The organism is Achromobacter sp. (assembly GCF_049647645.1).
Lineage (GTDB): Bacteria > Pseudomonadota > Gammaproteobacteria > Burkholderiales > Burkholderiaceae_B > Achromobacter.
Map to the genome: position 1 here is coordinate 1 of NZ_JBARYB010000026.1, position 49,941 is coordinate 49,941.

The 49,941-nt window shown below is 66.0% G+C and carries 53 protein-coding genes and 2 tRNA genes; 5 read left to right on the forward strand and 50 right to left on the reverse strand.

Annotation, left to right across the window (positions count from 1 at the left end; translation table 11 throughout):
• A partial coding sequence (locus WBB14_RS02750; protein WP_424238465.1) for a DEAD/DEAH box helicase occupies positions 1-1,257 on the reverse strand: 1,257 nt, incomplete at its 3' end.
• 304 nt (positions 1,258-1,561) lie between these two features.
• On the opposite strand from WBB14_RS02750, the gene WBB14_RS02755 reads away from it, so the two are divergent.
• Positions 1,562-3,034 (forward strand): YdgA family protein, encoded by a 1,473-nt coding sequence (locus tag WBB14_RS02755; RefSeq protein WP_424238466.1) that lies wholly within the window; start codon positions 1,562-1,564, stop codon positions 3,032-3,034.
• A gap of 107 nt (positions 3,035-3,141) precedes the next feature.
• Here the strand turns inward: WBB14_RS02755 and WBB14_RS02760 are convergent, their stop codons facing one another.
• From WBB14_RS02760 to WBB14_RS02795, 8 genes are all read right to left on the reverse strand, one after another.
• Positions 3,142-4,350 carry an amidohydrolase family protein gene (locus WBB14_RS02760; protein WP_424238467.1) on the reverse strand — a complete coding sequence of 403 codons (1,209 nt, stop codon included), beginning with the start codon at positions 4,348-4,350 and terminating at the stop codon, positions 3,142-3,144.
• Positions 4,351-4,375: 25 nt separating this feature from the next.
• The gene (locus WBB14_RS02765) at positions 4,376-6,103 is read right to left on the reverse strand and encodes a dipeptide ABC transporter ATP-binding protein (protein ID WP_424238468.1); all 1,728 of its coding nucleotides are present in this window, start codon (positions 6,101-6,103) and stop codon (positions 4,376-4,378) included.
• Positions 6,104-6,110: 7 nt separating this feature from the next.
• Entirely contained in the window at positions 6,111-7,037 is a 927-nt protein-coding gene (locus WBB14_RS02770; RefSeq protein WP_013390916.1) for an ABC transporter permease, read from the reverse strand.
• A gap of 10 nt (positions 7,038-7,047) precedes the next feature.
• Complete coding sequence (locus WBB14_RS02775; protein WP_424238469.1) at positions 7,048-8,019, reverse strand: ABC transporter permease; 972 nt, start codon at positions 8,017-8,019, stop codon at positions 7,048-7,050.
• 117 nt (positions 8,020-8,136) lie between these two features.
• On the reverse strand, positions 8,137-9,744 hold the full coding sequence (locus WBB14_RS02780; RefSeq protein WP_424238470.1) for an ABC transporter substrate-binding protein: 1,608 nt from the start codon (positions 9,742-9,744) through the stop codon (positions 8,137-8,139).
• 351 nt (positions 9,745-10,095) lie between these two features.
• The gene (locus WBB14_RS02785; RefSeq protein WP_424238471.1) at positions 10,096-11,484 is read right to left on the reverse strand and encodes a GTPase/DUF3482 domain-containing protein; all 1,389 of its coding nucleotides are present in this window, start codon (positions 11,482-11,484) and stop codon (positions 10,096-10,098) included.
• The gene (locus WBB14_RS02790) at positions 11,477-12,919 is read right to left on the reverse strand and encodes a DUF2868 domain-containing protein (RefSeq protein ID WP_424238505.1); all 1,443 of its coding nucleotides are present in this window, start codon (positions 12,917-12,919) and stop codon (positions 11,477-11,479) included. Before WBB14_RS02790 ends, WBB14_RS02785 begins: the two co-directional genes overlap by 8 nt.
• A gap of 86 nt (positions 12,920-13,005) precedes the next feature.
• Positions 13,006-13,896 carry a helix-turn-helix domain-containing protein gene (locus WBB14_RS02795; protein ID WP_424238472.1) on the reverse strand — a complete coding sequence of 297 codons (891 nt, stop codon included), beginning with the start codon at positions 13,894-13,896 and terminating at the stop codon, positions 13,006-13,008.
• A gap of 155 nt (positions 13,897-14,051) precedes the next feature.
• On the opposite strand from WBB14_RS02795, the gene WBB14_RS02800 reads away from it, so the two are divergent.
• Positions 14,052-14,945 (forward strand): DMT family transporter, encoded by an 894-nt coding sequence (locus WBB14_RS02800; RefSeq protein WP_424238473.1) that lies wholly within the window; start codon positions 14,052-14,054, stop codon positions 14,943-14,945.
• 44 nt (positions 14,946-14,989) lie between these two features.
• On the opposite strand, the gene WBB14_RS02805 is transcribed toward WBB14_RS02800, so the two are convergent.
• The 11 genes from WBB14_RS02805 to petA all read right to left on the reverse strand — a co-directional run bounded on the left by WBB14_RS02805 (position 14,990) and on the right by petA (position 23,589).
• On the reverse strand, positions 14,990-16,186 hold the full coding sequence (locus WBB14_RS02805) for an aminotransferase class V-fold PLP-dependent enzyme (protein ID WP_424238474.1): 1,197 nt from the start codon (positions 16,184-16,186) through the stop codon (positions 14,990-14,992).
• A 17-nt stretch (positions 16,187-16,203) separates the two neighbouring features.
• Positions 16,204-16,677, reverse strand: coding sequence for a RidA family protein (locus tag WBB14_RS02810; RefSeq protein WP_424238475.1), 474 nt, complete (start codon positions 16,675-16,677; stop codon positions 16,204-16,206).
• 96 nt (positions 16,678-16,773) lie between these two features.
• On the reverse strand, positions 16,774-17,688 hold the full coding sequence (gene gcvA / locus WBB14_RS02815) for a transcriptional regulator GcvA (RefSeq protein WP_424238476.1): 915 nt from the start codon (positions 17,686-17,688) through the stop codon (positions 16,774-16,776).
• 134 nt (positions 17,689-17,822) lie between these two features.
• A tRNA-Asn gene (locus tag WBB14_RS02820) sits at positions 17,823-17,898 on the reverse strand.
• Between the two features lie 361 nt (positions 17,899-18,259).
• Complete coding sequence (locus WBB14_RS02825) at positions 18,260-18,907, reverse strand: GAF domain-containing protein (RefSeq protein WP_424238477.1); 648 nt, start codon at positions 18,905-18,907, stop codon at positions 18,260-18,262.
• Positions 18,908-19,239: 332 nt separating this feature from the next.
• Positions 19,240-19,315, reverse strand: a tRNA-Thr gene (locus tag WBB14_RS02830).
• A 67-nt stretch (positions 19,316-19,382) separates the two neighbouring features.
• On the reverse strand, positions 19,383-19,832 hold the full coding sequence (locus WBB14_RS02835) for a ClpXP protease specificity-enhancing factor (protein WP_424238478.1): 450 nt from the start codon (positions 19,830-19,832) through the stop codon (positions 19,383-19,385).
• A gap of 12 nt (positions 19,833-19,844) precedes the next feature.
• Positions 19,845-20,456 carry a glutathione S-transferase N-terminal domain-containing protein gene (locus WBB14_RS02840; RefSeq protein WP_006388039.1) on the reverse strand — a complete coding sequence of 204 codons (612 nt, stop codon included), beginning with the start codon at positions 20,454-20,456 and terminating at the stop codon, positions 19,845-19,847.
• A 153-nt stretch (positions 20,457-20,609) separates the two neighbouring features.
• On the reverse strand, positions 20,610-21,461 hold the full coding sequence (locus WBB14_RS02845; protein WP_424238479.1) for a cytochrome c1: 852 nt from the start codon (positions 21,459-21,461) through the stop codon (positions 20,610-20,612).
• 23 nt (positions 21,462-21,484) lie between these two features.
• Complete coding sequence (locus tag WBB14_RS02850; protein ID WP_062684339.1) at positions 21,485-22,873, reverse strand: cytochrome b; 1,389 nt, start codon at positions 22,871-22,873, stop codon at positions 21,485-21,487.
• Positions 22,874-22,947: 74 nt separating this feature from the next.
• Positions 22,948-23,589 (reverse strand): ubiquinol-cytochrome c reductase iron-sulfur subunit, encoded by a 642-nt coding sequence (petA, locus tag WBB14_RS02855; protein ID WP_088143693.1) that lies wholly within the window; start codon positions 23,587-23,589, stop codon positions 22,948-22,950.
• Between the two features lie 140 nt (positions 23,590-23,729).
• Here petA and mscL point away from each other — a divergent pair, with 140 nt between their 5' ends.
• Positions 23,730-24,179: a large conductance mechanosensitive channel protein MscL gene (mscL, locus tag WBB14_RS02860; protein ID WP_424238480.1), complete on the forward strand. Its 450-nt coding sequence runs from the start codon at positions 23,730-23,732 to the stop codon at positions 24,177-24,179.
• Positions 24,180-24,301: 122 nt separating this feature from the next.
• Here mscL and WBB14_RS02865 read toward each other — a convergent pair whose 3' ends face one another.
• Complete coding sequence (locus tag WBB14_RS02865) at positions 24,302-25,063, reverse strand: aldolase (protein ID WP_424238481.1); 762 nt, start codon at positions 25,061-25,063, stop codon at positions 24,302-24,304.
• 144 nt (positions 25,064-25,207) lie between these two features.
• Here WBB14_RS02865 and WBB14_RS02870 point away from each other — a divergent pair, with 144 nt between their 5' ends.
• Positions 25,208-26,236 (forward strand): AraC family transcriptional regulator, encoded by a 1,029-nt coding sequence (locus WBB14_RS02870; RefSeq protein ID WP_424238482.1) that lies wholly within the window; start codon positions 25,208-25,210, stop codon positions 26,234-26,236.
• Positions 26,237-26,264: 28 nt separating this feature from the next.
• On the opposite strand, the gene WBB14_RS02875 is transcribed toward WBB14_RS02870, so the two are convergent.
• The 3 genes from WBB14_RS02875 to WBB14_RS02885 form a co-directional block, all read right to left on the reverse strand.
• A complete protein-coding gene (locus WBB14_RS02875) occupies positions 26,265-27,596 on the reverse strand; it encodes an MFS transporter (protein WP_424238483.1) in 1,332 nt (443 codons plus the stop codon).
• A 62-nt stretch (positions 27,597-27,658) separates the two neighbouring features.
• On the reverse strand, positions 27,659-28,285 hold the full coding sequence (locus WBB14_RS02880) for a glutathione S-transferase family protein (RefSeq protein ID WP_424238484.1): 627 nt from the start codon (positions 28,283-28,285) through the stop codon (positions 27,659-27,661).
• A 272-nt stretch (positions 28,286-28,557) separates the two neighbouring features.
• Complete coding sequence (locus WBB14_RS02885; RefSeq protein WP_424238485.1) at positions 28,558-29,334, reverse strand: Nif3-like dinuclear metal center hexameric protein; 777 nt, start codon at positions 29,332-29,334, stop codon at positions 28,558-28,560.
• 19 nt (positions 29,335-29,353) lie between these two features.
• Between WBB14_RS02885 and WBB14_RS02890 the strand changes: the two genes are divergently transcribed.
• A complete protein-coding gene (locus tag WBB14_RS02890; protein WP_424238486.1) occupies positions 29,354-30,514 on the forward strand; it encodes a trypsin-like peptidase domain-containing protein in 1,161 nt (386 codons plus the stop codon).
• Positions 30,515-30,550: 36 nt separating this feature from the next.
• Here the strand turns inward: WBB14_RS02890 and WBB14_RS02895 are convergent, their stop codons facing one another.
• The 26 genes from WBB14_RS02895 to WBB14_RS03020 form a co-directional block, all read right to left on the reverse strand.
• A complete protein-coding gene (locus WBB14_RS02895) occupies positions 30,551-30,907 on the reverse strand; it encodes a helix-turn-helix domain-containing protein (RefSeq protein ID WP_424238487.1) in 357 nt (118 codons plus the stop codon).
• 79 nt (positions 30,908-30,986) lie between these two features.
• Positions 30,987-31,778 (reverse strand): twin-arginine translocase subunit TatC, encoded by a 792-nt coding sequence (tatC, locus tag WBB14_RS02900; RefSeq protein WP_424238488.1) that lies wholly within the window; start codon positions 31,776-31,778, stop codon positions 30,987-30,989.
• Positions 31,775-32,299, reverse strand: a complete 525-nt coding sequence (gene tatB, locus WBB14_RS02905) for a Sec-independent protein translocase protein TatB (protein ID WP_424238489.1) — start codon at positions 32,297-32,299, stop codon at positions 31,775-31,777. The genes tatC and tatB overlap by 4 nt, the downstream gene beginning before the upstream one ends.
• Positions 32,300-32,370: 71 nt before the next feature.
• Positions 32,371-32,598 carry a Sec-independent protein translocase subunit TatA gene (tatA, locus tag WBB14_RS02910; RefSeq protein ID WP_013390942.1) on the reverse strand — a complete coding sequence of 76 codons (228 nt, stop codon included), beginning with the start codon at positions 32,596-32,598 and terminating at the stop codon, positions 32,371-32,373.
• Positions 32,599-32,612: 14 nt separating this feature from the next.
• Positions 32,613-32,981 (reverse strand): histidine triad nucleotide-binding protein, encoded by a 369-nt coding sequence (locus tag WBB14_RS02915; RefSeq protein ID WP_424238490.1) that lies wholly within the window; start codon positions 32,979-32,981, stop codon positions 32,613-32,615.
• A 16-nt stretch (positions 32,982-32,997) separates the two neighbouring features.
• On the reverse strand, positions 32,998-33,348 hold the full coding sequence (locus WBB14_RS02920; protein ID WP_424238491.1) for a phosphoribosyl-ATP diphosphatase: 351 nt from the start codon (positions 33,346-33,348) through the stop codon (positions 32,998-33,000).
• Positions 33,345-33,749, reverse strand: coding sequence for a phosphoribosyl-AMP cyclohydrolase (gene hisI, locus WBB14_RS02925; RefSeq protein WP_424238492.1), 405 nt, complete (start codon positions 33,747-33,749; stop codon positions 33,345-33,347). Before hisI ends, WBB14_RS02920 begins: the two co-directional genes overlap by 4 nt.
• A gap of 133 nt (positions 33,750-33,882) precedes the next feature.
• Positions 33,883-34,701 carry an imidazole glycerol phosphate synthase subunit HisF gene (hisF, locus tag WBB14_RS02930; protein ID WP_424238493.1) on the reverse strand — a complete coding sequence of 273 codons (819 nt, stop codon included), beginning with the start codon at positions 34,699-34,701 and terminating at the stop codon, positions 33,883-33,885.
• Complete coding sequence (gene hisA, locus WBB14_RS02935; RefSeq protein ID WP_006224535.1) at positions 34,698-35,438, reverse strand: 1-(5-phosphoribosyl)-5-[(5-phosphoribosylamino)methylideneamino]imidazole-4-carboxamide isomerase; 741 nt, start codon at positions 35,436-35,438, stop codon at positions 34,698-34,700. The genes hisF and hisA overlap by 4 nt, the downstream gene beginning before the upstream one ends.
• A 55-nt stretch (positions 35,439-35,493) precedes the next feature.
• Positions 35,494-36,189 (reverse strand): imidazole glycerol phosphate synthase subunit HisH, encoded by a 696-nt coding sequence (gene hisH, locus WBB14_RS02940; RefSeq protein WP_013390947.1) that lies wholly within the window; start codon positions 36,187-36,189, stop codon positions 35,494-35,496.
• Positions 36,190-36,223: 34 nt separating this feature from the next.
• The gene (gene hisB / locus WBB14_RS02945) at positions 36,224-36,811 is read right to left on the reverse strand and encodes an imidazoleglycerol-phosphate dehydratase HisB (RefSeq protein WP_013390948.1); all 588 of its coding nucleotides are present in this window, start codon (positions 36,809-36,811) and stop codon (positions 36,224-36,226) included.
• A 1-nt stretch (position 36,812) separates the two neighbouring features.
• Positions 36,813-37,970: a histidinol-phosphate transaminase gene (hisC, locus tag WBB14_RS02950; protein ID WP_424238494.1), complete on the reverse strand. Its 1,158-nt coding sequence runs from the start codon at positions 37,968-37,970 to the stop codon at positions 36,813-36,815.
• Positions 37,967-39,271, reverse strand: a complete 1,305-nt coding sequence (gene hisD / locus WBB14_RS02955; RefSeq protein ID WP_424238495.1) for a histidinol dehydrogenase — start codon at positions 39,269-39,271, stop codon at positions 37,967-37,969. Before hisD ends, hisC begins: the two co-directional genes overlap by 4 nt.
• 53 nt (positions 39,272-39,324) lie before the next feature.
• Positions 39,325-40,005, reverse strand: a complete 681-nt coding sequence (hisG, locus tag WBB14_RS02960; RefSeq protein WP_207469212.1) for an ATP phosphoribosyltransferase — start codon at positions 40,003-40,005, stop codon at positions 39,325-39,327.
• Positions 40,002-41,270, reverse strand: a complete 1,269-nt coding sequence (gene murA, locus WBB14_RS02965; RefSeq protein ID WP_424238496.1) for a UDP-N-acetylglucosamine 1-carboxyvinyltransferase — start codon at positions 41,268-41,270, stop codon at positions 40,002-40,004. Before murA ends, hisG begins: the two co-directional genes overlap by 4 nt.
• On the reverse strand, positions 41,270-41,515 hold the full coding sequence (locus tag WBB14_RS02970; protein ID WP_424238497.1) for a BolA family protein: 246 nt from the start codon (positions 41,513-41,515) through the stop codon (positions 41,270-41,272). The genes murA and WBB14_RS02970 overlap by 1 nt, the downstream gene beginning before the upstream one ends.
• Positions 41,516-41,520: 5 nt before the next feature.
• The gene (locus WBB14_RS02975) at positions 41,521-42,333 is read right to left on the reverse strand and encodes an ABC transporter permease (protein ID WP_013390954.1); all 813 of its coding nucleotides are present in this window, start codon (positions 42,331-42,333) and stop codon (positions 41,521-41,523) included.
• Entirely contained in the window at positions 42,330-43,142 is an 813-nt protein-coding gene (locus WBB14_RS02980; RefSeq protein ID WP_424238498.1) for an ABC transporter ATP-binding protein, read from the reverse strand. Before WBB14_RS02980 ends, WBB14_RS02975 begins: the two co-directional genes overlap by 4 nt.
• A 169-nt stretch (positions 43,143-43,311) precedes the next feature.
• Positions 43,312-43,941 carry an MlaC/ttg2D family ABC transporter substrate-binding protein gene (locus tag WBB14_RS02985; protein ID WP_424238499.1) on the reverse strand — a complete coding sequence of 210 codons (630 nt, stop codon included), beginning with the start codon at positions 43,939-43,941 and terminating at the stop codon, positions 43,312-43,314.
• 39 nt (positions 43,942-43,980) lie between these two features.
• On the reverse strand, positions 43,981-44,799 hold the full coding sequence (locus WBB14_RS02990; protein ID WP_424238500.1) for an MlaA family lipoprotein: 819 nt from the start codon (positions 44,797-44,799) through the stop codon (positions 43,981-43,983).
• An 81-nt stretch (positions 44,800-44,880) separates the two neighbouring features.
• The gene (gene mlaD / locus WBB14_RS02995) at positions 44,881-45,378 is read right to left on the reverse strand and encodes an outer membrane lipid asymmetry maintenance protein MlaD (protein ID WP_013390958.1); all 498 of its coding nucleotides are present in this window, start codon (positions 45,376-45,378) and stop codon (positions 44,881-44,883) included.
• A 12-nt stretch (positions 45,379-45,390) separates the two neighbouring features.
• Entirely contained in the window at positions 45,391-46,179 is a 789-nt protein-coding gene (gene mlaE / locus WBB14_RS03000; protein ID WP_258129569.1) for a lipid asymmetry maintenance ABC transporter permease subunit MlaE, read from the reverse strand.
• Complete coding sequence (locus WBB14_RS03005) at positions 46,176-47,012, reverse strand: ABC transporter ATP-binding protein (protein WP_424238501.1); 837 nt, start codon at positions 47,010-47,012, stop codon at positions 46,176-46,178. Before WBB14_RS03005 ends, mlaE begins: the two co-directional genes overlap by 4 nt.
• Positions 47,013-47,255: 243 nt before the next feature.
• Positions 47,256-48,317, reverse strand: coding sequence for an NAD(P)H-dependent flavin oxidoreductase (locus tag WBB14_RS03010; protein ID WP_424238502.1), 1,062 nt, complete (start codon positions 48,315-48,317; stop codon positions 47,256-47,258).
• Between the two features lie 18 nt (positions 48,318-48,335).
• Positions 48,336-49,313 (reverse strand): Bug family tripartite tricarboxylate transporter substrate binding protein, encoded by a 978-nt coding sequence (locus tag WBB14_RS03015; RefSeq protein ID WP_424238503.1) that lies wholly within the window; start codon positions 49,311-49,313, stop codon positions 48,336-48,338.
• A gap of 11 nt (positions 49,314-49,324) precedes the next feature.
• Positions 49,325-49,941, reverse strand: a 617-nt coding sequence (locus WBB14_RS03020) for a YbfB/YjiJ family MFS transporter (RefSeq protein WP_424238504.1), incomplete at its 5' end; no start/stop codon positions are given.

Here is a 49,941-nt window from a genome sequence, read left to right on the forward strand (position 1 = left end):
GCCGCCATTGCCGTTGCCGCCACGGCCGCCATTGCGGCCGCCGCCGCCGCGCGGGCTGCGGTTGTCTTCATCGCGTTCCTGGCGGTCGAAAGCCGCGGCGCTGGTGGCGGGCGGGGTCCAGCCTTCCACGGGCTTGCGCTCGATGGTCTTCTTGATCAGGCGTTCGATGTCCTTCAACAGCTTGATTTCGCTGTTGTCGACCAGCGAGACCGCGGCGCCCGTGGCGCCGGCGCGGCCGGTGCGGCCGATACGGTGCACGTAATCTTCAGGCACGTTGGGCAGCTCGAAGTTGACCACCTGGGGCAACTGGTCGATGTCCAGGCCACGGGCGGCGATGTCGGTCGCCACCAGCACCGTCACGGTGCTGTCCTTGAAGCCGGCCAGTGCGCGGGTGCGCGCCGATTGGCTCTTGTTGCCGTGGATGGCGGCGGCGGTCAGGCCGTCCTTGACCAGCTTTTCGGCCAGGCGATTGGCGCCGTGCTTGGTGCGGGTGAACACCAGCACCTGGTGCCAGCCGCTTTCGCGAATGATATGGCTGATGAGGTCGCGCTTATGATGCTGTTCCACCATGTGCACCGTCTGGGTGACCAGCTCGGTGGCGGTGTTGCGCGGGGTGACCGACACTTCGCCGGGATTGTTCAGCACGCCGCGCGCCAGGGTGCGGATCTCGTCGGAGAACGTGGCCGAGAACAGCAGGTTCTGACGCTGTTTGGGCAGCAGCGCGAGGATCTTGCGGATATCGCGGATGAAGCCCATGTCCAGCATGCGGTCGGCTTCGTCCAGCACCAGGATCTCGACGCCGGACAGGTCCACGGTCTTCTGGCCGCAGTGGTCCAGCAGGCGGCCGGGCGTGGCGACCAGGATGTCCAGCGGCTTGCGCAGCGCGGAGATCTGGGGGTTGATATTGACGCCGCCGAACATCACCATGGAGTTCAGCGGGGTGTATTTGCCATAGGTCTGCACCGATTCTTCGACCTGCGCGGTCAATTCACGCGTCGGGGTCAGGATCAGGCAGCGCGGGCGGCCGGGCTTGCGCAGCTCGGGCTTTTTCTGCATCAGCAGATGCAGGATGGGCAGCGTGAAGCCGGCGGTCTTGCCGGTGCCGGTCTGGGCGGCGGCGAGCAGGTCGCCACCCTTGAGGACCTGGGGAATGGCCTGGGCTTGAATGGGCGTGGGTGCGGTGTAGCCGGTTTCGGCAATGGCGCGCAACAGGGAATCAGCCAGCCCGAGGTCGGCAAAAGGGGTAGAGGTAGTCAAAACAACTCCAGCGGCAGCCCGTCGCTCAAGTTGAGAGACTCCAATCCAGGCGGACGAATAAAGGAGAAAAGGGAAGCGCCCTGATGGGCGAAGCTTGGCAGCGAAGGGCCTAGCGGACGTGCGCAGATTGGCAAAACGCACGGATGGATTGTAGCTGATGTGGCGTTGCAGCACCGTCTGGAATGGGCTGGTCTGTATCAATAAGCAACATATCGCAGCGCCTTTGCACGAAATAAGTGTTTTCCCTAGGCTGCAATCCCTATAATCCGTCCGCTTTCATCCATTTGAAGAATAAAGGATCGCAATGAAAAAATCGGCAATAGTGGGCGTAGTCGTCGCGCTGGGCGCAGTCTGGACCGGCACGGCTTGGTACACGGGCCAAAAGGCCGAGGCTTTCGTCAAGCAATCGATCGAGCAGGCCAACGTCGAACTGAAGAAGGTCGGCGAAAAATGGGGTGTGACCCCCGTGGTCGAGCTGATGTCGTTCGAGCGCGGCGTGTTCACGTCCACTGAACGCTACCGCGTGAAGGTCACCGAGCCCGCCGCCGACGGCAAGCCGGCCATCGAACACGAAATCGTGTTTGTCGAGCACCTGGATCACGGTCCCTTCCCGCTGTCGAACCTGAAGTCCGGCTCGTTCGCTCCGGCCATGGTCGCCAGCCGCTTCCAGCTGGAAGAGACGCCCCTGGTCAAGGAATGGTTCGCCGCCGCCAAGGGCGCGGTGCCCCTGTCCGGCGCCTATAGCGTCAGCTATGCCAAGAACATCACCGGCAACTTCGACATGGCTCCCGTCGAGTTCGCCAAGGACGCCAACAGCCTGAAGTTCTCCGGCATGAAGGGCGACGTGACCTACGCCACCGGCAGCAAGCACGGCACGATCGCGCTGAAGGCCGACAGCCTGGCGCTGGCGGGCCAGTCCGAAGACAGCGACATCGTCGGCATGGCCTTGACCGGTCTGACGCTGACCAGCGACATGACGCCGGCTTCGAACGACATGTACGTGGGCAGCCAGAAGGTCGGCCTCAAGAACTGGACCATCACGTCCAAGGAAAAGCCGCCGGTCCAGCTCAAGGACACCGTCATCGCCGTCGACATGACGGAAGCCAACTCGCTCATGGGCGTGAAGATGGCCATGGATTTCGGCATGATCAATGTGCAGGACAAGGACATGGCCGGCCTGAAGCTGGTCATGGACGCGCAGAAGCTGGATTCGAAGGCCTTCAAGGCGTTGAACGACGTCTATGAAGCTGCTTCGCGCCGCATGATGCAGAGCAAGGGCGAGGAGCAGGCTCCTCAGTTCACGGAAGAGGAAAAGCAGGTCATCAAGACCAACGTCGAACTGCTGCTGGCCGGCAACCCGACGTTGGCGGTGTCGCCGCTGGAAGTCCGTACCGCCAACGGCACGTCGACCTTCAACCTGGACCTGGACATGGCCAAGCCGGCATCGCTGGACGGTGAATTCGCCGATACGCTGATGCAGACGATCCGCAAGCTCAATGCCAAGCTGGTGCTGTCCAAGGGCAACCTGAGCGACCTGATGGCCATCGAGCCCCAGGTGCGCGGCGTGCCGGCCGAGCAGGCTCAGCAGACCGCCAAGGGCCAGGCTGAAATGGTGGGCACCATGGCTACCGCCATGGGCATGGCCAAGGTCGAAAACAACAACATCGTGACCTACCTGAACTACGCCGACGGCCAGGTCGACTTCAACGGCAAGAAGATGCCGGTCGAACAGTTCCTGATGATGGTCATGAGCGGCGCGATGGGCGGCATGCGCTAAACAAGGCGAACGGCCCGTCCGCGGGCTGTATCGAAGGCCGCCGCGCCCCGGGCGCGGCGGCCTTTTTCATTGTGCGGCACAGGCCCGCGCGGTGGGCCCGTTTCACATCAGCGCGGCAAGGCGCCGGCCGCCACTTCGCCGTTGCGCAGCACCGCGACGTGGAAGCGCTTGTCGGCCGCCTTCATGATGTCTTCGGTGGGGTCGCCCTGCACCAGCAGCAGATCGGCCACATTGCCGTCGGCGATGATGCCGTGCTGGTCCATGCCCATCAGGTCATGGCCACGCGAGGTGCCGGCGATCAGCGCATCCATCGGCGTCATGCCGAATTCCACCATGTAGGCAAGTTCCATGGCGTTTTCGCCGTGCAGGTTGAACGGGGTGCCGGCGTCGGTGCCCAGCGCGATACGTCCGCCCGCCTTGTAGTACATCTGGAACGATTCGCGGTGGCGCTGTTCCACCGCGCGCGCCTTTTCCACCGCATAGGCGGGGATGCCATTGTCGGCATTGGCGACGATGTTGCGGACCGCGGCGATGGTGGGTACCAGGTAGGTCTGGGCGTCCAGCATTTCGCGCAGGCACTCGTCGTCCATGAAGATGCCGTGCTCGATCGAATCAATGCCGGCGCGCACCGCGTTCAGGATGCCGAGCGTGCCTTGTGCATGGCTGGCGGTGCTTTTGCGGAAGCGCTTGGCCTCATGCACGCCGGCCTTCATTTCGTCGAAGCTGTAATGCGCGTCCATGGGACTGACGCCCGGCGTCATGACGCCGCCCGTGGCCATGATCTTCACCAGGTCGCAGCCGGCGTGGACCTGCTCGCGCACGGCCTTGATGACATCTTCACAGCCGTCGGCGACGCGGCCGATACGGTTGCCGTGGCCGCCCGTCATGCAGATGATGCGGCCCGAGGCCTTGATCGTGGGGCCCGGGAACACGCCGCGCGCGATGGCGTCGCGCACGCCGAATTCCAGGTAGTCCTTGCCGCCGCAATCGCGCAACGCGGTGACGCCGCCGCGCAGGCTGGCCTGGGCGTTTTCCAGCGCCGTCAACGTGATCTGCGCCGGGCCCTGCTTGCTCAGCTGCGCGTTGGGATCGGCGCCGCCCGTGTAGACCAGGTGGACGTGACAGTCGGCCAGGCTGGGCATCAGGGTCATGCCGTCGGTGCGCACGGTGGCGCCGGCGTAGCCGGAGAATTCGCCGGCCGGCGCCACGCGCGCCACGTGCCGGCCTTCGACCAGCACGCCATGGTTGGGCAGCAGTGTGCCCTTGCCGTCGAAAACCTGGCCGCCTATGAACAGGGTCTGTCGTGTCGCCGTCATGTCTCGCTCCGGGTTGCGCCTGGCGCTACTCCGCCACGTCCAGCCCTTCGCGGGACATGGACTGCAGGCGGGGCATGAGGCCAAGCAGGTGTTGGCTGTAGGGATGTTGCGGACGTTCGAAGAGGTCTTCGGTGTTGGCCACTTCCAGCAGTTCGCCATAGCGCATCACGCCCACGCGGTCGCACATCTGGCGAATCACCGGCAGGTCGTGGCTGATGAACAGCATGGTCAGCCCGAGTTCCTCTTGCAGGTCCTTCAGCAGGTTCAAGATCTGCGCCTGGATCGAGACGTCCAGCGCGGACGTCGGTTCGTCGCAGATCAGGAAGCGGGGGCGCGTGGCCAGGGCGCGCGCGATGCAGATGCGCTGGCGCTGTCCGCCCGAGAATTCGTGCGGAAAGCGTTCGGCGGCGCGGTCGCCCAGGCCGACCACGTCCAGCAGGTCGGCCACGATGCGGCGCGCTTCGGCCTCGCTGGCCGCCAGCTTGTGGAAGCGGATCGGCTCGGCCACGATGTCCAGCACCCGCATGCGCGGATTGAGCGAGGAGAACGGGTCCTGGAAGATCATCTGGATCTGTCGACGGAACGGGTTCAGCTGCTTTTCGCCCTTGAGCGCGGTCAAGTCGGTGCCGCCGAAATTGACCGAGCCTTCGCTGGGCGTATAAAGGCCGGAGATCAGCCGCGCGACGGTGGACTTGCCGGAACCGGATTCGCCGACCAGGCCGAACACCTCGCCCTCGCCGATCGAGAAATTGACGCGCTTGACCGCGTCCAACGAGCGCTGGTTGCGCTTGAGCAGCGCGTTCTTGAGCACGAAGCGCATGCTCAGGTCGCTGACCTGCACCAGCGGGCCGCCGCTGCGCGCGCCGAAGTCGCGGCGTTGCCCCAGCCAGTGCGTGGCCAGATCCAGCGGCTGCGCCGGTTTCTTCACGTCCTCGATGTAGGTCACCAGCGGGAAGCGCCTGAGCTTGATGTCGGGACGCGGCACGGCCGAGATCAGGCTGCGCGTGTACGGATGGTCCGGGTCGCCCAGGATCTTGGAGGTGGGGCCTTGCTCGACCAACTTGCCGTGGTAAAGCACCGCGACGCGGTCGGTCACGTCCGCGATCACGCCCATGTCGTGCGTGATGATGATCATGCCGACCTGCTCTTCGCGGCACAGCTTCTTGAGCAGTTCCAGGATCTGCGCCTGAATCGACACGTCGAGCGCGGTGGTGGGCTCGTCGGCGATGATGACTTCGGGTTCGCAGCATAGCGCCAGCGCGATCACCACGCGTTGTCGCATGCCGCCGGAGAACTGGTGCGGGTACTGCTTGACGCGCAGTTCCGGCTGGTCGATGCCGACCTGCGCCAGCAATTGCACCGCGCGCTTCTGCGCTTCGGCGTGGGACAGGTTCAGGTGCACCTGCATGGTCTCGACCAGCTGGCTTTCCACCGTCTGCAGCGGGTCCAGCGAGGTCAGCGGATCCTGGAAGATCATGCCGATGCGGCGGCCGCGCACTTTACGTTTCTGCGCCGGGTTGAGCGTGTCGATGCGTTCGCCATTCAGCAGTACCGCGCCGCCGGCCAGGCGGCCGGGCGCTTCCAGCAGGCCGATCACGGCATTGCCTATGGTGGACTTGCCGGCGCCGGATTCGCCCACCACCCCCAGGATCTCGCCTTTTTCCAGGGACAGCGAGACGCCGTCCACGGCCACCAGCGTGCCGCGGCGGCTGGGGAATTCGATGCGGATGTCTTCAATGTTCAACAGGGCCATGGCATCCTCAGCGCAGCTTGGGGTTGAGCGCGTCGCGCAGCCAGTCGCCCAGCAGGTTGACCGACAGCACCAGCGCCACCAACGCGATGCCGGGGAAGATGGAGATCCACCACATGCCCGAGAACAGGTAGCTGTTGCCGATGCGGATCAGCGTGCCCAGCGACGGCGCCGTGGGCGGCACGCCCACGCCCAGGAACGAGAGCGTGGCTTCGGTGATGATGGCGATGGCCAGGTGGATGGTGGCGATCACCAGCACCGGCCCCATCACGTTGGGCAGGATATGGCGGCGCAGGATGGTGAAGGGGCCGATGCCGATGAGGCGCGCCGCTTGCACGTATTCCTTGTTGCGTTCCACCAGCGTGGAGCCGCGCACGGTGCGCGCGTATTGCACCCAGCCGGAAATGCCGATGGCGAAGATCAGCACGTACAGCGCGAGCTGGTCATGCATGTCGCGCGGCAAGAGGCCGCGCGCCACGCCGTCGATCAGCAGCGCCACCAGGATGGCCGGAAACGACAGCTGCACGTCGGCGATGCGCATGATGAAGCTGTCCACGCGGCCGCCGGCATAGCCGCTGATGAGGCCGAGCGTCACGCCCAGCACCATCGAGAACAGCACGGAAGCGAAGCCCACCAGCAGGGATACGCGCGAACCATACAGCACGGCCGACAGGATGTCGCGGCCCTGGTCGTCGGTGCCGAGCAGGAAGTCGGGGCTGCCGCCCTCTTCCCAGGACGGCGGCGTGTTGGCGTCCATGATGCTCAGGGACGCCAGGTCGAAGGGGTTGTGCGGCGCGACCACGGGCGCGAACAGCGCGCCCAGCAGGATGGCCAGCGTGACGATCGCGGCGATGATGGCGCCGGGCGAACGCTTGAAGCTGTGCCAGAGGTCGCTGTCGGCCGCGCGGGCGAAGAAGGGAGCGATGCGAGCAATCATGATGAGTCCTTTACTTGCTCTGCACGCGCAGACGCGGGTCCACGGCGAAATACAGCAGGTCCACGACCAGGTTGATGACCACGAACATGAAGGCGATCAGCACCAGATAGGCCGCCATGACGGGGATGTCCACCATGCTGATGGCCTGGATGAACAGCAAGCCCATGCCGGGCCACTGGAACACGGTTTCCGTGATGATGGCGAAGGCGATGATGGAGCCCAGTTGCAGCCCGGTGATCGTGATGACGGGCACCATGGTGTTCTTCAGCGCGTGGCGGAAATTGATCAGCCGTTCCGGCAGGCCGCGGGCGCGCGCGAACTTGATGAAGTCGGCGCGCAGCACTTCCAGCATTTCGGCGCGAACCAGCCGCATGATCAGCGTCATCTGAAACAGCGCCAGCGTGATGGCGGGCATGATCAGCGCCAGCCAGCCGGATTTGGTCAGGAAGCCCGTGGTCCACCATCCCAAGCTGACCACGTCGCCGCGTCCGAAGCTGGGCAGCCATCGCAGCTGCACGCCAAAGAACAGGATGAGCAGGATGCCGATCAGGAAAGTAGGCAGCGAGATGCCGGCCAGCGAGATCGCCATGAAGGCCTTGGACAGCACGCCGTGGCGCTTGAGCGCGGTATAGATGCCCATGGGGATGCCCAGGGCCAGCGCCATTACCGCAGACACGAAGGACAGCTCCAGCGTGGCAGGCATGCGTTCTTCGAGCAATTCGCTGACCGGCCTGCGGTGCCGGTACGACATGCCGAAGTCGCCGCGCACGGCATTGGCCACGAAGTGCGCGTACTGCACCACGAATGGGTCGTCCAGGCCCAGCTGTTCGCGCAATTCCGCGCGTTGCTCAGGCGTGGTGTCCTGGCCCACCATGCTGGCTATCGGATCGCCGACATAGCGGAACATGGAGAACGCGATCAGCGCCACCGTCAACATCACCAGCACCGACTGGATAAGCCGTTGCGCAATAAAGGAAAGCATTATCGGGAGCCCTCTGTTTCAGATAACGCCGGGCCGCGTTTCCCGCGGGAGGCGGGAACCGGGGCTGGGCCGGGCGCGCCCGGGCGGCGTGCGCCGCCCGGGGCTCGCGTCGCCGGTTTACGGCAGGACGACGTCGCGCAGGTCGAGCACGTCGTCGGCGCGCTGGATGACCTTGATGTTGTCCTTCACGCCCCAGGACATGGGCTGCTGGTGCAGCGGCAGGTAGCCATAGTCGTTGCGCACGATCTCGAAGGCTTCCTTGATCATGGCGTTGCGCTTGGTCTGGTCGGTTTCGACGCCGATCTTGTCGGTGAGCTCGTCGACCTTCTTGTTGCAGTAGCCGCCCAGGTTGAACTGGCCCGCCGCGGTCTTGGCATTGCGGCAGGAGGTCAGGTTCAGCAGCGTGTTGTGGGCGTCGGTGGAGCTGGGCGTCCATCCCAGCATGTACATGCTGGTCTGGTTGCCGGCCTGCAGCAGGATCTTGCCGAAGTACTTGGACTTGGTCTGCGCCAGCAGGTTGATCTTGATGCCTACGCGGGCCAGCATGCCGGCGACTGCCTGGCAGACCTTTTCGTCGTTGACGTAGCGGTCGTTCGGGCAGTCCATGGTGACCGTGAAGCCCTTGGGATAGCCGGCTTCGGCCAGCAGCTTCTTGGCGCGTTCGGGATCCGGCTTGTACGGCGCGCCGAAGGAGTCGTCATAGCCGTTGATGGCGGTGGCGATGAGCGAACCCAGCGGCTTGGCCGCGCCGCGCATGATCTTCTCGTTGATGGCCTTGGTGTCCACGGCCAGCACCACGGCTTCGCGCACCTTGGGATCCTTGAAGGGGTTCTTGCCCTTCACGTCCGAGAACAGCAGCTCGTCGCGGTCCTGGTCCATGCCGATGAAGATCGCGCGCGCTTCGGGCGCGGTCAGCGGTTTGACGCCCTTGGCGTCTTCGAGCCGCTTCCAGTCCTGCACGGGTACGGGCTGCACCAGGTCCATCTCGCCGGAGATCAGCGCGGCCACGCGCGTCGCTTCCTGCGTGATCGGCTGGAAGATGACCTCGTCGACGTTGGTCTTGATGTCCTTGTTCCAGTAGCCGTCGTAGCGCTTGAGCACGGTCTTCACGTCGGGCTGGCGCGAGGCCAGCATGAAGGGGCCGGTGCCGTTGGCGTTCAGGTTGGCGTAGTTGCCCTGGTTGTCGCCCTTGACGTTGGTGGCTTCGGTGGTCTTGTTCTTTTCCGACCACGACTTGCTCATGATGTACAGGAACACCCATTCGCGCGGCAGGATGGGGTTGGGCGTGGGCGTGATGACTTCGATGGTGTAGTCGTCTACCTTCTTGATGTCGGAGGCCTTGGCGCCATAGCCCTTCATGTCGGAGCCCGGGGTCAGGCTGCGCTTCCAGGAGAAGATGACGTCGTCCGCCGTGAACGGCGAGCCATCATGGAATTTGACGCCCTTGCGCAGCTTGAACACCCATTTCGTGGGCTCGGGGTTTTCCCAGCTTTCCGCCAGCAGCGGCGTCAGTTTCAGGTTGCCGTCGTAGCCGGCCAGCGTTTCGTAGATGTTGCCCTGGAAGCCCAGCGTGAACGTTTCGTTCAGGGCCATCGGATCCATGGACGTCGCATCGCCTTGATAGGACCAGTGAAAGGTCTTGGCGGCCGCGCCGGCGCTGAATGCCAAAGAGGCGGCGACGGCAGCCGCGAGCGCAGCTTGCTTCAGGTGGGGGAAAGTACGCATAGCCCTCATGCTCCGTGTGGTGCGCGGATAGCGCGACAGAAGTGACAGGGCCCCGGCCCCATGGGGAACCGGGGCATGGCGTTGCTGCTTACGACGAAAGACGGATTGGGGTCTGGCGATGCGCAGCGCGACCCGCGCGCGGGCCGCCTATGATGGCGCTGCCGGGAATCACTGCGCAGGACTTCGACTTCACGATAGACCCAACCCCTTGTGATTATCATGACGGGGACGGACCCGCGCCGATGCAGAACGAATGTTATAGACCCATTCGTTTAAGCGTCAATCGGTTTGGATTGGGGTTAGTACTTGCTTGCCGGGAGTATTGAATGGTGCGTTCGGCAATACCGGCGGTCATGCGCCGGGCGGCGGCGCGTCGGCAAGGGTTTTCGCCAATTCGCGCACCACGCGCTTGCGGCGGTCGCTGTCTTCGTAGCGCTCGCCCAGGGCTGACCATTCGGGCCGGCTGCGGGCTTCCTTCAGCGCCTCGGGCAAGGGTCCCTTGCGCCAGGCTTCATCCTCCGGATGATCTAGTTTCAATGGCTCGCGCGCGGCGTGGCCGCGGCGCTCCAGCGCTTCGATCAGTTGCCGCTGGCGCAAGGCCAAAAGGCGCAGCACCGCGTCGTCGACGCTGATCTCGCGCCAGCCGCGCAGCTTGCCGGCCATGCGCTTGCCCAGCTTCTCCACGCCCTGCCACAGGCCGCCGGCGGCGGCGCCGATCAGCATGCCGGTGCCCAGGCTCAAGCCCGCGCTGAACAGGTCCACGGCCGCGCCGGCCATGGCGCCCGCGGCGGCGCCCATGCCTACCTGCACGCCCATGTCCTTCAGCGCCTGGGGGTGGAACAGGTCCATGCCCCAGCGTTCGCCCTGCAGGGGCAGCGCGTCGTCTGTGAAGTCGGCTGCGCGGAAGTTGTAGAGCGCCAGCAAGGCGTTGACACAGGTCTGTTCGCGCTGGCGCACCTGGTCGCGCAGTTTGCTCGAGGCGGCGGTGAGCGCCGCTTCGTCGCTGGCGCTGGAGACGTGCAAGGCAGCCACGTCCACCAGCAAGTCGGCCAGCAGCTCGTAGGCCGAGCCGCGACGCGCCCGACGCTGCTCGGCCAGGCTGGCGGACAGCCGGGCCAGCGCGGCGGCGTGGCGGTCCAACAGCACGCCGAGCTTGGCGTAGAGTTGCTGTTCGCCATCCAGCGGCGGCGCGACGGTATCGAATTCCACCACCGCATGCAGGCCCAGCCGTGCCATGGCGGCGCGCCATTCGTCGGCGCGGTGCGCGGGTGCGTTGACGAAGTTCAGCACCGGCAGCAAGGGCCGGCCGCAAGCGGCCAGGATGGCGAGTTCGTCGCGGTGCTTGCCCAGCACCGGATCGCGCGCGTCGATGACGTACAGCGCGGCGTCGCAGTCCAGCATCTTGGCCAGCACGCGGGCTTCCTGCTCATAGCGGCCATGCGCTGCGGGCGTGTCGAGGAAGCGGCGGATGCGCGCGGGTCCGTCCAGGCGCTCTTGCGGGCTGTCCAGTTTTTCCAGGTATTCCAGTAGCGAGATACTGTCTTCCATCCCCGGCGTGTCGAACCATTCGAGTACGGCGCGCCCCTCCAGCCGCAGGCGCGCGCCTTCGACATGGCGTGTGGTGCCGGGGCTGTCGGCGACTTCGCCGAAGGTGGTGTCGCGCGTCAGCGTGCGCAGCAGCGAGGTCTTGCCGGTGTTGGTGTGGCCGACCAGCGCGATCTTGATGAGGTCTTCAGCCATGGCCGGACTCCAGCCAGGAAAGCGGGGCGATGGGCGCCTGCAGCACCGAGTCGGCAGGCAGGCCGAGGGCAAGCAGGCGTTCGCGCCATAGCGATGCGCGGGTGGTCGGGGTAGCCGTGTCCGCGTGCGGGGTGACCAGCCAGATGCGCGTCTGTTCCGCATGCGCAGCCAGTTCGGCGATCAGCGACAACGTGCCGCGGTCGGGAGTCTGGCGCGCGTCGCAGGCGATCAGCATGCGCGTGGCGGCCTTGCTGGCCAGCGCGTCCAGCACGCGGTTGCGTTCTTCGCGGGTGTCCAGGTTGCCGGCCTGCTGGATGCCCGCGGGCATGTTCGCGGGCGGCCAGGCCAGGTCCGCCGGCAGTTCCAGTCCCAGCAGCACGGGCTGGCCGCCCAGGCCCGCGAGCGGCGGCGCGCCGACCCGCGGTTCGTGCAAGGGATCGACCGGACGGTCTATGCCGGTGGACAGGGCGGGCGGCTCCAGACGGTCGCGCAACGCGGAGAAGCCGGGCAGCGCGGGATCGATACGCAGGCCGCGCAGCGCGCGCAGCGAACCCGCCACGCACAATGCGCCGGCCAGCAGACGGGGCAGGATGCCGTAGACCACCAGCACGCCGATCAGCCAGAGCGACCACTGCACCTGGGCCTCGGCCGGCAGGGCCTGGGCGCCATCGCTGGCGCGGATCATGGCGGCGTCAGGCATCGGAAAGCCCAGTTGAGCCGGTAGCCAGCCTATGGCCTGCGTCAGGCGCACGAAGGTGTCTGGCGCCAGCAAGGTGGTGGCCCAGATGAAGCGGTAGCTGGCGGTGGACAGCACGGCCAGCAGCACCGCCAGCGCGGCGCACAAGGCTGTTAGCCATAGCAGGTGGCTGATGCTGCCGAACAGCCAGCGCAAGGCGCCCGCGCGGGCCAGCAGGTTGAGGAAGGCCTGCGGCACCAGTGCGCTGTCGGGGCCGCGGGCCAGCTTGCGCGTGGCCCACAGCCAGACCCGTCCCAGCCCGGTGACGGAGGAAGCCCGCAGCAGGAAACTGGCCAGCCAGAGCAGGAAGGTGAGCGCATGCAGGCCCAGCAAGGCGCCCAGCGCCCACAGCACGTTGACGGCGCGGGAGCCGTCACCCAGCGCGCCCAGCGCGGCGCCTGCACCGGATATCGCGGCCAGCAGAAACAGCAAGGCCAGGATGGCGAGCGCGCTGCGGCGCCATGTTTCGACCAGGGGGACGAGGTTCTCGCGTTGCGCCAGCAGCGCGGCGCGGGCGAGGATGCGGGATGGCAGATCGGCATCCTGCTGGCGCACGCGACGCACCGCGTCTGCGTCTTCCAGCGGCCCCCAATGCGCTTCGCGCAGGCGGATCAACTCCGCCAGCCAGTGCGCGCGCAAGGGGCCGGCGCCGAGGGGGGCAGCCGTGGGGGGGAAATCGCGAGAGGTCGTAGACGGCATCGCGTCGGGCAGCGGTACGGTCAGGCCCTGGGGGCGGTGGGCCATTGTAGACTGGGCGGGCGGCGAAACGGGGCCGCAGCGCCGGCTCAGTGCCTGGCGCGGGCGCTGCGGTACTGCCCCGGCGTGACGCCGACGGCGTCGCGGAAAACCCGCGCGAGATGGCTGGCGTTGCCGAAACCGCTGGCTTGGGCAACGCCGGCCAGATCGCCCTTGCCGGCCGCCAGCAGCTTGCGTGCGTGCGCCAGCCGCCGCGTCCGTACCCAGGCGTGCGGCGGTTCGCCGAAAGAGGTGTGGAACATCCGGGCGAAGTGGTAGGTGGAGAGCGCCGCCACGCCCGCCAGCTCGTCCAGCGTCAGCGGTTCGGCCAGGTGCGCGTCCACATAGTCCATGATGCGCCGGCGCACGACAGGCGCCAGGCCGCCGCGCAAGGTTGCCGCGGGTTTGCGCGCCACGCCCTGGTGCAGCAGATGATGCAGCACGGTCTCGGCCGCGCTGCTGGCCGCCAGCCGGTCGGCGGGCTGGTTCCAGTCGGTATCCAGCAGTTGCCGGCATACGTCGATCAGTGAGTCGTCGTGGATGTAGGTGCGGTCGCGCAGCTCCAGCGTGCGGGGCTCGCAGTCCAGCCGCATGACGGCTTCGCGGGCCAGGCGTTCCGGCGCGATGTACAGGTGCAGGAAGTGCACGGAGTCGTTCATGCTCCAGCGCGAGTAGTGCTCCGAAGGCAGCACGCAGAATTTGCCGGCGCCGCCGTGCAGGCGGTTCTGGCCCAGGCGGAACGACTTGTCGCCGCCGTGCAGATAGAGCGACAGGGTGTGATGGCCCGGATTGTCGTAGCCCATGGTTTCGTGGGCGCTGCGCGACCATTGCGAGATGGCGATGCCCTCGCCCAGCGCGGCGGCCCGCCCCAGCGTCGCGGTAGAACTCGCCAGGGTGCGGAAAACGGAGAAGTCGGCCGGAGCCGAAGCGACGGTAGCCATATGGGTGGAATGCTACTGCGATCCCGCGCGCGTCGCGCGCGCGAGCAGAAGAAAACCGCAAGAACCGGCAATCTTCGCCAGCCGGGCGGGCGCAAACTGGATTCCCAGGTGGCTTTCCAGACCGCCGTTCCGCATCCCTGTTTCAGCACCGCATCGTGAACCTCTTCCTGTATTTCCTCACTGTCGTCATCTGGGGCACCACCTGGATCGCCATCAAGCTGCAGCTGGGCGTGGTGGCCATCCCCGTATCCATCTTCTACCGTTTCGCGCTGGCGGGCCTGATCCTGTTCGCGGCCCTGGCGCTGACCCGCAAGCTGCAAAAAATGGACCGGCGCGGCCACTGGCTGTGCGTGGGCCAGGGCCTGTGCCTGTTCTGCCTGAACTTCCTGTGCTTCTATACGGCGACCCAATGGATCCCCAGCGGCCTGGTGTCGGTGGTGTTTTCGGCGGCCACGCTGTGGAACGCGCTGAACGCCCGCCTGTGGTTCGGCACTCGTGTCGCGCCGCGCGTGATGGCGGCCGGCGCCTTGGGCTTCTCGGGTCTGGTGCTGCTGTTCTGGCCGGAACTGGCCGGGCAGCAGGCCAGCCACGAAACCTTGCTGGGCCTGGGCTTCGCCTTGCTGGGCACGTTCTGCTTTTCCACCGGCAACATGCTGTCGTCGTTGCAGCAGCGCGCCGGCATCCGGCCCTTGACCGGCAATGCCTACAGCATGCTCTATGGCGCGGCCATCCTGCTGGCGGGTTGCGTGGCTGCGGGTCTGCCATTCGAGTTCGATAGTTCCGCCTCGTACGTGGGCGCTCTGCTCTACCTGGCCATTCTCGGATCCGTGGTCGGCTTCACGGCCTATCTGACGCTGGTGGGGCGCATGGGGCCGGCTCGCGCCGCCTACTGCACGGTGCTGTTCCCGGTCGTGGCCCTGAGCGTGTCCACCTTTGCCGAAGGCTATCAGTGGACCGCGCCGGCCCTGCTGGGCCTGGCGCTGGTGATGTTGGGCAACCTGCTGGTCTTCACGAAGTGGACGCCTTTCGCGCGGCGTGCGGTGGCTTGAGCGCCGCCGGGAGCCTGTGCAAGGCGGCTTAGTGTGAACAGGCCCTAGCGGGCCAGGGCGCGCAGCCCTTCCAGCAGGCGGTCGATTTCCGCGTCGTTGGTCAAGTAGCTGACCGATGCCCGCGCAATCTGCGCCAGGCCGCGAGCCTGCATGTCCAGCGGGGTATAGGGCACGCCGTTGCTGCCGATGGTGATGCCCTGCGCCGCCATGGCGCGCTGCACCGATACCGCGTCCTGGCCGGCCAGGTTGAAGGACACCAGGCCGGAGCGTTCGTGGCCCTGGTCCAGCACGGTGATGCCAGGGATGGCTGCCAGCTCCGTCCGCAGGGCCCGGGCTGTGGTGTCGATGCGCGCGCGGATGGCCGGCAGGCCGATGTCCAGCGCCTCCTGCAAGGCGTTGGCCAGGCCGCAGCGCAGCGCCAGCGAGGCCTCCGCCGATTCCAGGCGAGCGGCGTCCTGGCGCAGCATGGGCTCGCCGTCCGGGCCCAGGGGGGCGGAATGGGTGTCGACGAAGGCGGGCGTGAGCCGGTCCAGGAAGCCGCGCCGCACGTACAGCAGGCCGGTGCCGCGCGGGCCGCGCAGCGCCTTGCGTCCCGCCCCGCTCAGCACGTCGCAGCCGATCTGCGCCACGTCCACGGGCAACTGGCCGACCGCCTGCGCCGCATCCACGAAGTACGGGATGCCATGGCGGCGCGCCACGTTACCGATGGCGGCGGCGGGATTGATCAGGCCGCCGTTGGCCGGCAGCCAGGTCAGCGCGATCAAGCGCACCCGTTCGTCCAGCATGGCTTCCAGCGCCTGCGGGTCGGTGCAGCCGCTATCGTCCGAGGGGATGGTTTCCAGCGTGGCGCCGGCGCGCTGCGCCTTGAGCCGCATGGCGGCCAGGTTGCCGCCCCATTCGTGGCGGCCCACCAGAATGCGATCGCCGGGGCGCCACGGTTCCAGCGCCGCGAAAGCGGCGCCCCAGCCGGGCGAGTTGCCGCCCGTCAGCGCGATTTCGCCCGGGTCCGCATTAAGCAGCCGGGCCGCCAGCGTGCGGGCCTTCTCAATCAGCTCCCGGGACCTCACGCCGGCTTCCATCGGCCCTTGCGTGGCTTCGCGTTGCAGGTGCGCGTGGATGGTTTGCAGCGTCGCCGCTGATGGCAGCGACGCGCCGGCGTGATTGAAATGGACCGTGGTGTGCGCACCCGGAGTCTGGGCGCGCAACGCTTGCACGGCGCTGGGGGTCAAGGGGGCGGACATGGCGGCTCCGGCAGGGATCAGGCTTGCGTGAGCGCGATGACGGCTTCGACCTCCACCGCCACGCCTTGCGGCAGGGACGCCACGCCGACGGCGCTGCGCGCATGGCGGCCGGCGTCGCCGAAGACCTCGACCATCAGGTCCGAGGCGCCGTTGGCGACAGCGCTTTGGCGGTTGAAGTCCGGCGTGCTGGCCACGAACACGCCCAGGCGCACGACGCGGGCCACGCGGTCGAGCTTGTCGCCGGTGGCGGCCGCGATTTGCGACAGCAGGCCCAGCGCCGACAGGCGCGCCGCTTCCACCCCGTCGGCATCCGAGACCTGGTCGCCCAGCCGTCCCAGATAGGCTGCCTTGCCGTCCTTGCGGGAGATCTGGCCGGAGATGTACAGCAGGTTGCCTTCCAGGACGAAGGGCACGTAATTGGCGGCGGGCGCGGCGGCGGCTTCGAGGGTCAGGCCAAGTTCGGCCACGCGGCCGGAGATCGAGCGGGTCATGAGGGACTCCTGAATAGGGAAAGTAGGGCAAGCCTCATGCTATCGGCCGCTGCGGGCCCTGACCAATCAATTTTCGAGCAGTACACATGAGTAAAACTAATGTGTATCGTCTTGCTCCGCAGCCATCTGCATCAGCCACACGTGGAAGCGCTGCGCCGCGTCGCCAAGCGCGCCGCGCGGCGTCACGAACCACCAGCCGATACGGGGAGCTTCGAGCGCGGCGTCCGGCAGGGCCTCCACCAGCGCGCCGCTGGCGAGCTGGGCGCCGATAAGGCGGTGGCGGCCCATTGCCATACCCTGCCCCGCCAACGCCGCTTCCACGACGATGTTGTAGTCATGCAGGCGCATGGGCCGCACGTTGCCCAGGTCCACGTCATGATGCCGGGCCCAGGCGTCCCATTCGAAGGGATGGCGGGCATGCGAAGCCAGCAAGGGGAATCGCAGCAGATCTTGCGGCGTGCGCGGGCGTTTCCTGCCCGCGATCAGCGCGGGCGCGCAGACCACTGACAGCCGCTCCGCCATGATCAGCCGCGCTCGCACGCCGGGCCACACGCCGCGCCCGTAGCGGATTGCGACGTCGACCTCGCCGCCCGCGACGTCCGCCAAGCCGATGTCGGGCTGCAATTGCAGATCGATATCGGGATGGGCGGCGGCAAACGCCGCCAGGCGTGGCGCCAGCCAGCGCGTGGCGAACGAGGCCAGCAGCCCGACGCGCAGCGTCTGCCGCACAGTCTTGGGCGCGCGGACCTCGTCGGTACCCTGGCGCAGCAGTTCGAAGGCCGCATGCACGCGCTCGTAATAGGCCTGACCCGCCGCGGTCAGCGCCACGGCGCGGGTGAGCCGCTCGAACAGCGCCACGCCCAGCTCGGCTTCCAGCCGCTGGATATGGTGGCTGACGGCGCTTTGCGTCACGAAGAGTTCCTGCGCGGCCAGCGAAAAGCTCATGCGCCGCGCGGCGGCTTCGAAAGCGCGCAGGGAAACCAGGGCGGGCAGGGATCGCGCGGAACGCATGGAGACAGGCGACGTAGTGATGAGGGAATGCGCATCATCGTACGCCGTGCGGGGGCCGGCAAACAGGCTGCGCACACCGCACCCAAATGCAAAAGGCCCGCAACAAGTTGCGGGCCCTTCAGTACTGCATTCTTTGGCTCCCCGAGCTGGGCTCGAACCAGCGACCTGCGGATTAACAGTCCGTCGCTCTACCGACTGAGCTATCGGGGAACAGGTAGAGGGGGCGAATTATGCACAAAAAATGGGAAGAATGCAAAACGGGGTGCCCGTGACGGTTCGACTCGCCGAATATCTGTCTGTCACGTCAAGGTGCGCGGGCGCGTGCGCCGGGTACTGGTGGTCCGTAACATGGTCCAAATGGAGTCAGGTAGGAACCAGACTTCTCAGTGCCGACGGGGGGCCGGCCTCTTCGATAGCTCCTTGCCGGATACCCGTGCTTCCACTTGTGATGGCGCGCAACCCATAGTTGGTAAGCATCAGTTCTCGAACCTGGATTACCGCACCTGGTTTGGAAATGAGCCGGGATCCCTTGAAGAAGGTGTCAGGTTTCCTGTGGGGGGCAGTGTTCATATCAATACCTTTTGGTGACAAAGTCGCTGATGGCTTTGGCACCGGCGCCTATGATTTCCGCGACATCATTGCGTTCGAAAAGCGCACGGTCGCTTGAATCCATATAGATCACGCCTACGGGATGCTGGCCTGAACGGTCCAGGACGGGCACGGCCATCGCCGAATAGCGCCCAGGTCCAAGCCGGCGGGCTTGGGTCGCGGTATAGCCCCATTCAAGCACCAGCTCCGCGCGGAGTTGATCTTCCGTTCGGTGCTGGCTGGACATTACCAGCGGTGTTTTGCTTCGGACTGCCCTGCCCGCGATGCCAGTGTGCACGGGAAACGTCCGTCCTGCGCCCTCACCGCCAGCGCCGGCGTAATTGATGATCTGCTCGATTTCCTGCGGTTCATGGATGGGAGGAACGACACGGTGGAAGGTGGTGCGCAGGTCGGCTCCGCACTTGCGCTTGTTGCACCATTCGGCAAGCATGGTGTGCATGGTGGAAACCGCTGCACCCAGACCTTCGTGGACGACGTCCGGCCCGTCCATGTTGTCTTCGGCGCGTGCCACAGCCACGCGAACCAGCGCGGCCAGAATCAGCCAGACGCTCGTAGCGGCCGTTAGGCCGAACATCCATGGTTCAAAGAGAGGTTTGCGCCAGCTCTTCACTGCGGTGGTTCCGGCAACGAGGATGGGCGGCCCATTGAACAGGACTTCTCTAGGCCACCTCTTTTGCCAGAGGCGCTTTTGTCGCACGCCGGGGAGATGATTTGTGCGCATTGGGGACTCTGCTTCCTGAGGCAAGAACTTGGCGCGATTGTAGTCAGCGATTTCGTGGAAAGGCCTGCTTTCAGCGCCCGGGGGCCGCGCAAATAGGACGAAGCGCAAGGGGCTGGCTCAGGCCCGCGTTTTTCCGCCCAGGATTCAGACAAAAAAACCCGCGCCGTTATAGCCGGAGCGGGTTTTCAGATCGTCCCGCGGACGGATCTGTATCTGGAATTTGGTGCCGGTGAAAGGAATCGAACCCTCGACCTTCTCATTACAAGTGAGCTGCTCTACCAACTGAGCTACACCGGCGCTGCGTGCCAGGGGCACGCGAAGGGCTGCATTGTAATGAAAAAAATGCAGGCCTTGCGTGGATGCCTTATTTGACGATGGTCAGGCGCGGACGCTTGGGTTCGTCGTCATCTCCGCCGTCGTCACCGGGGGCGGCGTCGGCGTCGGAGCCTTCGGGCGCGGCGGGGGCCGTCGCGGCCTGGGCGCCCGCTACCGGCGGTTCGTAGGGCTGCACTTCGAAGCCCATGCCGGCGCCGGTTTCGCGCGCGTAGATGGCGCTGACGGCGCCCACGGGAACGTAGACGTTTTCGGTCACGCCGCTGAAGCGGGCCTGGAATTCGATGAATTCGTTGCCCAGCGTCAGGCGGTTGGTGGCCAGCGTGCCTACGTTCAGCGTGATCTGGCCGTCGCGCACATGGGCGACGGGCACCATGGTGTGCTCGTCGACCTGGACGGTGATGTAGGGCGTGTAGCCGTTATCGGTGCACCATTCGTGCAGCGCGCGGATCAGGTACGGTTTGGTCGAAGTTTCACCCATCACGCAACAGCCTTAGCGACGCATCACTTTTTCCGAAGGCGTCAGCGCTTCGATGTAGGCCGGACGCGAGAAGATGCGTTCGGCGTACTTTTGCAGCGGAGCCGCGTTCTTGGGCAGTTCGATGCCGTAGTGGTCCAGGCGCCACAGCAGCGGAGCCACGGCCACGTCGAGCATGGAGAATTCCTCGCCCAGCATGTACTTGTTCTTCAGCAGCATGGGGGCCAACTGGGCCAGACGGTCGCGGATGTTCTGGCGGGCGTTGGCCAGCTTCTTCTCGTCGGGCTTGGCGCTGCGGTCTTCCAGCGTCGAGACGTGAACGAACAGTTCCTTCTCGAAGTTGTAGAGGAACAGGCGGGTACGGGCGCGCATGACCGGGTCGGCGGGCATCAGCTGGGGATGCGGGAAGCGCTCGTCGATGTACTCGTTGATGATGTTCGACTCGTACAGGACCAGGTCGCGTTCGACCAGAATGGGCACTTGACCGTACGGGTTCATCACCGAGATGTCTTCGGGCTTGTTGTACAGGTCGATGTCGCGGATCTCGAAATCCATGCCTTTCTCGAACAACACGAAGCGGCAGCGTTGCGAAAACGGACACGTGGTTCCGGAATAGAGCACCATCATGGCGGTAAGTCCTTTATTGAAAAACGAAAGGCCAGCGCCTTAATCTAGCAGGCGCTGGCCCCAATTGCCAGGCGGGATAGGCGTACAGCCCTATCCGCCGATTCCGTCCCTGTTTGTAATCAGGGCCGGATAAAACCTGGCGGGGCGTTGCGGTTAGCGCACGTGTTTCCAGTACGAGGCATTGAGGCGCCAGGTAACCAGGAAGAACAGCAGCAGGAACAACATGACACCGACGCCGAGACGGACGCGGAATGTCTGGACGGGCTCGGCCATCCAGGACATGAACGCAGTCAGGTCGGCGACGTCGTTGTCGTATGTTGCGACTTGGGCCGGGTTGGCGGCCTTAAATTTGGCATCGAAGGTGGCATGGCCGTGGTAGTTGGCTACCGGTTCGGCCTTGACCGTGGAAAAACCCTGTGCATCGTACACCGTGGTGACGCGTTCCCAGGATTTGGGGGCGTCGCCCTTGCTTTCGACCTCGTGCATGGCAACGGTCGTGAGCTCGCGCGGACCCTGCACTTCCCAGAGGGCGTGGGGCATGCCCACGGCCGGGAAGACCAGGTTGTTCCAGCCCGTGGCACGCGACGTGTCGCGGTAGAAGGTGCGCAGGTAGGTATAGATGTAGTCGGCGCCCGAGGGGCCGGCGTTCACGGATTTGGCGCGCGCGATCACGGACAAGTCCGGGGGCGTCGTGCCAAACCACTGCTTGGCGTCCTTCGGGGTCATGGCGACGTTCATCATGTCGCCGACCTTTTCGCCGGTGAACAGCAGGCTTTCCTTGATCTGCTGGTCGGTCAGCCCGATGTCCTTGAGCTTGTTGTAGCGCATCGAGGACGCGCTATGGCAGTTCAGGCAGTAGTTGACGAACAGCTTGGCTCCGTTCTGCAGCGACGACATGTCGTTGACGCGGTACGGGGCCTTGTCCAGGGGATAGCCGCCGCCGGCGGCAAGGGTAACGGTACACGTGAGCATCAAGGCCACGGCACCAATCAGCTTCTTGATCATGGTTAATCCGTTATCTGGTGGGCTCAGTGGGCGTGGAACGTAACGCGCTCGGGCACTTTCTTGAAGGTGCCCAGGCGGCTCCAGACCGGCATCAGGAAGAAGAATGCCAGGTACAGCAGCGTGCCGATTTGCGACGTGATGTTCAACGGCGGACTGGGCGGCTGCGTACCGATGTAGCCGAGCACCAGGAAGTTGACCATGAAGATGCCGTAGATCCACTTGTGCCAGGTGGGGCGGTAGCGGATCGACTTGACCGGGGAATGGTCCAGCCACGGCAGGAAGAACAGGATGACGACCGTGCCGCCCATGGCGACCACGCCCCAGAACTTGGCGTCGATCGCGCGCAGCAGCACGGCCACGACGATCAGGATGCCGGGGACGGCGATGCGCATGAAGCCCTTCAGGTTGCTCTTGACGAGCAGCGCGATGGCGCCCAGCACGGAAGCGCCCGCCAGCACCCAGGTGAACTCGTCGGTGGTGGCGCGCAGCATCGAGTAGAACGGCGTGAAGTACCAGACCGGAGCGATGTGCGGAGGCGTCTTCAGCGAGTCGGCAGGGATGAAGTTGTTGAACTCGAGGAAGTAGCCGCCCATTTCCGGCGCGAAGAACACGATGAACGCGAACACCAGCAGGAAGCCGGCCACGCCCATCAGGTCATGCACCGAGTAGAACGGGTGGAACGGAATGCCGTCCTTCGGCCGGCCGTACTTGTCCTTCGGGCCCTGCTTGATCTCGATGCCGTCCGGATTGTTCGAGCCGACCTCATGCAGCGCCACCAGGTGGGCCGCGACCAGGCCCACCAGCACCAGCGGAATGGCGATGACGTGGAAGGCGAAGAAGCGGTTCAGCGTGGCGTCCGACACGACGTAGTCGCCGCGGATCCAGATGGACAGTTCAGGACCGATGAAGGGAATGGCCGCGAACAGGTTCACGATCACCTGCGCGCCCCAGTAGGACATCTGGCCCCAGGGCAGCAGATAGCCGAAGAAGGCTTCCGCCATCAGACAGAGGAAGATCGCGACGCCGAAGATCCACACCAGTTCGCGCGGCTTGCGGTAGGAACCGTAAAGCAGCCCGCGCAGCATGTGCAGGTACACGACGACGAAGAACATCGACGCGCCGGTGGAGTGCATGTAGCGCACCAGCCAGCCCCAGGGGACTTCGCGCATGATGTATTCGACGGACTGGAACGCGCGTTCGGCGTCCGGCTTGTAGTGCATGACCAGGAAGATGCCGGTCACGATCTGCAGCACCAGCACCAATAGGGCCAGTGAGCCAAAGAAGTACCAGAAGTTGAAGTTCTTCGGTGCGTAGTACTCGGACAGATGGGCTTTCCAGGTGGAGGTCACCGGGAAGCGCCGGTCCAGCCAGCCCAACAGGCCTGTCGTCTCGACGGTTTTCTCGCCAGCCATGTAACGGCTCCTTCTCTAATACGTGGCGTATTTGTTTTACTTACGTAATTCGGGAAAAAAGCGCGACGCGAGCGTCAGGCCTTGTTGTCTTCATCGACGCCCACGATGATGCGGGTGTCGCTGAGATATTGGTACGGCGGGACTTCGAGGTTGTCGGGCGCAGGCTTGTTCTTGTAGACACGGCCAGCCAGATCGAACGTGGAGCCGTGGCAAGGACAGAGGAAACCGCCCTGCCAGTCGGCGCCCAGGCCGCCGCCGCCGCCCGTTTCGAAGTGCGAGGTAGGCGAGCAGCCCAGGTGGGTGCAGATGCCGACGCAGACGAAGAGCTCGGGCTTGCGCGAACGGCCTTCGTTTTCGGCGTATTTGGGTGTGAAGCCGGGACGCTTGGAATCAGGATCGGCCAGCAAGGCGTCCTGGGTCTTGAGACCGGCGAGCTGTTCAGGAGACCGGTGGATGATCCAGACCGGCTTTCCGCGCCATTCAACCGTTTTCATGGTGCCGACGGGAATATCGCCGACGTCCACTTCAACGGGAGCTCCGGCAGCGCGGGCTTTTTCGGAGGGAGAAAACGTGCTCACAAGCGGCACTGCCGTTGCGACACCTGCTACGCCACCCACAGCACAGGCGGTGGTAACCCAGAAACGTCGCGAAGGATCGGGTGGCAGGTTGGGATCAACCGCACCGTCATCGTCGTGCACCAGCGTATCCTGACTCATCTTCCTATCCTTGTTGATGCGCCCGCTCTACGAGTAGCATCACTTCTGCGGCATCGGGTTCGCGGGAATATGTAACAACATAGCAACCGCGTATTATAGCGCCAGCCCACTCACGGGCGTATCACGAAGGGAGTGCTTTTATGAGCAAAGCGACGGGTTTCGTCAAAGAATTTCGAGATTTCGCTGTTAAAGGCAACGCAGTGGACCTGGCAGTCGGTGTCATCATCGGCGCGGCGTTCGGCAAGATCGTCGATTCGCTGGTCCGGGACATCGTCATGCCGTTGGTCAACTTCATACTCGGCGGCTCGGTCGATTTTTCGAACAAGTTCCTGGTTCTGTCGATGCCGGCCGGCTACAACGGTCCCATGACTTTCGCGGAACTGACCAAGGCGGGCGCCAACGTCTTTGCGTGGGGCAACTTCGTCACGATCATCATCAACTTCGTGTTGCTGGCCTTCGTGATCTTCTGGATGGTCAAGGCCATCTACAAGGCCCGCACCAAGGCCGAGGAAGCGCCGGCTGCACCGGCCGCGACGCCCGAAGACGTGGCGCTGCTGCGCGAAATCCGCGATTTGCTCAAGAAGCCCTGATCCGACACTGCCGCAGGTCCGGAATCCGCATCAGCGGATCGCGGGCCGCGGCTGGCGGACGTTCCCGCCGGCGCATGCCGGCCCCCGCAGAACGATCCGCTGCTGGTCTCTCCCCGCTAGTTCTATTCCGCAGCCATTTGCCGTTCGACGCGGCGCGCAAACATGGCGAAGCTCGCGCGCACGATGCTGGGCTTCAACAGGAAGTCGTGCGATTCGGCGGCCAGCGCATCATTCACCGGTTTGACTTCGCCATATGCGGCCGCGGCCTGCAACTGATTGCGGGCCGCGCGCTCGATCAGCACCGACAGGTACAGCGCTTCCTCGACACAGGATCCGGCGGCCAGAAAGCCATGATTGGCCAGCAGGATGCAGCGCTTGTCGCCCAGCGCCGCTGAAATGATCTCGCCTTCCTGGTCGGCGATGGGCAGGCCGGGCCATTCCTTCAGGTGGGCGCAGTCGTTGTGGAAGGGCGTTGCGTCCATGTGCGCAACGACCAGCGGCTGGCCCGTCATGGACAGCGTCGAGACATGGGGCGGGTGCGTGTGGATGATGCATTGCACGTCGGGACGCTGGCGATAGACCCAGAAGTGGAAGCGCACGGCGGGGTTGGGCGTGCCCGGGCCGTCGAGCACTTCCATGTTGTCATTGATGCGGATGACCGAGGCCGGGACGATTTCGTCGAAGGCCTGGGCCATGGGCGTGGTCAGGAACGTGCCGTCCGCCTGGCGCACAGTGATCTGGCCCGCCAGGGTTTCCGAATGGCCCTCGCTGGCGAGAATGCGGCAGCTCAAGGCCACCTTTTCCTTCTCGCCCCAGTTCCCGAAGTCGAGCTTGTTCGCGGAGCGCGCAAAAAAGGCGTCGGCATGGGCTTGTTTTTCCAGCATGGGGTCTCCTTGGGATAATGGCTTAATTACACGCCCGCCTCTGCTGCCAGCGATTGACCGATCACGAACGAGGGTTGACTCAATGCGACAGGAAGGCAGGCGCTTTTCGGCCAGTGTTGGCCAGCCCGACAGAGTGTTCCCAGCATGCCACGCGCCAGCCAGACAGTGAATCCATCCGCCCGGCCCGCCTGTTCCGAGGCGGATCTCAATTTCGCGCCGCAATTCCGCCCCTTCTATGCGCAGGAGATCGCGGGCTACGAGCGCGAGCTGGACAAGCTGGTCCTGCCAGGGGAATTCCGCGCCTTGACCGAACAGCCCAGGCTGCAATTGCAGGCCTGTAGGCTGCGTGCAGGCGGGTTGGTGGTAAGCCTGGAATCGACACCGATCAGCGTGCATCACCGCGCGGAGCACGCGGCCGACCTGGAGCACGCGGAATTCCTGGCGAGCTTCGTGATTGCGGGGCATGGCGTCATCGTGCAGAACGAGGCCACGCTGCCGCTGGAACCCGGCGACATCATCTTCCGAACGACCGCGCTGCCTTCCGAGATCCGGATGTACACCGATTCGCGCATCGTGGTGGTCAAGGGGCCGCTGTCGCGCCTGCTGGGCGCGCACAGCCTGGCGATGTCGCAGTTCACCGCGCAGCGCGGCGTGGCTGCCTTGCCGATGGTACAGACCGCGCATCGCTGCCTGCATCATGTGTTCTTCGACAAGGCGGAATCGAATCCCACATCGTCGCTTTTTGCGGAGCAGGCGCTGCTGGCGCTGCTGGCCTCGATTTACACCAGCCAGGCGTTGGAGAAGATTCCGGGCGATGCGCGCGCACCCGCCGACAACTGGCAGGTACTGGCCAGCTACATCGATGCCCACATCACCGATCCGGAACTGTCGGTGCAGGCGGTGGCGGACGTGCTGCGCGTGACGACGCGCTGGGTGCACCGGCTGTTCAAGATGCGGTCGCTGCAATACACCAGCTATGTGCGCGAACGCCGCCTGCAGCTGGCCAGGGAAGCGCTGGAGGATCCGCGGCGCGCGCACGTCGAGGTCAAGGAGATTGCGGCGTCTTGCGGCTTTCTGCATGTCAGCCATTTCATCCGCCGCTTCCATGAACGCTTCGGCATGTCGCCGGCCCTGTACCGCAAGACGGCCAGCGGCGGCAGCGGCGGCGCGTAGCGCCGCCGGGCCCTGCTGCTCTTGCGCATCAGCCGCGGCGCAAGTCCTGCGGCGTGGGCTTCATGAGAAACGCCGAGGTGCCGGCGACGATGCCGAGGAAGGCCAGATAGACGCCGACCGGAAGAATGCTGTCGAACTTCTGGACCAGCGTGGCCGAGATCAGCGGCGCCAGGCCGCCGCCGATAGCCGCCGAGAACTGGACCCCGATGGACAACCCGGAATAGCGCAACTCCGCAGGGAACTGCGCGCTGTAGAGGCTGGATTGGGGCGCGATCATGATCGCGTAGTTGAAAGCCATGGCGACGAAGACAGCGAGGCTGTAGGCCATCAGCGAACCGCTGCCCACCGCGAGAAAGATCGGGATGGCCATGAGTCCGAGGAACATGCCGCCCCAGCCACAGACGCGGCGCGCGCCGATGCGGTCGGCCAGCACGCCGAACAGCGGGATGGTGAACATCAGCAGGCCGGCGCCATAGAGCAAGGCATGCAACGCGTCGGCCCGGCTGAAGCCCAGCTTCGATACGGCATAGGACACCGAGAACACCAGGAAGGTGTAGATCAGGGTCACCTCGGCGATCTTGCAGCCTATGCATAGCAGGAGCGACTTGCCGTGCTTGCGCAACAACTCGCCCAGGGGCATCTTGTCTTCCAGGGGCTGCCTGGCCAGCGCCTTTTCGCGCTTGACCTGTTCGAACTCCGGCGACTCGTCGATGCCGTGGCGGATGAACAGGCCGACGACGATGAGCACGGCGCTGGCGAGGAACGGCAGGCGCCAGCCCCAGGACAGGAAGTCCGCTTCCGGCAGCCGCGTCACCAGCGCGAAGGACCCCACCGACAGCAGGATGCCCAGGGGCGCGCCCACCAGCGGCAGGCTGCCGAAGAACGCCTTCCATTTCGGTGGCGCATGTTCGACCGCCATCAGCATGGCGCCGCCCATCTCGCCGCCGAACGACAGCCCCTGGCCGATGCGCAGCACCACCAGCAGCACCGCCGCCGAGATGCCGATCTGTTCATAGGTCGGCAGCAGTCCGATGAGCACGGTGCATATGCCCATCAACAGCAGGCTCAGCGTCAGCATGGACTTGCGGCCGATGCGGTCGCCGAAATGGCCGAACAGAATGCCGCCGATGGGCCGCGCCAGCATGCCGCTGGCGAACGCGCCGAAGGCCGCCAGTGTGCCGGTCACCGGATCGAACTGCGGGAAAAAGATCTTGTTGAACACCAGGGCGGCGGCGGTGCCGTAGGCGAGGAAGTCGAAGGCTTCCACGGCGGTGCCGATGACCGTTGCGACGGCGACCCGGAACAGGTTCGGTTTCTTGTGTGATTGGGCAATAGGCTGCGCGGCCTGTATGGCATCCATGTGGTTCCCTCTTGTCTTGTAGTAGTAGTTTTTGTGTTTGCGCTTGTGTTTGTGCGCGGGCCTCAGGGACCCGGCGGCACGTACCCCGGCAACTGCTGCATGCGCTTGCGCCACGCCGCGACGGCGGGATAGGCGGCGATGTCGATGGCGGCTTCCTCCGCCAGCGACAGGTAGCCGTAGCAGGCGATGTCGGCCACGGTCGGCGCATCGCCGCCCGCCAGCCACGCGTTTTCTGCAAGGCGCTTGTCCAGGCGTTGCAGCACGCGGTCCGTGCGCTCCTGCATGCCGGGCACGTCGAGCAAGGCCTCGCTCACGCCCAGGTGGTGCGCGGCTTCTGCATGGCTTACCACGCGCGTCAAGCGCAGCGGCTGCAGGCTGTTGGCGATTTCGTTGGCGGATACCGATAGCCAGGCGTGCATGGCGCCGATGCGCGGCAGCGGCGCCAGCCATTCGGGGGCATAGTGGTGCGCCAGGTGCAGCAGAATGGCGTGGCTGTCCCAGATGGCGATGTCGCCATCGGTCAGCGCGGGGATCTGCTGGAAAGCGCTGATGCGCTCGAACTCCGCAGTCTGGTTCTTGCGGGCGAGCACGTCGACGAACGTGCTTTGGTAGTCCCGGCCGATGAGCGCAAGAAAGAGGCGGACCTTGTAGCAGTTGCCGGAGCGCGGGTGGTCGTAGAGGGTCAGCATTCCATGGCTCCGTGTGTAGGAGGCCCAGCCGGGAAAGGCCCGGGCGCGGGCGATTGGATGGAATGCTAGGGCTGTGGACTGCGCCCGGAATTGATAGGGAGAGAACCGCGATTGACCAGATGCGACGCACAGGCGCCGCCTTGATCGCGCCCTCTGGTTTTCCCCTAGCCAAGTCCGGCCGATTCGGACACTGGCGGCGTGCGCGGGGGGCCGTTGCCGCCTCGAAATAAAAACGCCCCCTTGCGGGGGCGGGTGGCGGGGCGCGGCGCCTGTTAAGCCGGGTTGTCGATGTCGACGAATTCGACCTTGATGCCGAAGCGCGCCGCCACCGCCTGCCCCAGCGCCTGCACGCCGTAGCGTTCGGTGGCGTGGTGGCCCGCGGCGATGAAGCCCACGCCGGTCTCGCGCGCCAGGTGCACCGTGGATTCGGAGACTTCGCCCGTGATGTAGGCGCTGGCGCCGGCGTCCACGGCGTCGCCCAGCATGCCTTGGGCGCCGCCCGTGCACCAGGCCACGCTTGCCAGAGGCAGGTCCGGATCGCCCACCACCAGCGGCTGGCGGCCCAGACGTTCGGACACGCGCGCGCCCAACTGGCCCAGCGTCGCCACGCCGTCGGCGGCGCCCAGCCAGACCAGATTGTCGGGGCCACAGGTCTGCGGCGCGCCGTCATCGCGCAGCGCGGGCGTCAGGCCCAGCACGCGCGCCAGCTGCGCGTTGTTGCCCAGGGCGGGATGCGCGTCCAGCGGCAGATGGTAGGCGTACAGGTTCAGGTCGTTTTTCAGCGCCAGGGCCATGCGCGCGCGGCGCGTGCCGATGACCCGGCGGTCCTCGTTGCGCCAGAGCCAGCCGTGGTGCACCAGCACCGCATCCGCGCCGCGTTCGACCGCCACGCGCAGCAGGGCTTCGCTGGCCGTGACTCCGGCGATAATGTGTGCGATTTCGGATCGGCCTTCCACCTGCAGCCCATTGGGGCAATAGTCCTTGAAGCGGGCTGCTTGCAGGGTGTCGTCCAGCCAGTTGGCCAGGACGTGGGAGTCCACTTTACTCATAGCTAGTCCTATCAGAATCATGCGCCGATATTGGCTGATCTTTGCTCAGGCCGTCACGGTCTGCCTGGGTATTCTATTCGTGGTCACGACCTTGCGGCCCGACCTGCTGCGGCTGGCTGGGCCGGCGGCTGGGCCCCAGCCCGCCACGGCGGCCGCAACACCGCCGGCAGCGCGCACCCAGGCTACGGCGTCCTATGCCGACGGCGTGGCCCGCGCGGCGCCCTCCGTGGTCAATGTCTACACGACCAAGCACGTGAACGTGCCGCTGATTCCGTTGCCCGACGATCCGGTGCTGCGGCAGTTCTTCGGCCAGGTGCCGGGCGTGACGCGACGCCAGGCCTCGACCAGCCTGGGGTCCGGCGTGATCGTGAACCAGGACGGCTATGTGCTGACCAACTACCACGTGGTGCAGGCAGCGGAAGCGATCGAGGTTGCGCTGGCGGATGGCCGCCGCGATGTCGCCAAGGTGGTGGGCGCGGATCCGGACACCGATCTGGCCCTGCTGAAACTGGCCACCTTGCGCGCCCTGCCCGCGGCCACGCTGGCGCCCGACCGGGGCCTGCGCGTGGGCGACGTGGTGCTGGCGATAGGCAATCCGTTCGGCGTGGGACAGACCACGACGCTGGGCATCGTGTCGGCGCTGGGCCGCAACGGGCTGGGCCTGAACACGTACGAGAACTTCATCCAGACCGATGCCGCGATCAACCCCGGCAATTCGGGCGGCGCGCTGGTCGACGCCGCGGGTAATCTGGTCGGCATCAATACCGCCATCTATTCCGAGTCGGGCGGGTCCATGGGCATAGGCTTCGCCACCCCTATCGAGATCGCGCGCAAGGTCATGGACGAGATCGTCAGGACCGGCGGGGTCAAGCGCGGCTGGCTTGGCGTGGAACCGCAAGACGTGACCCCGGAGCTGGCGCGCGCATTCGGGCTGGACCGCGACACCTCGGGCGTCATCATCGCCGGCGTGATGCGCGACGGGCCGGCGGCGCGGGGCGGCTTGCGGGTGGGCGATATCGTGCAGTCGGTCAACGGCAAACGCATGACGGACACCAGCAGCCTGCTGTCGGAGATTGCGCAACTTCCACCGGGCCAGAGCGCCAAGCTCGGCATATTGCGCGGCGGCAAACCGGTCGAGCTGGCGGTGGTGGTGGGTACGCGCCCGGGCAAGCCGCGCTAGGGCCGGGCCGGGATCTTGTTGGGGCGCGGCTGGGAGTCAGGTCGCGGCGGGGTCTTTAGCCATCAGGCGGACCGCCGACAGGATGGCCTTTTTGGTGCTCTCGGATTGATTGCGCAGCAGCGCCCAGATTTCCGTGCAGTAGCCGTCCGGGGCGCAGGCGCTGTCAGACGGCGCCTGCGCGCCCGGCCCGATGCCATCGGTCAGCCAGGGTACGCTGGTGTCCAGCGCGCGCGCCAGCCGCAGCAAGGTGGCGCGAGACGGCGAATAGCAGTCTTCGCGCATGAGGATGCGATGGATGCAGGATTGCGGGACGCCGGAAATGCGCGCCAGCTGATTCTGGCTTTTGATGCCGCGCCATCGCATCAGGGTGTGCAGTCTTTGGGCGAGTGACATGTGGGCAATGTAGAGTCGCCATGCGTCGCCCACAAGGTGAAACGGTCCTGCTTTATGGGCAGGACCGTCCGTAGGAAGATCAGTGGCGTTCGCTCAGAGAATCCGAACTGGCCTCGCTCTCGGCTCCCGGTTTTGGCGTGACCATGCGGGCGCAGATCAGTCCGACCTCATACAGCAGGCACAGCGGCACCGCCAGCATGAACTGGCTGACCACGTCGGGCGGCGTGACCACGGCGGCGATGATGAAGGCGCCCACCACCACGTAGCCGCGGGCGGCCTTCAGCTTGGACAATTCGACTACGCCCATCTTGACCAGCAGCACCACGGCCACGGGCACTTCGAAGGTGATGCCGAAGGCCATGAACATCGTCATGACGAAGCTCAGATAGGCCTCGATGTCCGGGGCGGGCGTGATGGACTGCGGCGTGAAGGTGGCGATGAAGTGGAACACCGTGCGGAACACCACGAAATAGCAGAACGCCATGCCCGCGATGAACAGGAAGGTGCTGGAAATGATGAGCGGCAGCGCCAGGCGTTTTTCGTGGCGATACAGGCCGGGCGCCACGAAGGCCCAGGCCTGGTACAGCACCACGGGCAGCGCCACGATGAACGCGGCCATCATGGTGACCTTGACCGGCACCATGAACGGCGTGATGACGCCGGTGGCGATCATGCGGGTGCCTTCCGGCAGCGAAGCCAGCATGGGCTGAGCCAGCACGTCATAGATGGCCGACGCGCCGGGGTAGATGAACAGCACGATGAACACGACGACCACGGCGCCAACGGCGCGCAGCAGGCGAGTGCGCAATTCGACCAGGTGGGAGATGAAAGTCTCCTGCTGGCCCTCTTCTTGGGTGGCGTCCTGGGTCACGTCGGTGTTCCGGAGGGCGCGACGGGCTTGGCGGCGGGCGCGGCGTCGTCGGCCTTGGGCGCGCTGGGCGCGGGTTGTTGGGTTGCGGCGGGGGCGGGTACGGCCGCCGGCGGCAGGTCCAGATCCAGGCTGTGGTTCTGCCCAGGCGGCGGCGCGATGCTGCGTTCGGGCTCGGCAGGCGTGTCGCTGGCGGCGGCCGGCTCGGCCTTGATGCTGGCTTCGCGCGCGACTTCGTCGAGTTCCGCGCGGAACTGCTGGACGGGTTCCTGCAGCGAGGCCTGGGTTTCGTTCAGCGACTGTTGCACGCCCTGGGCGGCATCTTCCATCTCGCTCTTGAACTTGCGCAGTTCGTCGAGCTCGATTTCGCGCTGGATATCGGATTTCACGTCATTGACGTAACGCTGCGCGCGCCCGAGCAGGTGGCCGACGGTGCGGGCAACCTTGGGCAGGCGTTCGGGGCCGATGACGATCAGGGCGATGACGCCGATCACCATCAGTTCAGTGAAGCTGACATCAAACATTCGACGGCCGCTCGGGAGTGGATGCAATAAGGGCCGGCCTGTTCAGGACGGCCCGGGAGCCGAGCAGGCGCTCAGGAGTTGGATTTTTCCTTGGCCTGCACGTCGATGGTGTCGCCGGAGACGCGCTGTTGCGCGATCGGTTCGGCCGGCTTGTCGCCGTTGGCGTCCTTCATGCCTTCCTTGAAGCCCTTGACCGCGCCGCCCAGGTCCGAGCCGATGTTGCGCAGCTTCTTGGTGCCGAAAATCAGCGCCACGATGACCAGGACAACCAACCAATGCCAGATGCTGAAACTACCCATGATGTTTCTCCGAATTACGCGTTGGGGGCCACGCGCCCTTTCCAGGGTCGCGAGCCGCCGATGATGTGGAAATGCAGATGCGGGACTTCCTGGCCGCCTTCGACGCCAGAATTGATCATGATGCGAAACCCGCCATCAGGGCCCGGACTGCAACCGTTTTCAGCGGCTAACCGCGGCGCTAATGACATCATTCTACCCAACCATTCTGCGTCCTCCCCCTTAATATCCTGCATGGATGTGACATGACGTCGAGGGATCAGCAATAAATGTACCGGCGCGGCCGGATTGATGTCGTGGAACGCAACAAAGTCCTCGTCCTCGTAGACCTTCTTGGACGGGATTTCGCCAGCGGCGATCTTGCAGAAGAGACAGTTGTCGCTCATTTTTCCAGTTCCGGGTTCAGTCTTGCGGGCGGCTCGCCTTTTCCGCCAGGCCGGAGAGGCCCTCGCGGCGAGCCAGTTCGGCCAGTACGTCTTCGGGCCGAAGCTTGAAATGCGTCAGGGCCACCAGGCAATGGAACCACAGGTCGGCGGTTTCGCTGACGATGCGGTCAGGCACGCCGTCCTTGGCGGCCATGACCAGCTCGGTGGCTTCCTCGCCGATCTTCTTGAGGAAGGCGTCCGGGCCCTTGGCCAGCAGCTTGGCGGAGTAAGAAGCTTTGGGATCGCCGCCATTTTCAGGACGGCGGGTTTCCAGGGTATCGGCGATACGCGCCAGGATTTCTGCGGCGCTTGCGGCTTGAGCGGTCATTTGTAGATCAGTTCGGGATCTTTCAGCACGGGGTCCACCGTGATCCAGGAAGCCTGGTCGGACTGGCCTTCCAGGCGGCGGTAGAAGCAGCTGGCACGCCCGGTGTGGCAGGCGATGCCGCCCTGCTGGTGGATCTTCAGCAGGATCACGTCGCCGTCGCAGTCCAGGCGCAATTCATGTACTTCCTGGGCATGGCCGGATTCCTCGCCCTTGCGCCACAGGCGCTGGCGGGAACGCGACCAGTAGACGGCGCGCCCGGTGGCGGCCGTTTCGGCGAGCGATTCGCGATTCATCCAGGCCACCATCATGATCTGGCCGTTTTCGGAGTCTTGCGCGATCGCGGGTATCAGGCCGTTTTCGTCGAAAACGACATCGGCCATCCAGGCGGGTTCGTTGCTCATCTCATTCATCCATTGTCCTCGCGCGGCAGCTTGCGGACCGCCACAGTCGCGTGGGGACTCATAATCTTACGGCAATACCTTGTTGCACGCCTGAGAGGGGCTTCCCGAAGCGCCGCAGGCGCTCCGGGGGGGATCACAACCTTACGGATATGCCCTGTTCGGCCATGAAGCGCTTGCACTCGCCCACGGTGTGCTGGCCGAAGTGGAAGATGCTGGCGGCCAGGACCGCGCTGGCGCGGCCGGTGGTGACGCCGTCGGCCAGATGCTGCAGGTTGCCCACGCCGCCCGAGGCGATGACGGGCACCGGCACGGCGTCCGAGACGGCGCGCGTGAGTTCCAGATCGAAACCGGATTTGGTGCCGTCGCGGTCCATGCTGGTCAGCAGGATTTCGCCGGCGCCGTAGGCGGCCATGCGGCGCGCCCAGGCCACGGCGTCCAGTCCGGTGGCCTTGCGGCCGCCGTGCGTGAAGACTTCCCAGCGGGCCGGTTCGCCCGCGGCCGACACGCGGCGCGCATCAATCGCCACCACCACGCATTGCGAGCCGTGGTAGTCCGAGGCGGCCCGCACCAGTTCCGGGTTGGCCACGGCGGCGCTGTTGATGCTGATCTTGTCGGCGCCGGCGTTCAGCAGGCGCTGAATGTCGGACACCTGGCGCACGCCGCCGCCCACCGTCAGCGGAATGAAGACCTGCGAGGCCACCTGCTCGATGATGGGCAGGATCAGGTCGCGGCCGTCGCTGGTGGCGGTGATGTCCAGGAAGGTGAGTTCGTCGGCGCCCTGCTCGTTGTAGCGGCGGGCGATCTCGACGGGGTCGCCCGCGTCGAGCAGGTTGACGAAATTCACGCCCTTGACGACGCGGCCCGCGGTGACGTCAAGGCAGGGGATGATGCGGCGGGTCAGCGCGCTCTGTGCGGGCGCGCCGGCCCCGGGGGTGCTGCTGGAGGTGGTCATTTTGCCAATTCGTCGGCGCGCGCCTGCGCCGCCTGGAAGTCGAGCGTGCCTTCGTAGATGCTGCGGCCCAGGATGGCGCCTTCGACGCCTTCTTCCTCGACGGCGCAGAGGGCTTCGATGTCCTGGATGCCGGCGATGCCGCCCGATGCGTAGACCGGGATGCGCACGTGTTGGGCCAGGCGTACCGTGGCCTCGACGTTGACGCCGGACAGCATGCCGTCGCGGCCGATGTCGGTGTAGATGATGGCCTCGCAGCCGTAGTCCTCGAACTTCTTGGCCAGGTCGAGCACGTCGTGGCGGGTCAGCTTGCTCCAGCCGTCGGTGGCGATCTTGCCGTCGCGGGCGTCCAGGCCGACGATGATCTGGCCCGGGAAGGCGCCGCAGGCGTCCTGCAGGAAGCCGGGGTTCTTGACCGCGGCGGTGCCGATGATCACGTAGGAGATGCCGGCGTCGAGATAGCGTTCGATGGTGTCGAGGTCGCGGATGCCGCCGCCGATCTGCACGGGGATGTCGTCGCCGACAGCGTCCAGGATCGCCTTGATGGGGGCTTCGTTCTTGGGTTTGCCGGCGACGGCGCCGTTCAGGTCGACCAGATGCAGGCGGCGCGCGCCCTGGTCGAGCCAACGGGTGGCCATGGCGGCGGGGTCTTCAGAGAACACCGTTGCATCGTCCAGGTCACCCTGGCGCAGGCGCACGCAGCGCCCGTCTTTGAGATCGATGGCGGGGATCAGCAGCATGGTGGGCAGCGAAAAATATAGGGGTTGAAAGGGCTGGCGGGCGTGGGCTTGGAGCCTACGGCTGCCAGTCTACAAAATTGCGATACAGGCGCAAACCGTGCTCGGCGCTCTTTTCGGGGTGAAACTGCACCGCGAAAATGTTAGCCGCCGCCACCGCGCAGGTAAAGGCGAGGCCATACTCGGTTTCACCAACAGTCAGGTCCGGATCTTCCGGATCGGCGTAGTAGCTATGGACGAAATAGAAGTGCGTGTCGTCCGGAATGCCGGCCCAGATAGGATGAGAGCGCGTCTGGCGCACTTTGTTCCATCCCATGTGCGGAACCTTGAGGCGTTCGGGGCGGGTGTCGGCGAGTCCGGCGGCGCCGGTGTCGGCTAGGCAGGCGTCGTCATCGCTCACGGGGTCCGCAAAGCCGGGACCCGCGAAGCGGCGCACCACGCCGGGGAACAGCCCCAGGCAGGCGGTGCCGCCTTCTTCGCTGGAATCGAACAGCATCTGTTCGCCCACGCACACGCCCAGCAGGGGCTTCTCGCGCGCGGCTCGCACGACAGCCTCGCGCAGGCCGGATTCGTTCAGGGTGCGCATGCAGTCGGCCATGGCGCCCTGGCCGGGAAACACGACGCGGTCGGCCGCGGCGATTTCCTGGGGCTGGCTGCAGATGCGGATGTCGGCATCGGGGGCGGCGTATTTCAGGGCGCGGGCGACGGAGTGGAAATTGCCCATTCCGTAGTCGACGATGGCGATAGTGGTCACTTCTTTCTGCCTGCTGCGAGGTGGATGGCGGACGTTACAGCACGCCCTTGGTGGAGGGCACGACGTCGCCCATGCGGGGATCGACTTCCATGGCCATGCGCAGGGCGCGGCCACAGGCCTTGAAGACCGTTTCCGCCTGATGGTGGGCATTGACGCCGCGCAGGTTGTCGATGTGCAGCGTGATCAGGGCGTGGTTGACCAGGCCCTGGAAGAATTCGCGGGTCAGGTCCACGTCGAAGTCGCCGATGCGGGCGCGGGTGAAGGGAATGTGATATTCCAGGCCCGGACGGCCCGAGAAATCCACCACCACGCGCGACAGCGCTTCGTCCAGCGGCACATAGGCGTGGCCGTAGCGGCGCAGGCCGGCCTTGGTGCCGACGGCCTTGGCGATGGCCATGCCCAGGGTGATACCCACGTCTTCGACGGTGTGGTGCGCGTCGATGTGCAGGTCGCCTTCCGCCTTGATGTCGAGGTCGATCAGGCCGTGGCGCGCGATCTGGTCCAGCATGTGGTCCAGGAACGGCACGCCGGTGTCGATCGTCTGCTTGCCGGTACCGTCGATATTGACGGCCACGCGGATGCGGGTTTCGTTGGTGTTGCGGGTGATCTCAGCGGTACGCATGTTAAGCACTCAAAATCTCTTGCAGGGCGGATAGCAAGGCGGCGTTTTCAGCCGGGGCGCCCACCGAGATGCGCAGGCAGTTGGCCAGTAGCGGATGGGCGTTGGAGAAGTTGCGAATCAATATTTTGCGCGTTTTCAGGGCAAGATGCACGGCGTTGCCGTCCAGCTTGCCGGAAAAGCGGGCAAGAACGAAGTTGCCGGCGGAAGGGAATACCCGCACGCCGGGCAACTGGGCCAGGGCGGCAGCCAGCGGCTCGCGGTCGGCGCGCAGGCGGGCGGCCTGTTCATCCAGCACCGGCTTGTGGCGCAGCACGGCCGACAGCGTGGCCTGGGTCAGCACGTCCAGGTTGTAGGGCGGACGGACCTTGTTCAGCTCTGCGATCCACGCCGGGTGGCCGGCCAGGTAACCGAAGCGCAGGCCGGCCAGGCCGATCTTGGACACCGTGCGCATGACGACCACGTTCGGCGCGTCCAGCACCCGTGGCATCCAGGTGCGGTCGGCGAAGGGCTGGTAAGCCTCGTCCAGCACCACCAGCCCGGGGGCGGCGGCGATGATGGCTTGCATGTCCTCGTCGGACCAGAGGCCACCAGTGGGGTTGTTGGGGACTGCCAGGAACACCACTTTGGGCTGATGTTCGCGGATGGCGGCCAGCATGGCCGGCAAATCCAGGGTCAGATCATCCGTCAAGGACACGCCGACGAAGCGGGCGTGGTCGAAGCGCGCGGCCATGTCGAAGTAGACGAACGACGGCCAGGGTGACAGCACCGTGTCGCCGGGGTTGCAGCAGGCCTGCACCACGATGTGGATGAGTTCGTCCGAGCCGTTGCCGAACAGCACGTCCGCCGCATCGGGCACGCCGAAGGCCGTTTTTACGGCCTGCTGCAGCGCGGACAGGTCGGCTGCGGGATAGCGGTTCAGGGGCGTGTCGCGCACGGCGCGGGCGATGTCCTCGCGCACCGCCTCGGGCAGCTCGTAGGGGCATTCCATGGCGTCGAGCTTGATGCAGCCCTCGGCGTTGGCCACGGGATAGGCGGCCAGTTCGCGGATATCCGCCCGGACCGTGTCGGCGATGCGGCCGGCGATGCCTGCCGCGCTCACCGGACTGCCTTCGCGCCGCGTACTCCTGTATTCGCCTTCGGGGCGGCCCGGCACGCTCATGGCTGGTCGATCCGGTACTGGGCGCTGGCGGCGTGCGCCTGCAGGCCCTCGCCCAGCGCCAGTTCGGCGGCGATGCGGCCCAGCTTCTGGGCGCCCTGGTGCGAAACCTGGATCAGGCTGGAGCGCTTCTGGAAGTCATAGACGCCCAGCGGCGACGAAAAGCGTGCCGTGCGCGAGGTCGGCAGCACGTGGTTGGGGCCGGCGCAGTAGTCGCCCAGGGATTCGGAGCTGAAGCGGCCCATGAAGATCGCGCCGGCGTGGCGGATCTGCGCGGTCCATTTCTCGGGGTGCTCGGTGGAGATTTCGAGGTGCTCGGGCGCGATGTCGTTGGCGATCCGGCAGGCTTCTTCCAGGTCCTGGACCAGGATCAGCGCGCCGCGGTTGGCCAAGCTGACGCGCAGGATGTCGGCGCGCGGCATGGTGGGCAACAGGCGTTCGATCGAGGCTTGCACGGCTTCGATGAAGGCGGCGTCCGGGCACAGCAGGATGGATTGGGCGAGCTCGTCGTGCTCGGCCTGCGAGAACAGGTCCATGGCGATCCAGTCGGCCGGCGTGTTGCCGTCGCAGATGACCAGGATTTCGCTGGGGCCGGCGATCATGTCGATGCCGACCACGCCGAACACGCGGCGCTTGGCGGCGGCGACGTAGGCGTTGCCCGGGCCGACGATCTTGTCGACGGCCGGCACGGTGGCCGTGCCGTAGGCCAGCGCGCCCACGGCTTGCGCGCCGCCGATGGCGAAGACGCGGTCGACGCCGGCGATGGCCGCGGCGGCCAGCACGATGGGGTTGCGCACGCCATCGGGCGTGGGCGTGACCATGACCAGTTCCTGCACGCCCGCGACCTTGGCCGGGATGGCGTTCATCAGCACCGAGGACGGGTAGGCGGCCTTGCCGCCGGGCACGTACAGGCCCACGCGGTCCAGCGGGGTCACCTGCTGGCCCAGCATGGTGCCGTCGGCGTCGGTGTAGGTCCAGGTCTCGGCGCGCTGGCGTTCGTGGTAGCTGCGCACGCGGTCGGCGGCGGCTTCCAGCGCGTTGCGCTGGGCGGCCGGCAGCGCGGCCAGGGCCGCATGCCAGTCCGCCTTGGGGATCTCCAGCGTCTGGGCCGATGCGTCGGGCATGCGGTCAAAGCGCTGCGTGTATTCCACCAGCGCGGCATCGCCGCGGGCGCGCACGTCGGCCAGGATGCCGGCCGCGGCGCGGTCGATGGATTCGTCCTCGGTGGCCTCGAAGGCCAGCAGCGTGGACAGGGCGGATTTGAATCCGGGATCGCGGGAGTCGAGACGATTGATCAGGGCCATGGCGTCATGGGGCAAGCAGGTAGCGGCCGCCGCGGCGTCGCGGCGGGCGAGGATCAGGCGTTGCGGGAGGCGGCTCTCTCGAAGGCGTCCAGCAGCGGTTGCAGGCGGGCGCCGCGGGTCTTCAGCGCGGCCTGGTTGACGATCAGGCGCGAGGAAATCGGCATGATGTCTTCCACCGCGACCAGGTCGTTGGCGCGCAAGGTGCCGCCGGTGGACACCAGGTCCACGATGCAGTCGGCCAGGCCCACCAGCGGCGCCAGTTCCATCGAACCATACAGCTTGATGATGTCCACGTACACACCCTTGGCGGCGAAGTGTTCACGGGCTGACTGCACGTACTTGGTGGCCACGCGCAGGCGCGCGCCCTGGTGGACGGCGCCTTCGTAGTCGAAGCCCTTGCGCACGGCCACGGCCAGGCGGCACTTGGCGATGTTCAGGTCGATGGGTTGATACAGGCCGCCGGGCTGTTCCTTGGCGTGCTCGATGAGCACGTCCTTGCCCGCGATGCCCAGGTCGGCCGCGCCGTACTGCACATAGGTGGGCACGTCCGAGGCGCGCACGATGATCAGGCGCAGGCCGGGATCGCTGGTGGGCAGGATCAGCTTGCGCGAGCTTTCGGGGTTCTCGGGGACTTCGATGCCGGCCTCGGCCAGCAGCGGCATGGTCTCTTCGAAGATGCGCCCCTTGGACAGGGCCAGGGTCAGGGGGGTGACGGTGGTGGGGGCATCGTTCATGCCTGTTCCTTGCCGGTAACGCGTTGGATGTTCGCGCCCAAGGCGCGCAGTTTGACTTCCATCTGGTCGTAGCCGCGATCCAGGTGGTAGATGCGGTCGACCAGGGTCTCGCCGTCGGCAGCGAGGCCGGCGATGACCAGGCTGGCCGAGGCGCGCAGGTCGGTGGCCATGACGGTGGCGCCCGACAGCTTCGGCACGCCGCGCACGATGGCGGTGTGGCCGTCGATGTCGACGTCCGCGCCCATGCGGCGCAGTTCCTGCACGTGCATGTAGCGGTTTTCGAAGATGGTCTCGACGATGACCGAGGTGCCTTCGGCCACGGTGTTCAGCGCCATGACCTGGGCCTGCATGTCGGTGGCGAATCCGGGGTACTCCAGCGTGCGGAAGCCCACGGCGCGGGGGCGCGAGGACATGGCGCAGCGGATCCAGTCGGGGCCGGTCTCGATGGTGAGGCCGGCCTCGGCCAGTTTGCCCAGCGTGGCGCCGAGGATGTCCGCGTCCGTGTTGCGCAGGACGATGTCGCCGCCTGCCGCGCCGACCGCGCACAGGAACGTGCCGGCTTCGATGCGGTCGGAAATGACGCGGTGTTCGGCGCCGTGCAGGCGGTCCACGCCGTCGATCACGATGCGGCTGGTGCCGTGGCCCTGGATGCGGGCGCCCATCTTGATGAGCAGTTCGGCCAGGTCCACCACTTCGGGTTCGCAGGCGGCGTTTTCCAGCACGGTCCGGCCTTCGGCCAGCACTGCTGCCATCAGCAGGTTCTCGGTGCCGGTGACGGTGACCATGTCGGTGCGCACGGAAGCGCCTTTCAGGCGCGTGGCGCGCGCCACCACGAAGCCGTGTTCGATGCTGATTTCGGCGCCCAGCGCGGCCAGGCCCTTGATGTGCTGGTCCACCGGACGCTGGCCGATAGTGCAGCCGCCGGGCAGGCTGACGCGGGCTTCGCCGAAGCGCGCCAGCAGCGGACCCAGCACCAGGATGGAGGCCCGCATGGTCTTGACCAGGTCGTAGGGCGCTTCCAGCTTGTCGATCTGGTTGGCCTGCAGCGTGACCGTGCCGTCCGCGGCGCGCTCGGCGCGCATGCCCATGCGGCCCAGCAGGCGCAGCATGGTGGCGGTGTCGTTCAGGTGCGGCACGTTGCTGAGGGTCAGCGCGTCGGCCGTCAGCAGGCCGGCGCACAGAATGGGCAGAGCCGAGTTCTTGGCGCCGGAAATGGAGATTTCGCCGTGCAGGCGCGAACCTCCGGTGATGCGTAGCTTGTCCATTACTTGCCTGCTTGCTGGTATTCGGCGGGCGTCAGGGTGCGCATGGACAGCGCATGGATCTCGGCCTTCATGCGGTCGCCGAGCGCGGCATAGACCAGCTGATGGCGCTGGATCGGGCGCTTGCCTTCGAAGGCGGCGCTGACGATGACGGCGTCGAAATGCGAGCCGTCGCCTTGCACGTCGAGATGTTCACAGGGCAGGCCGTCCGCGATGTATTGGCGGACTTGCGCGGGAGTGGGAAGCATGGACGTCAGTTCCTGAGTTTGTAGCCGCTGGCCAGTAGCCGCAGCGCATAGAGCGATAGCGCAAGGAACACCCCCGTCACCACCGCCAGGCTGCGCCAGGGGGAGACGTCCGACACCGAGAAGAATCCATAGCGGAAGCCGTCGATGGTGTAGAAGATGGGGTTCCAGTGGGACACGCTCTGCCAGAAGGCGGGGAGCGTATGGATGGAATAGAACACGCCGGACAGGAAGGTGGCCGGCATGATCAGGAAATTCTGGAAGGCGGCGAGCTGGTCGAACTTTTCCGACCACAGGCCTGCGATCAGGCCCAGCACGCCCATGATGCCGCAGGCCAGCACCGCGAAGACAGCCAGCCACAGCGGGTGGGCGGGAATCAGCGACACGAAGAACAGGGCCACCACCCACACGCACAGCCCGACCGCGAGGCCGCGCACGATCGCCGCCAGCACATAGGCGGCGAAGATGTCGCGGTGCGACAGCGGCGGCAGCAGCATGAAGACCAGGTTGCCGGTGATGCGGCTCTGGATGAGCGAGGACGAGGGATTGGCGAAGGCGTTCTGCAGCATGCTCATCATCATGAGCCCGGGGATCAGGAACGCGGTGTAGGGCACGCTGCCGTACACCATGACGCGCCCTTCCAGCACATGGGCGAAGACCAGCAGGTACAGCAGCGCGGTGATGACGGGGGCGGCGATGGTCTGGAAGCTGACTTTCCAGAAGCGCAGCAATTCCTTGCGCAGCAAGGTCGGGAAGCCGGATCCCGCATCCAGGCGGGGCTGCACCAGCGGCTGGCTGGCGGTCGCGGCGGGCTGGGTCATGACGAGATCTCTTCGGGTTGCAGGGCGGGCGCGGGTTGCTCGTCGCCTGCGTGCATGATGCGCACGAAAGCGTCTTCCAGGTCGACCCCGCCCACGCGGGCCATCAGGGCCTGGGTGGTGTCCAGCGCCACGATGCGGCCGCGCTTGAGCATGGCGATGCGGCCGCACAGGGCTTCCGCTTCTTCCAGGTAATGGGTGGTCAGCATGATGGTGTGGCCGGCCTTGTTCAGGCGCGAGATGAACTCCCACAGCGTGCGCCGCAGGTCCACGTCCACGCCGGCGGTGGGTTCGTCCAGCACGATCACCGGCGGGCGGTGCACCAGCGCCTGGGCCACCAGCACGCGGCGCTTCATGCCGCCGGACAGCGCCCGCATATTGGAGTTGGCCTTGTCGGCCAGTCCCAGGTTGAACAGGATTTCGTCGATCCAGTCGTCGTTTTTGCGCAGGCCGAAATAGCCGGACTGGATGCGCAGGGTTTCGCGCACCGTGAAGAACGGGTCATAGACCAGCTCTTGCGGCACCACGCCCAAAGCCCGCCGCGCCGACTTGTAGTCGGCCACGACGTCGTATCCACAGACCGTGGCGCGGCCCGAACTGGCGTGCGCCAGGCCGGCCAGGATCGAGATCAGCGTGGTCTTGCCGGCGCCGTTGGGGCCGAGCAGGCCGAAGAACTCGCCGTGCTCGATGTTCAGGCTGACATTGTCCAGCGCCTGGAAGCCGGGGGCGGGTGCGCGCCCGAGCAGCTTCTGCCAGCCGCGCTGGCGCGGGGAGTAGACCTTGGAGACGTTTTCTAGACTGACGGCGGACATGACGGGGGGAGCTGGCCCGGAAAGAGCGAATTGATCATTATATAAGCGCGCCGCTGCTGGCCGGGCCGGTAGCCCTGGTGTCTCGCCGGGTATCCAGCTGGTCTGTCCCTAAAACAATCGGCCCGGCGGACCACAAGGGCGCGCCGGGCCGCGATAGCCGCAAGGCCGGTCATTGATTGCGCTGGTTCAGCGCCTGGATCAGCCCGTCGATGCCGTCGCGATTGATCTGCTGCGCGAACTGGTTGCGGTAGTTCTCGATCAGCCAGATGCCTTCGACGTTCATGTCGTAGATCTTCCAGCCCTGGGGCGTCTTTTCCAGGCGGTAGTCGACGCCGGTGGGCTGGCCGTTGGCCTGGCTGATCAGCGTGCGCACGACGACGTCGTCGGCCTTGGGATCGCCGCGGAACGGCAGCGCGGTGACGTTGGTGCTGGACGTGACGCGGGTCAGCGCGCCGCTGTAGGTGCGCACCAGGGTGCCGCGGAAGGCTTCGGCCAGCGCTTTTTTCTGCGCATCGGTCGCCTGGCGCCAGTAGCGGCCGGCGGCCAGCCGGGTCGTCTTCTGGAAGTTGACGTAGGGCAGGATGTGCTCGTTGACGACCTGGTTGATGCGGGCGGTGTTGCCGGCCTTGACGGTGCCGTCGGCCTTCAGCACGTCCAGGGCCTCATTGGCCGTGGCCAGCACGAATTGGTCCGGAGAGCCGTTGGGGTCGGGTTTGGCCTGCGCGCCAGCGGTCAGGCCCAGGCCCAGGAGGCCCGCGAAAACCAGACGCTGCAGCAGGGAAACAAAAGAAACTCGCATCAAAACTCCTTACTTGCACTAATGGCGTAACGCCGCGGCTTACTTGGCCGCCGGTTGCGCCGCGGGTTGCGCAGCGGGCTGTGCCGCCGGCTGCGCGGCGGGGGCGGCATCGCCCTCGTCGTCTTCGTAGTTGGGCAGCGCGGATTCGTCGTCCACCTTCTGGCCCAGCACCATGGCGGCGCGGCGCTGCAGATAGGCGTCGCGGATGAAGCTGTAGGGGTCGAGCGCGACGCGGTCGATCGTGTCGGTGGCGCTCAGCAGGCTGGCGCGCGTATCGACCACGCGCAGGCCCCACAGCGAGTTGCGCAGGCGAACGTTGTCGATGGAGTCCACGCCCATGTAGCCGTAGGTCGTGCCGGCGAAGTCGCCGATCAGGCCCGTGCCGTCGCGCACGGTGGACGAACCGAAGAACGGCAGCACCAGGTACGGACCCTGGCTGAAGCCCCACACGCCCAGCGTCGTGCCGAAATCGTTCGGGATGCGGCGCGCGCCATTGGCCGAGGCCACGTCGAAGCAGCCGCCCACGCCCATGGTGGTGTTGAACAGGAAGCGGCCCAGCGTGTTGACGAAGTCGTGGCCGCGGCCTTGCAGGAAGCTGTTGGTACCCGACCAGAGGTCGCCGACGTTGCTGAAGATGTTGTGGACGCAGCTGCGCACCGGCTGCGGCATGACGTAGGTGTAGGCCTGCGCCACCGGCTTGAAGACGGCGCGGTCGACGGTGTCGTTGAACTTGTAGACGCCCCGGTTGAAGCCTTCCCAGGGATCGCGCGGATCCGGGTTCTGCGGCGCGGCGCAGCCTGCCATGAGCGCGCCCGCGGCGGCGACGGTGGCAATCCTGCCAATAGTTTTCTTGTTCATGATCAGGACATCCCTATCAACGATTCTTATGATATTGCGTACTTGGGACGCGCTGCTGTTACCGCGTCTGTCGCATTGTCTTTAATTTGGCGTTTTCGCGGCGGGTTCCGGCGCGTTCGAGCCTTGCTTCTCCGCCGACCCATACAGGAACTGGCTGATCAGTTGTTCAAGCACCACGGCGCTTTGCGTGTAGCGGATCTTGCCGCCGTCGGCAAAGTTTTCCTCTTCGCTGCCCGCGCTCAGGCCCAGGTATTGTTCACCCAGCAGGCCCGACGTCAGGATGGACGCCGAAGTGTCCTTGGGGAACTGGTAAGCCGTTTCCAGGTTGACCGAGACGACCGCCTGGAAGGTCTTGTCATCGAACGAGATGCCGGCAACCCGGCCCACGACGACCCCGGCGCTCTTGACGGGCGCGCGCACCTTGAGGCCGCCTACGTTATCGAAGTTGGCCGTCAGCGTATAGGTCGGGGCGAAAGAAAAGGTGCTCAAGTTGCCGGCGCGCAACGCCAGGAACGCCAGCGCGACCGCGCCCAGCAATACAAACAGGCCTACCCAGAAGTCGGTTTTTTCGCGAGACATGATCGATCCGTATCAATTTCCAAACATCAAGGCGGTGAGCAGGAAGTCCAGCCCAAGTACCGCCAGGGAGCCCACCACCACGGTGCGCGTGGTCGCGCGGGCAACGCCTTCAGGGGTGGGCTTGGCCTGCCAGCCCTCGTAGAGCGCGACCAGCGTCACCGTGACGCCGAAGACCAGGCTCTTGATGACGCCGTTGGCCACGTCTTTCCAGACGTCGACGCCGTTCTGCATTTGCGACCAGAAGGCGCCGGCGTCCACGCCGATCATGAGCACGCCCACGACCCAGCCGCCCAGGATGCCCACCATGGAGAACACTGCCGCCAGAATGGGCATGGCGATGATCCCGCCCCACAGGCGCGGCACCAGCACGCGGCGTATCGGGTCCACGGCCATGACTTCCATGGCCGCCAGTTGTTCGCCGGCCTTCATCAGGCCGATTTCCGCGGTGAGCGAGGTGCCCGCGCGGCCCGCGAACAGCAGCGCCGTGACCACGGGCCCCAGTTCGCGCACCAGCGACAGGGCCACCAGCAGGCCCAGCGCTTCTTCCGAGCCGTAGCGGTTCAGCGTGTAGTAGCCCTGCAGCCCCAGCACGAAGCCCACGAACATGCCGGACACGGCGATGATCAGCAGCGAGTAGTTGCCGATGAAATGGACCTGCTGCGACACCAGGCGCGGGCGCGTCAGCGCAATGCCGCTGCGCGCCAGCATGGCGCCGAAGAACCGGGTGAAGTAGCCGATGCCGGAAACGCGGTTGCGCACCCAGCCGCCCAGCGCGCCGATGGCGTTGTTGGATCCGCTCATGCGCGGCGCCCCTCCTGTTGCGAAAGCCACTTCTTGAAAGCGGGCGTCTCGGGGTATTGGAACGCGACGGGGCCGTCGGGCTCCCCTTTGAGGAACTGCTGTACGTAGGGGTCCTGCGACGCCGACAGCGTTTCGGGGGTGCCGGCGGCGGCAAGCTTGCCCTGCCCGACCAGGTACACCTGGTCCGCGATGGAAAACGATTCCTGCACGTCGTGCGTGATCAGCACCGAGGCGCAGCCGAGGCGGTCGGCCAGGCTGCGGATCAGGCGGGCGGTAATGCCCAGCGAGATCGGGTCCAGTCCGGCAAACGGCTCGTCATACAGAATGAGTTCGGGCTCCAGCACCACGGCGCGGGCCAGCGCGACGCGCCGGGCCATGCCGCCGGAGATTTCCGCCACCTTCAGGTGCGCGGCCGCGCGCAGGCCGACGGCGTCGAGCTTGTCCAGCACGCGCTCGGTGACTTCCGGCTCCGCCAGCTTGGTGTGCTCGCGCAGCGGAAAGGCCACGTTCTCGAACACATTCAGATCGGTGAAAAGCGCGCCCTGCTGAAACAGCACGCCCATGCGCGTGCGCAGCGATTCCAGTTCGGCGCGGTTGACGTTGGCCATGTCCTGGCCGAAAGCCAGCACCCGGCCCTGCTGCGCGGTGAGCTGGCCGGTGGCCGCCCGCAACAGCGTGGTCTTGCCCGACCCCGAGCCGCCCATGATGGCGACCACCTGGCCGGCGCGCACGTCCATGGAGATATCGCGCAAGACGGTGAAATCACCATAGCCTAGCGCCACACCTTCCAGGCGCAGGGCGAATTCCGTGGTCTTGCTTGTTTGAGCGGGCATGGGCAACGAAAGGGTGTTTCGGCGGCGGAGCTTGCCCTGCTGTCCGATAGGCGCGTCCGGCAATATTTGGGGTCGGCGCGGCTAAGACAGGCGGCGTCGGGAAGCGCCCTGTTACTCATATGCCGGGGGCGAGATGGTGCCTGGGCTCCCGGCGGCGAGGCGCCATTGTAGCCCGACGCTTTGTAATCACAACGTAGGAGCCCGCGCGTGGAACAGTGTTTTCGGTTCAGGGAACAATACCGGTCAGCGCCGCGCCTGCGCCGCCGCGGTCTCCCGGGCCAGCCGCGCGACCAGGTCGGCGGTGGTCTCGTGCCGAGCGAGGGGCGCGCCCTGGCCGGCCCACAGGGACAGCACGTCAATGTTGCCGGCCTTGCCGCCTGCCGTGCGCATGGGACGCGTCAGTGCGTTTTGCAGGGGATACGGCAGGATGTCGGCGGCGATGGCGTCGGCCTCGCGCATGAAGGCGTTCTCGATGCCGCGGGCGGGCCGCCCGGAAAATGCCCGGGTCACCCGGGACTGTTCCGCCCGGGAGGCGGGCAGGAGCGCCTTGTAGGCCTGGCTGATGCCGGACTCCTCGGTGGTCAGGAAGGCCGTCCCCATTTGGGCCAGATCGGCGCCCAGGGCCAGCGCGGCGGCGATGCCGCGCCCGTCCATGATGCCGCCGGACGCAATAACAGGGACGGATACGGCATCGGCTGCCTGGGGCACCAGCGCCATGGTGCCGATCAGCGATTCCTCGAAACCGCCCAGGAAGGTGCCGCGATGGCCGCCCGCCTCGGCGCCCTGCGCCACGATCGCGTCCACTCCATCCTGTTCGAGCGCGACCGCTTCGCGTACGGTGGTCGCGGTGCCCACGGTCAGGATGCCCAGCTCGCGACAGCGCGCGATGGCGCCAGCCGGCATGCGGCCGAAGGTGAAGCTGAAGACGGCCGGGCGCACGCGCAAGATGGCCTCGATCTGCTCCGGCAGCGGGTCCGCCTGCGGTCCGGGCGCGGCGGGAGCCGCCAGGCCCAGTTGCTGGTGGTAGCGCGCCATCAGGGCCAGCATGCGGTTGGCGTCGCCGCGCATGGGTTCTTCCGGCACGGATGCGAACAGATTGATGGCGAACGGCAGCGGCGTGCGCGCGCGGATGTCGCGCGCCGCCGCCTCGATCTGCTCAGGGCTCATGTAGGCCGCCCCGAGCGAACCCAGGACTCCCGCCTTCGATGCTTCGGAAACCAGCTCCACCGTCGTGGCGCCGCCGGCCATGGGGGCCTGGACGATGGGATGGTGGAGCTTGAGCAGATCAATCAGACGGGCAGCCATGGAAGGTCTCCTGGAGGGTTACTGAAGCTGGATGTTCCCAGCCTTGATGACATGCGCCCACTTCTCGGTTTCGCTCTTGATGAAGGCGCCGAATTCCTCGGGCGTGCCGCCGCCGGCCTGGCTGCCGGTGTCGGCGATGGCCTTCTGCACATCCGGTTCCTTCAGGATGCGGTTGAACTCGGCGTTGAGCTTGGCGATGATGGGCGCGGGCGTGCCGGCCGGGGCGACGATGCCCTGCCAGTTGTACGACTCGAAGCCGGGCAGGCCCGATTCGGCCATGGTGGGCACGTCGGGCAGCACGGCCAGACGCTTGGCGGACGTGACGGCGATGGGGTGGATCTTGGCGCCCTGGATCGCGGGCAGCGCGGAATAACCCATTTCGAACATCATCGAGATATGGCCGCCCATGAGGTCGGTCGCGGCCAGGCTGCCGCCCTTGTAGGGCACGTGGACGATGTCGATCTTGGCCTGTTCGCGGAACATTTCGCCGGACAGGTGGTGCGCGCCGCCTACGCCGGACGAGCCGAAGGACAGCTTGCCGGGCTGTTTCTTGGCCAGCGCGATCAGGTCCGCCAGCGTCTTTACGGGCAATTCGTTGTTCACGCTCAGCACCAGCGGGCTGTTCTCGATCAGGATGATCGGGGCCAGGTCTTTCTGCGGGTTGTACGGCATGTCCTTCATCAGCGTCGGGTTGACCGCCATGGGCGCCAGGTTGCCCGTGCCGATGGTGTAGCCGTCCGGCGCCGCGCGCGCGATCAGGTTGGTGCCGACCACGCCGCCCGCGCCCGCCTTGTTTTCGACCACGATGGGCTGGCCCAGCGAGTCGCCCAGCTTGCGCGCCAAGAGGCGCACCCGGGTGTCGGCGAAGCCGCCCGGCGCGTAGGGCACGATCATGGTGATGGGCTTGGCCGGCCAGTCGGCGGTTTGGGCCTGGGCGGCGCCGCTGAAGGCGGCAATGGCCGCCAGGGCGGCAATCAGGGGGCGCAACGGTTTCATGCAGATGACTCCTAGTTCTGGTTATGGTGCGGACGGCCCCGCTGGCCGCTCGCGATCGCATTATGCCCAGCGACCTTGTCATCTGTCGTGATCTTTCCCAAGCGCCATGCGGATAGGGCCAGCAGCGCCGCGCTGGCCGCCAACACTTGCGGCAGTCCCGCGCCCCAATGCGTCGCCCAGGACGCCAGCAGCGGTCCCAGGATCTGGCCCGCAGCGAACGCCGCGGTCATGAGCGCCGCCGCGCGCGGCGCCGAGGCGCCGGCGGAACGCCTGGCGGCCAGCATGCCCGCCTGCGTGATCACCATGAAGGTCCCGCCCACCAGCAGCGCGGCCATGATCACGGCGGCAATGTGATGCCACAACGCCACGGCCAGCATGCCCAGCGCCATCAAGCCCTGGGCGGCGCGCCAGATCCGCACGCTGTCGCCGCCCCGAGCCAGCCGCGGAACCAGCAGGCAGGACACCGTTGCCGCCAGGCCGAACAGGGGCCAGGCCCAGCCAAATATGGCCGGGTCTGGAATGATTTCCTTGGCCATCGCCGGCAGGAAGGTGGCGGGAATGATGTAGCCCACGCCGAAGACGCCATAGTGGAACGCCAGCCGCGGGATGGCGCGCGGCAGCCGGGCGG

What these genes read in the sequence shown, in the direction of transcription:
- WBB14_RS02775 (WP_424238469.1), bottom strand. Translation starts at nt 8,019, where the DNA reads ATGCTTTCCTTTATTGCGCAACGGCTTATCCAGTCGGTGCTGGTGATG.
- WBB14_RS03015 (WP_424238503.1), bottom strand. Translation starts at nt 49,313, where the DNA reads ATGAAACCGTTGCGCCCCCTGATTGCCGCCCTGGCGGCCATTGCCGCC.
- WBB14_RS02805 (WP_424238474.1), bottom strand. Translation starts at nt 16,186, where the DNA reads ATGTCCGCCCCCTTGACCCCCAGCGCCGTGCAAGCGTTGCGCGCCCAG.
- hisF (WP_424238493.1), bottom strand. Translation starts at nt 34,701, where the DNA reads ATGACCACCTCCAGCAGCACCCCCGGGGCCGGCGCGCCCGCACAGAGC.
- hisB (WP_013390948.1), bottom strand. Translation starts at nt 36,811, where the DNA reads ATGCGTACCGCTGAGATCACCCGCAACACCAACGAAACCCGCATCCGC.
- murA (WP_424238496.1), bottom strand. Translation starts at nt 41,270, where the DNA reads ATGGACAAGCTACGCATCACCGGAGGTTCGCGCCTGCACGGCGAAATC.
- WBB14_RS02970 (WP_424238497.1), bottom strand. Translation starts at nt 41,515, where the DNA reads ATGCTTCCCACTCCCGCGCAAGTCCGCCAATACATCGCGGACGGCCTG.
- WBB14_RS02865 (WP_424238481.1), bottom strand. Translation starts at nt 25,063, where the DNA reads ATGCTGGAAAAACAAGCCCATGCCGACGCCTTTTTTGCGCGCTCCGCG.
- hisC (WP_424238494.1), bottom strand. Translation starts at nt 37,970, where the DNA reads ATGAGCGTGCCGGGCCGCCCCGAAGGCGAATACAGGAGTACGCGGCGC.
- WBB14_RS02765 (WP_424238468.1), bottom strand. Translation starts at nt 6,103, where the DNA reads ATGGCCCTGTTGAACATTGAAGACATCCGCATCGAATTCCCCAGCCGC.
- tatA (WP_013390942.1), bottom strand. Translation starts at nt 32,598, where the DNA reads ATGGGTAGTTTCAGCATCTGGCATTGGTTGGTTGTCCTGGTCATCGTG.
- WBB14_RS02785 (WP_424238471.1), bottom strand. Translation starts at nt 11,484, where the DNA reads ATGGCTGAAGACCTCATCAAGATCGCGCTGGTCGGCCACACCAACACC.
- WBB14_RS02845 (WP_424238479.1), bottom strand. Translation starts at nt 21,461, where the DNA reads ATGATCAAGAAGCTGATTGGTGCCGTGGCCTTGATGCTCACGTGTACC.
- WBB14_RS02835 (WP_424238478.1), bottom strand. Translation starts at nt 19,832, where the DNA reads ATGGGTGAAACTTCGACCAAACCGTACCTGATCCGCGCGCTGCACGAA.
- WBB14_RS02920 (WP_424238491.1), bottom strand. Translation starts at nt 33,348, where the DNA reads ATGACCGCTCAAGCCGCAAGCGCCGCAGAAATCCTGGCGCGTATCGCC.
- petA (WP_088143693.1), bottom strand. Translation starts at nt 23,589, where the DNA reads ATGAGTCAGGATACGCTGGTGCACGACGATGACGGTGCGGTTGATCCC.
- WBB14_RS02980 (WP_424238498.1), bottom strand. Translation starts at nt 43,142, where the DNA reads ATGTCCGCCGTCAGTCTAGAAAACGTCTCCAAGGTCTACTCCCCGCGC.
- WBB14_RS03010 (WP_424238502.1), bottom strand. Translation starts at nt 48,317, where the DNA reads ATGGCTGCCCGTCTGATTGATCTGCTCAAGCTCCACCATCCCATCGTC.
- WBB14_RS03005 (WP_424238501.1), bottom strand. Translation starts at nt 47,012, where the DNA reads ATGCCCGCTCAAACAAGCAAGACCACGGAATTCGCCCTGCGCCTGGAA.
- hisD (WP_424238495.1), bottom strand. Translation starts at nt 39,271, where the DNA reads ATGGCCCTGATCAATCGTCTCGACTCCCGCGATCCCGGATTCAAATCC.
- WBB14_RS02895 (WP_424238487.1), bottom strand. Translation starts at nt 30,907, where the DNA reads ATGTCACTCGCCCAAAGACTGCACACCCTGATGCGATGGCGCGGCATC.
- WBB14_RS02755 (WP_424238466.1), top strand. Translation starts at nt 1,562, where the DNA reads ATGAAAAAATCGGCAATAGTGGGCGTAGTCGTCGCGCTGGGCGCAGTC.
- WBB14_RS02850 (WP_062684339.1), bottom strand. Translation starts at nt 22,873, where the DNA reads ATGGCTGGCGAGAAAACCGTCGAGACGACAGGCCTGTTGGGCTGGCTG.
- WBB14_RS02885 (WP_424238485.1), bottom strand. Translation starts at nt 29,334, where the DNA reads ATGAGTAAAGTGGACTCCCACGTCCTGGCCAACTGGCTGGACGACACC.
- WBB14_RS02990 (WP_424238500.1), bottom strand. Translation starts at nt 44,799, where the DNA reads ATGAACAAGAAAACTATTGGCAGGATTGCCACCGTCGCCGCCGCGGGC.
- WBB14_RS02840 (WP_006388039.1), bottom strand. Translation starts at nt 20,456, where the DNA reads ATGATGGTGCTCTATTCCGGAACCACGTGTCCGTTTTCGCAACGCTGC.
- WBB14_RS02770 (WP_013390916.1), bottom strand. Translation starts at nt 7,037, where the DNA reads ATGATTGCTCGCATCGCTCCCTTCTTCGCCCGCGCGGCCGACAGCGAC.
- WBB14_RS02870 (WP_424238482.1), top strand. Translation starts at nt 25,208, where the DNA reads ATGCCACGCGCCAGCCAGACAGTGAATCCATCCGCCCGGCCCGCCTGT.
- WBB14_RS02985 (WP_424238499.1), bottom strand. Translation starts at nt 43,941, where the DNA reads ATGCGAGTTTCTTTTGTTTCCCTGCTGCAGCGTCTGGTTTTCGCGGGC.
- mlaD (WP_013390958.1), bottom strand. Translation starts at nt 45,378, where the DNA reads ATGTCTCGCGAAAAAACCGACTTCTGGGTAGGCCTGTTTGTATTGCTG.
- tatB (WP_424238489.1), bottom strand. Translation starts at nt 32,299, where the DNA reads ATGTTTGATGTCAGCTTCACTGAACTGATGGTGATCGGCGTCATCGCC.
- WBB14_RS02790 (WP_424238505.1), bottom strand. Translation starts at nt 12,919, where the DNA reads ATGCCGTCTACGACCTCTCGCGATTTCCCCCCCACGGCTGCCCCCCTC.
- mlaE (WP_258129569.1), bottom strand. Translation starts at nt 46,179, where the DNA reads ATGAGCGGATCCAACAACGCCATCGGCGCGCTGGGCGGCTGGGTGCGC.
- hisI (WP_424238492.1), bottom strand. Translation starts at nt 33,749, where the DNA reads ATGAGCAACGAACCCGCCTGGATGGCCGATGTCGTTTTCGACGAAAAC.
- WBB14_RS02875 (WP_424238483.1), bottom strand. Translation starts at nt 27,596, where the DNA reads ATGGATGCCATACAGGCCGCGCAGCCTATTGCCCAATCACACAAGAAA.
- WBB14_RS02760 (WP_424238467.1), bottom strand. Translation starts at nt 4,350, where the DNA reads ATGACGGCGACACGACAGACCCTGTTCATAGGCGGCCAGGTTTTCGAC.
- WBB14_RS02880 (WP_424238484.1), bottom strand. Translation starts at nt 28,285, where the DNA reads ATGCTGACCCTCTACGACCACCCGCGCTCCGGCAACTGCTACAAGGTC.
- WBB14_RS02915 (WP_424238490.1), bottom strand. Translation starts at nt 32,981, where the DNA reads ATGAGCGACAACTGTCTCTTCTGCAAGATCGCCGCTGGCGAAATCCCG.
- WBB14_RS02795 (WP_424238472.1), bottom strand. Translation starts at nt 13,896, where the DNA reads ATGGCTACCGTCGCTTCGGCTCCGGCCGACTTCTCCGTTTTCCGCACC.
- WBB14_RS02890 (WP_424238486.1), top strand. Translation starts at nt 29,354, where the DNA reads ATGCGCCGATATTGGCTGATCTTTGCTCAGGCCGTCACGGTCTGCCTG.
- hisA (WP_006224535.1), bottom strand. Translation starts at nt 35,438, where the DNA reads ATGCTGCTGATCCCCGCCATCGATCTCAAAGACGGGCGCTGCGTGCGC.
- mscL (WP_424238480.1), top strand. Translation starts at nt 23,730, where the DNA reads ATGAGCAAAGCGACGGGTTTCGTCAAAGAATTTCGAGATTTCGCTGTT.
- gcvA (WP_424238476.1), bottom strand. Translation starts at nt 17,688, where the DNA reads ATGCGTTCCGCGCGATCCCTGCCCGCCCTGGTTTCCCTGCGCGCTTTC.
- WBB14_RS02780 (WP_424238470.1), bottom strand. Translation starts at nt 9,744, where the DNA reads ATGCGTACTTTCCCCCACCTGAAGCAAGCTGCGCTCGCGGCTGCCGTC.
- WBB14_RS02975 (WP_013390954.1), bottom strand. Translation starts at nt 42,333, where the DNA reads ATGACCCAGCCCGCCGCGACCGCCAGCCAGCCGCTGGTGCAGCCCCGC.
- hisG (WP_207469212.1), bottom strand. Translation starts at nt 40,005, where the DNA reads ATGAACGATGCCCCCACCACCGTCACCCCCCTGACCCTGGCCCTGTCC.
- WBB14_RS02810 (WP_424238475.1), bottom strand. Translation starts at nt 16,677, where the DNA reads ATGACCCGCTCGATCTCCGGCCGCGTGGCCGAACTTGGCCTGACCCTC.